The organism is Colwellia sp. BRX8-7 (assembly GCF_014077275.1).
Lineage (GTDB): Bacteria > Pseudomonadota > Gammaproteobacteria > Enterobacterales > Alteromonadaceae > Colwellia_A.
In genome coordinates this window covers 115,344-173,014 of record NZ_JACGVP010000001.1, presented here as the reverse complement: position 1 = coordinate 173,014, position 57,671 = coordinate 115,344, and the positions used below count along the sequence as shown (strand labels likewise).

The 57,671-nt window shown below is 37.7% G+C and carries 51 protein-coding genes and 1 pseudogene (2 of these 52 cut by a window edge); 36 read left to right on the top strand and 16 right to left on the bottom strand.

Features of this window, described 5'->3' with window-relative positions; all coding sequences use genetic code 11:
- The 15 genes from flhA to H4J57_RS00670 form a co-directional block, all read left to right on the top strand.
- Window positions 1-270: the final stretch of a flagellar biosynthesis protein FlhA gene (flhA, locus tag H4J57_RS00740; protein WP_182241672.1), read on the top strand. The gene continues 1,833 nt to the left of window position 1, outside the view; the window shows 270 of its 2,103 coding nt (coding positions 1,834-2,103); the start codon falls outside the window, past its left edge; its stop codon occupies window positions 268-270.
- An 87-nt stretch (window positions 271-357) separates the two neighbouring features.
- On the top strand, window positions 358-1,932 hold the full coding sequence (gene flhF / locus H4J57_RS00735; protein WP_182213600.1) for a flagellar biosynthesis protein FlhF: 1,575 nt from the start codon (window positions 358-360) through the stop codon (window positions 1,930-1,932).
- 113 nt (window positions 1,933-2,045) lie between these two features.
- The gene (locus H4J57_RS00730; protein ID WP_182241671.1) at window positions 2,046-2,888 is read left to right on the top strand and encodes a MinD/ParA family protein; all 843 of its coding nucleotides are present in this window, start codon (window positions 2,046-2,048) and stop codon (window positions 2,886-2,888) included.
- 74 nt (window positions 2,889-2,962) lie between these two features.
- Window positions 2,963-3,682 carry an RNA polymerase sigma factor FliA gene (locus H4J57_RS00725; RefSeq protein WP_070374618.1) on the top strand — a complete coding sequence of 240 codons (720 nt, stop codon included), beginning with the start codon at window positions 2,963-2,965 and terminating at the stop codon, window positions 3,680-3,682.
- A gap of 51 nt (window positions 3,683-3,733) precedes the next feature.
- Complete coding sequence (gene cheY, locus H4J57_RS00720; RefSeq protein WP_182176128.1) at window positions 3,734-4,117, top strand: chemotaxis response regulator CheY; 384 nt, start codon at window positions 3,734-3,736, stop codon at window positions 4,115-4,117.
- Between the two features lie 52 nt (window positions 4,118-4,169).
- Window positions 4,170-4,913, top strand: coding sequence for a protein phosphatase CheZ (locus H4J57_RS00715; protein WP_182241670.1), 744 nt, complete (start codon window positions 4,170-4,172; stop codon window positions 4,911-4,913).
- Between the two features lie 13 nt (window positions 4,914-4,926).
- Entirely contained in the window at window positions 4,927-7,020 is a 2,094-nt protein-coding gene (locus H4J57_RS00710) for a chemotaxis protein CheA (RefSeq protein WP_182241669.1), read from the top strand.
- 66 nt (window positions 7,021-7,086) lie between these two features.
- The gene (locus H4J57_RS00705; RefSeq protein WP_182241668.1) at window positions 7,087-8,259 is read left to right on the top strand and encodes a chemotaxis response regulator protein-glutamate methylesterase; all 1,173 of its coding nucleotides are present in this window, start codon (window positions 7,087-7,089) and stop codon (window positions 8,257-8,259) included.
- On the top strand, window positions 8,252-8,998 hold the full coding sequence (locus H4J57_RS00700) for a flagellar motor protein (RefSeq protein WP_182241667.1): 747 nt from the start codon (window positions 8,252-8,254) through the stop codon (window positions 8,996-8,998). The genes H4J57_RS00705 and H4J57_RS00700 overlap by 8 nt, the downstream gene beginning before the upstream one ends.
- Entirely contained in the window at window positions 8,995-9,972 is a 978-nt protein-coding gene (locus H4J57_RS00695; RefSeq protein ID WP_182241666.1) for a flagellar motor protein MotB, read from the top strand. Before H4J57_RS00700 ends, H4J57_RS00695 begins: the two co-directional genes overlap by 4 nt.
- Before the next feature lie 26 nt (window positions 9,973-9,998).
- The gene (locus H4J57_RS00690) at window positions 9,999-10,772 is read left to right on the top strand and encodes a ParA family protein (protein ID WP_182176122.1); all 774 of its coding nucleotides are present in this window, start codon (window positions 9,999-10,001) and stop codon (window positions 10,770-10,772) included.
- Window positions 10,773-10,779: 7 nt separating this feature from the next.
- A complete protein-coding gene (locus tag H4J57_RS00685) occupies window positions 10,780-11,574 on the top strand; it encodes a chemotaxis protein CheW (RefSeq protein WP_220465897.1) in 795 nt (264 codons plus the stop codon).
- 91 nt (window positions 11,575-11,665) lie between these two features.
- Window positions 11,666-12,157, top strand: coding sequence for a chemotaxis protein CheW (locus tag H4J57_RS00680; RefSeq protein WP_182176121.1), 492 nt, complete (start codon window positions 11,666-11,668; stop codon window positions 12,155-12,157).
- 75 nt (window positions 12,158-12,232) lie between these two features.
- Window positions 12,233-12,703 (top strand): DUF2802 domain-containing protein, encoded by a 471-nt coding sequence (locus tag H4J57_RS00675; RefSeq protein WP_182241665.1) that lies wholly within the window; start codon window positions 12,233-12,235, stop codon window positions 12,701-12,703.
- Between the two features lie 114 nt (window positions 12,704-12,817).
- Window positions 12,818-13,630 carry a VacJ family lipoprotein gene (locus H4J57_RS00670; protein WP_310733689.1) on the top strand — a complete coding sequence of 271 codons (813 nt, stop codon included), beginning with the start codon at window positions 12,818-12,820 and terminating at the stop codon, window positions 13,628-13,630.
- 123 nt (window positions 13,631-13,753) lie between these two features.
- On the opposite strand, the gene H4J57_RS00665 is transcribed toward H4J57_RS00670, so the two are convergent.
- Window positions 13,754-14,059, bottom strand: a complete 306-nt coding sequence (locus H4J57_RS00665; protein ID WP_182213536.1) for a DUF6170 family protein — start codon at window positions 14,057-14,059, stop codon at window positions 13,754-13,756.
- Window positions 14,060-14,186: 127 nt separating this feature from the next.
- On the opposite strand from H4J57_RS00665, the gene ribE reads away from it, so the two are divergent.
- The 7 genes from ribE to H4J57_RS00630 all read left to right on the top strand — a co-directional run bounded on the left by ribE (window position 14,187) and on the right by H4J57_RS00630 (window position 21,920).
- Entirely contained in the window at window positions 14,187-14,651 is a 465-nt protein-coding gene (gene ribE / locus H4J57_RS00660) for a 6,7-dimethyl-8-ribityllumazine synthase (RefSeq protein WP_070374607.1), read from the top strand.
- A gap of 12 nt (window positions 14,652-14,663) precedes the next feature.
- Entirely contained in the window at window positions 14,664-15,080 is a 417-nt protein-coding gene (gene nusB, locus H4J57_RS00655) for a transcription antitermination factor NusB (protein ID WP_070374606.1), read from the top strand.
- A gap of 44 nt (window positions 15,081-15,124) precedes the next feature.
- Window positions 15,125-16,102 (top strand): thiamine-phosphate kinase, encoded by a 978-nt coding sequence (thiL, locus tag H4J57_RS00650; protein WP_182241664.1) that lies wholly within the window; start codon window positions 15,125-15,127, stop codon window positions 16,100-16,102.
- 15 nt (window positions 16,103-16,117) lie between these two features.
- Window positions 16,118-16,585, top strand: coding sequence for a phosphatidylglycerophosphatase A (locus H4J57_RS00645; RefSeq protein ID WP_182213539.1), 468 nt, complete (start codon window positions 16,118-16,120; stop codon window positions 16,583-16,585).
- Between the two features lie 72 nt (window positions 16,586-16,657).
- Window positions 16,658-16,900, top strand: coding sequence for a hypothetical protein (locus H4J57_RS00640; protein ID WP_182241663.1), 243 nt, complete (start codon window positions 16,658-16,660; stop codon window positions 16,898-16,900).
- A 438-nt stretch (window positions 16,901-17,338) separates the two neighbouring features.
- On the top strand, window positions 17,339-18,652 hold the full coding sequence (gene fahA / locus H4J57_RS00635; RefSeq protein ID WP_182221235.1) for a fumarylacetoacetase: 1,314 nt from the start codon (window positions 17,339-17,341) through the stop codon (window positions 18,650-18,652).
- Between the two features lie 673 nt (window positions 18,653-19,325).
- Window positions 19,326-21,920, top strand: coding sequence for a TonB-dependent siderophore receptor (locus H4J57_RS00630; protein WP_182241662.1), 2,595 nt, complete (start codon window positions 19,326-19,328; stop codon window positions 21,918-21,920).
- A gap of 230 nt (window positions 21,921-22,150) precedes the next feature.
- Here the strand turns inward: H4J57_RS00630 and H4J57_RS00625 are convergent, their stop codons facing one another.
- Window positions 22,151-23,431, bottom strand: a complete 1,281-nt coding sequence (locus H4J57_RS00625) for a multifunctional CCA addition/repair protein (protein WP_182241661.1) — start codon at window positions 23,429-23,431, stop codon at window positions 22,151-22,153.
- Between the two features lie 147 nt (window positions 23,432-23,578).
- Here H4J57_RS00625 and H4J57_RS00620 point away from each other — a divergent pair, with 147 nt between their 5' ends.
- On the top strand, window positions 23,579-25,207 hold the full coding sequence (locus H4J57_RS00620; RefSeq protein ID WP_182241660.1) for an AAA family ATPase: 1,629 nt from the start codon (window positions 23,579-23,581) through the stop codon (window positions 25,205-25,207).
- Window positions 25,208-25,257: 50 nt separating this feature from the next.
- Here the strand turns inward: H4J57_RS00620 and H4J57_RS00615 are convergent, their stop codons facing one another.
- The 10 genes from H4J57_RS00615 to H4J57_RS00570 all read right to left on the bottom strand — a co-directional run bounded on the left by H4J57_RS00615 (window position 25,258) and on the right by H4J57_RS00570 (window position 36,377).
- Window positions 25,258-26,490 carry an HD-GYP domain-containing protein gene (locus tag H4J57_RS00615; RefSeq protein ID WP_182241659.1) on the bottom strand — a complete coding sequence of 411 codons (1,233 nt, stop codon included), beginning with the start codon at window positions 26,488-26,490 and terminating at the stop codon, window positions 25,258-25,260.
- Between the two features lie 171 nt (window positions 26,491-26,661).
- Window positions 26,662-27,258, bottom strand: coding sequence for a 3-isopropylmalate dehydratase small subunit (gene leuD / locus H4J57_RS00610; protein ID WP_182241658.1), 597 nt, complete (start codon window positions 27,256-27,258; stop codon window positions 26,662-26,664).
- A 2-nt stretch (window positions 27,259-27,260) separates the two neighbouring features.
- Window positions 27,261-28,694 carry a 3-isopropylmalate dehydratase large subunit gene (gene leuC, locus H4J57_RS00605; RefSeq protein ID WP_070374598.1) on the bottom strand — a complete coding sequence of 478 codons (1,434 nt, stop codon included), beginning with the start codon at window positions 28,692-28,694 and terminating at the stop codon, window positions 27,261-27,263.
- 3 nt (window positions 28,695-28,697) lie between these two features.
- The gene (gene leuB / locus H4J57_RS00600) at window positions 28,698-29,831 is read right to left on the bottom strand and encodes a 3-isopropylmalate dehydrogenase (protein WP_182213551.1); all 1,134 of its coding nucleotides are present in this window, start codon (window positions 29,829-29,831) and stop codon (window positions 28,698-28,700) included.
- Between the two features lie 40 nt (window positions 29,832-29,871).
- Window positions 29,872-31,437 carry a 2-isopropylmalate synthase gene (gene leuA, locus H4J57_RS00595; RefSeq protein ID WP_182241657.1) on the bottom strand — a complete coding sequence of 522 codons (1,566 nt, stop codon included), beginning with the start codon at window positions 31,435-31,437 and terminating at the stop codon, window positions 29,872-29,874.
- 330 nt (window positions 31,438-31,767) lie between these two features.
- Window positions 31,768-32,802 (bottom strand): CDP-glycerol glycerophosphotransferase family protein, encoded by a 1,035-nt coding sequence (locus H4J57_RS00590; protein WP_182241656.1) that lies wholly within the window; start codon window positions 32,800-32,802, stop codon window positions 31,768-31,770.
- Window positions 32,802-33,197: an adenylyltransferase/cytidyltransferase family protein gene (locus H4J57_RS00585; RefSeq protein ID WP_070374594.1), complete on the bottom strand. Its 396-nt coding sequence runs from the start codon at window positions 33,195-33,197 to the stop codon at window positions 32,802-32,804. The genes H4J57_RS00590 and H4J57_RS00585 overlap by 1 nt, the downstream gene beginning before the upstream one ends.
- 2 nt (window positions 33,198-33,199) lie before the next feature.
- Window positions 33,200-34,267, bottom strand: a complete 1,068-nt coding sequence (locus H4J57_RS00580) for a CDP-glycerol glycerophosphotransferase family protein (RefSeq protein ID WP_182241655.1) — start codon at window positions 34,265-34,267, stop codon at window positions 33,200-33,202.
- 3 nt (window positions 34,268-34,270) lie between these two features.
- A complete protein-coding gene (locus H4J57_RS00575) occupies window positions 34,271-35,710 on the bottom strand; it encodes a capsule assembly Wzi family protein (protein WP_182241654.1) in 1,440 nt (479 codons plus the stop codon).
- Window positions 35,711-35,777: 67 nt separating this feature from the next.
- Complete coding sequence (locus tag H4J57_RS00570; RefSeq protein WP_182241653.1) at window positions 35,778-36,377, bottom strand: TIGR04211 family SH3 domain-containing protein; 600 nt, start codon at window positions 36,375-36,377, stop codon at window positions 35,778-35,780.
- A gap of 328 nt (window positions 36,378-36,705) precedes the next feature.
- On the opposite strand from H4J57_RS00570, the gene H4J57_RS00565 reads away from it, so the two are divergent.
- Window positions 36,706-38,202, top strand: a complete 1,497-nt coding sequence (locus H4J57_RS00565) for a CYTH domain-containing protein (RefSeq protein WP_182241652.1) — start codon at window positions 36,706-36,708, stop codon at window positions 38,200-38,202.
- A gap of 68 nt (window positions 38,203-38,270) precedes the next feature.
- On the top strand, window positions 38,271-39,161 hold the full coding sequence (locus H4J57_RS00560) for a L,D-transpeptidase family protein (RefSeq protein WP_182241651.1): 891 nt from the start codon (window positions 38,271-38,273) through the stop codon (window positions 39,159-39,161).
- Window positions 39,162-40,385: 1,224 nt separating this feature from the next.
- On the opposite strand, the gene serA is transcribed toward H4J57_RS00560, so the two are convergent.
- The 4 genes from serA to H4J57_RS00540 form a co-directional block, all read right to left on the bottom strand.
- Window positions 40,386-41,615: a phosphoglycerate dehydrogenase gene (gene serA / locus H4J57_RS00555; protein ID WP_182218522.1), complete on the bottom strand. Its 1,230-nt coding sequence runs from the start codon at window positions 41,613-41,615 to the stop codon at window positions 40,386-40,388.
- A gap of 107 nt (window positions 41,616-41,722) precedes the next feature.
- On the bottom strand, window positions 41,723-42,379 hold the full coding sequence (gene rpiA / locus H4J57_RS00550; protein WP_182221045.1) for a ribose-5-phosphate isomerase RpiA: 657 nt from the start codon (window positions 42,377-42,379) through the stop codon (window positions 41,723-41,725).
- Window positions 42,380-42,430: 51 nt separating this feature from the next.
- Window positions 42,431-43,033 carry a 5-formyltetrahydrofolate cyclo-ligase gene (locus H4J57_RS00545; protein ID WP_182241650.1) on the bottom strand — a complete coding sequence of 201 codons (603 nt, stop codon included), beginning with the start codon at window positions 43,031-43,033 and terminating at the stop codon, window positions 42,431-42,433.
- A gap of 123 nt (window positions 43,034-43,156) precedes the next feature.
- A complete protein-coding gene (locus tag H4J57_RS00540; protein WP_182221043.1) occupies window positions 43,157-44,689 on the bottom strand; it encodes a peptide MFS transporter in 1,533 nt (510 codons plus the stop codon).
- A 435-nt stretch (window positions 44,690-45,124) separates the two neighbouring features.
- Here H4J57_RS00540 and H4J57_RS00535 point away from each other — a divergent pair, with 435 nt between their 5' ends.
- The 11 genes and pseudogenes from H4J57_RS00535 to H4J57_RS00490 form a co-directional block, all read left to right on the top strand.
- Window positions 45,125-47,824, top strand: coding sequence for an SLBB domain-containing protein (locus tag H4J57_RS00535; RefSeq protein ID WP_182241649.1), 2,700 nt, complete (start codon window positions 45,125-45,127; stop codon window positions 47,822-47,824).
- 600 nt (window positions 47,825-48,424) lie between these two features.
- Window positions 48,425-48,718 (top strand): hypothetical protein, encoded by a 294-nt coding sequence (locus H4J57_RS00530; RefSeq protein ID WP_070374583.1) that lies wholly within the window; start codon window positions 48,425-48,427, stop codon window positions 48,716-48,718.
- A 13-nt stretch (window positions 48,719-48,731) separates the two neighbouring features.
- On the top strand, window positions 48,732-49,016 hold the full coding sequence (locus H4J57_RS00525) for a GIY-YIG nuclease family protein (RefSeq protein WP_182241648.1): 285 nt from the start codon (window positions 48,732-48,734) through the stop codon (window positions 49,014-49,016).
- 964 nt (window positions 49,017-49,980) lie between these two features.
- Complete coding sequence (locus H4J57_RS00520; RefSeq protein WP_182241647.1) at window positions 49,981-51,108, top strand: polysaccharide export protein; 1,128 nt, start codon at window positions 49,981-49,983, stop codon at window positions 51,106-51,108.
- Window positions 51,109-51,113: 5 nt separating this feature from the next.
- Complete coding sequence (locus tag H4J57_RS00515) at window positions 51,114-51,557, top strand: low molecular weight protein-tyrosine-phosphatase (protein WP_182241806.1); 444 nt, start codon at window positions 51,114-51,116, stop codon at window positions 51,555-51,557.
- A 70-nt stretch (window positions 51,558-51,627) separates the two neighbouring features.
- Window positions 51,628-53,871: a polysaccharide biosynthesis tyrosine autokinase gene (locus tag H4J57_RS00510; RefSeq protein WP_182241646.1), complete on the top strand. Its 2,244-nt coding sequence runs from the start codon at window positions 51,628-51,630 to the stop codon at window positions 53,869-53,871.
- Between the two features lie 177 nt (window positions 53,872-54,048).
- Window positions 54,049-54,176, top strand: a pseudogene (locus H4J57_RS19885) (ISAs1 family transposase); the annotation flags it as partial.
- 39 nt (window positions 54,177-54,215) lie between these two features.
- The gene (locus H4J57_RS00505) at window positions 54,216-54,491 is read left to right on the top strand and encodes a dTDP-4-dehydrorhamnose 3,5-epimerase family protein (protein ID WP_182241645.1); all 276 of its coding nucleotides are present in this window, start codon (window positions 54,216-54,218) and stop codon (window positions 54,489-54,491) included.
- A complete protein-coding gene (locus H4J57_RS00500) occupies window positions 54,488-55,720 on the top strand; it encodes a flippase (protein WP_182241644.1) in 1,233 nt (410 codons plus the stop codon). The genes H4J57_RS00505 and H4J57_RS00500 overlap by 4 nt, the downstream gene beginning before the upstream one ends.
- Before the next feature lie 26 nt (window positions 55,721-55,746).
- Window positions 55,747-56,841, top strand: coding sequence for an EpsG family protein (locus tag H4J57_RS00495; RefSeq protein WP_182241643.1), 1,095 nt, complete (start codon window positions 55,747-55,749; stop codon window positions 56,839-56,841).
- A 22-nt stretch (window positions 56,842-56,863) separates the two neighbouring features.
- Window positions 56,864-57,671: the 5' portion of a 2OG-Fe(II) oxygenase gene (locus tag H4J57_RS00490; protein ID WP_182241642.1), read on the top strand. 5 nt of this gene lie beyond the right edge of the window; only the first 808 of its 813 coding nucleotides appear in the window; the start codon lies at window positions 56,864-56,866; the stop codon falls past the right edge of the window.

Here is a 57,671-nt window from a genome sequence, read left to right as displayed (position 1 = left end):
GAACAGATGTTGCACCAGTCTATGCAAATGGCTGGCGACGATGGTGCTGGCATTGAACCAGGTTTAGCAGAACGGTTACAGAAATCATTAGCTGATGGTGCTCAACAACAAGAAATGGCGGGTGATACGCCAATATTGTTAACCTCAGGGATTTTAAGAGCGGTACTGGCTAAATTTGTTAAATATACTATTCCAGGCTTGCGGGTGATTTCATACCAAGAAATTCCTGATGATAAGCAGATAAAAATAGTAAGCGCCATAGGTCAATAATTACGATATCAGTAATGAGCAGCAGAAAATATTTGCGGTTAAATGAATAAGTCATTAACAGCGATTGCAGTTGATAAGGGGTTAGTTTTGAAAATTAAACGTTTTGTAGCAAAAGATATGAGAAGTGCGCTGACACAAATCAAAGACGAGCTAGGTGCTGACGCTGTGATTATGTCAAATAAACGCGTACCTGAAGGCGTTGAACTAATGGCTGCGGTTGACAACAACGTAGAAATTAAGGCAGCACAACCCGTAATGCAAAATTCTCCTGAAAACAACTCAACAGCGCAAGCAACAAACAGTTTTGACCGTTCGATTGACAATGATGTGGTCAATATTAGACAAAATAATCCTTTGACCAGTCCTAGTGTTTCGCACAACTCGGCAGCAGAAGATACCCGCTTACCCTCAGACAGTTTAGCGGCTTTATTAAGTCGTCAAGTTCAGCAAGCACCTGCAAATATTGGTCAAGGTATTAATCAAGCTCAGCATGATAAAATCGTCCAGGCAGCCGCTAAGCTAAATAATCCAAATAACTCAGCGCAAGTTTCAACGCCAACACCGTCAAGCAATATTGAGCAGCAATTTAAAAGCTTCACCGACCGTTTAGAGCAAAATAGCCAAGAACAAGGTGATGAACAATCAAGCGACTCATATCAACAGCCGGTGATGAACCAAGCACAGTCTTTAGTAAGCGATGGCTTACCGCCACAAAATGTAAATAACGCCGACTTAGAGAAAATGAAACACGAAATGTCTTCTATTCGTGAATTACTAGAACATCAAATTTCGGGGTTAATGTGGCAGGATATGGCGCAAAAAGATCCCGCTCGTGCGATGTTGGTTAATCGACTAATGTCTTTGGGTATGAGCGAACAAGTTTCAGATCAAATTGCAGGTTATATTCCAGCACAAAAAAATGACCAAGATACTTGGTTATTAGCGAAGAAATTTATCAGCCAACAAATTAATACCACTAATAATGACATTATTCATCGTGGTGGCGTGGTTTCATTAGTGGGACCTACCGGCGTAGGTAAAACAACTACCGTAGCTAAACTCGCGGCGCGGTTTGCTCAGATTCATGGCGCAGACCAAGTGGTGATGATCTCAACAGATAACTACCGTATTGCTGGATTTGAACAATTAGCCACTTACGGCCGAATTATTGGTTGTGATGTAAAGCTTGCTGGTGATGCAAAAACCTTAGATACATTGTTGCAACAGTTCTCCAAAAAGAAACTGATACTTATTGATACTGCAGGTATGGGGCAACGTGATATGCGTTTAGCTAAACACCTAACTACTTTAGTTTCTAATGCAAGGGTCAGAATTCGCAACTATTTAGTGTTAGCTGCTAATACTCAGCAACGAGTTATGCAAGAAAATGTTGATCGCTTTAAAAAAGTACCTTTAGCTGGCTGTATTTATACTAAACTTGATGAAAGCCTTAGCATAGGAGAAATAATTTCCACTTCGATTCAAAACGGTTTAGCGATAGGCTACTTAACGGATGGACAAAGAGTTCCTGAAGATATTAAAGTTGCAAATGCTGAAAAACTCGTTACGCTAGCAGATAAAATGAGCGCGAAAAATCAAATTAATAATCCAATAAATTGGCGAACAGCACCGATGAGTGCTAATACAGCTGTATTTCCATAACTTGTTCTAAATATGTGAATTTTGAAGCTATAAAAATATGCAGATTAAATGATTATAGGGTTATACTAAATTAAATTGATAGCTATTCGTAAGAAAGTAGAGAAATACGATAAATGAATGATCAAGCAAGTGGCTTAAGAAAAATGCAAAATTCAGCACCGGTAAAAGTCATTGCTGTATCTGGAGGTAAAGGCGGAGTAGGTAAAACTAACGTTTCGCTTAATACCGCTATTGCACTTGGACAATTAGGACAACGAGTTTTAGTTTTAGATGCCGATTTAGGCTTGGCTAATGTCGATGTTATGCTAGGTTTGCGGGTAAAACGTAACTTATCACATGTGCTTTCTGGCGAATGTGAATTAGACGATATAATTATTGAAGGTCCCGCTGGTATTAATATCATTCCTGCTACGTCTGGTTCACAATCTATGGTCGATTTAACGCCTGCTGAACATGCGGGTTTAATTCGCGCTTTTAGTGATATGAACACAAAGTTTGATGTACTTATTGTTGACACTGCAGCCGGTATTTCCGACATGGTACTAAGCTTTTGCCGTGCCTCACAAGATGTGATGTTAGTGGTCTGTGATGAACCAACCTCTATTACTGATTGCTACGCCTTAATGAAATTATTAAGTCGAGATCATGGCGTATTTAAATTTAAAGTTGTTGCTAACATGGTGAGAACGCCAAGAGAAGGACAGCAACTCTTTGGTAAGCTTTCTAAAGTTACCGATCGATTTTTAGATGTTGCACTTGAACTAGTAGCAGTCATTCCATTTGACGAAAATATAAGAAATTCCGTTAGAAAACAAAAAGTAATTGTTGAAGCTTATCCACAATCGCCTGCAGCGGTTGCTTTTAAATCTTTAGCAGGTAATTTAATTAAATGGCCGGTGCCTAAACAAGCATCAGGTCATTTAGAGTTTTTTATTGAGCAATTGTTAGAACATTAATAACAATAGTAATCAGGTATGAGTACGTTGTTGAAAGTTCTTTATCTTTCCTATAATTTAGCGAGTGAGCGATAGTGGTAAAACCAAATGCTTACAGTATTCAAACTGATAAATCTGCTATAATTTCGCAGCATACAGTTTTAGTGAAAAGAATCGCTTATCACCTATTAGCAAGGTTGCCTGCGAGCGTACAGGTTGATGACCTTATTCAGTCAGGCATGATAGGCCTGCTTGAAGCGTCTAATAATTTTGATCACGGCAAAGGTGCAAGTTTTGAAACCTTTGCTGGTATCCGTATCCGTGGTGCTATGCTTGATGAAATACGCCGTGGTGACTGGACTCCCCGCTCTGTTCATAAAAATAGCCGCATGGTCAGTGAAGCGATAAAATTGCTTGAAGCAAGTTTAGGTCGTGATGTAACTGATATTGAAGTTGCTGAAAAACTTGATATTTCGTTAAATGACTACCATCATATTCTAAGTGAAGTAAGTACCGGTAAAATAATTGGTATTGAAGACTTAAGTACGGGGGCAGATGCTATATCGAATATGGAAGATGTGAATAATAACGATCCCTATGATAATTTTGAAAAAATAGTTTTTAAAAAATCGTTAACAGCATGCATTTCCACTTTACCCGAACGCGAAGCTCTAGTACTGTCACTATATTACGACGAAGAATTAAATCTTCGAGAAATTGGTCAAGTGCTTGATGTAAGTGAGTCGCGTGTTAGCCAAATTCACAGTCAAGCGATGCATAGGTTAAAAGGACGTATGCAATCTTGGCAAAGTTGAGTAGAATATAAATATAATCACAATTTTAAAATGTTCTCACCGGAGGGTGCCTTGGATAAAAATATGAAAGTTCTTGTTGTTGATGATTTTTCAACAATGAGACGTATCGTCAAAAACTTGTTACGAGATTTAGGTTTCACTAACATTTCAGAAGCAGATGACGGTAGCACTGCTTTACCGATGTTAAAAGAAGGCTCTTTTGACTTTGTTGTAACTGATTGGAATATGCCAGGTATGCAAGGTATTGATTTGCTCAAAGCCATCCGTGCCGATGCTAAGTTATCACATATCCCAGTATTGCTGATTACTGCTGAAGCAAAGAAAGAACAAATCGTGATGGCGGCTCAAGCGGGTGTTAATGGCTATATTGTAAAACCATTTACCGCAGCGACGTTAAACGCCAAGTTAGATAAAATATTTCAACGCTTAGGTTAATTCCTTAATTAGATAGATAATTAATTAATTAATCTAAACGTGAGGTTTTTGCATGAGTGCGAATACAAATGGGCATGTTTCTTTGGAAGAAGCAAAGCTACTGGTCGAATATTTAGAAAGTGGTCAACAAGACAAGGCAGATGAATTAATTGCTGAAATTCAAAATCCAATTAATTCTGAGTTGTTTGCTGAGATAGGCAAGCTGACTCGTCAACTACATGACTCATTAAATAATTTTCAATTAGATTCTAGGTTAAATGATTTAGCGACAGCAGATATCCCCGATGCTCAAGAACGTCTAAACTACGTTATAACGCGAACGGAAGAAGCCGCTAATAAAACCATGGATGCCGTTGAATCTATTTTTCCCGTTGTGGATACGATACAAAAGCAAATAAAGGCTGTTAATCCGTTATGGCAAAAATTAATGCATAACAAATTGGATTTAATCGAATTTAAAAGTTTATGTGTTGATATAGATTTATTATTAAAAACGACAGATAGAGAATCAGTGCGTATGCATGATTTAATGACTGATGTTTTGATGGCACAAGATTTTCAAGATTTAACCGGACAAGTTATTCGTAAAGTTATTGATCTAGTTCGTGAAGTAGAGGATAGCTTGATTGGTATGCTAACCGCTTTTGGTATTACGACAGATAGTAATGCAGAGCGAAGTAAACCTAAAGTAGGTGATAACTTAGTTGAAGGCCCGATCGTTAATACAGCACAACGTGATGATGTTGTCGCTGACCAAGATGATGTTGATGACCTTTTATCAAGTTTAGGATTTTAATAGGAGTTGCTGGATGTCATTTGAGCAAGATGAAGAGATTCTTCAGGATTTTTTAATAGAAGCTGGAGAAATACTTGAAACGCTTTCGGAACAACTCGTAGAACTTGAAAACGACCCCGATAATGCCGAATTATTAAATGCTATTTTTAGAGGTTTTCACACCGTTAAAGGTGGGGCCGGATTTTTAGCATTACATAATTTAGTTGACGTATGTCATGGCGCGGAAAATATTTTCGATCTGTTACGTACCAACCAACGTAGTGTAAGTGCAAGCTTAATGGATGTTATTTTACAAGCGCTTGATGTTGTAAATGAAATGTTTGTACAAGTTCAAAACGGCGAGAAACTTGATAAAGCTGATGCCCAATTACTTGCAGAATTGCATCGTTTAAGCCAACCAGAAGGCAAAGAGCAAGCGCCTGCGCCAGTCGCTGTTGAAGCAGTAGTTACTCATGAAAGCGAAAGTTCTTCTAGCGATGAAATGTCAGAAGATGAATTTGAACGACTTCTCGACGAACTCCATGGTGGTGGCTCAGCTTCTACGCCAGCAACTGCAGCAACAGCAACGTCTTCAGACAGCAATGATATTTCAGATGACGAATTTGAATCCTTACTCGATGAACTTCACGGTCAAGGTGCTTTTTCGCCTGAAGTCGCTGCTAATAATTCAAGTAAACCATCTTCATCGAATAGCAGTTCATCAGATGAAATAAGTGACGATGACTTTGAAGCTTTATTAGACGAATTACATGGTCAAGGTCAAGCGCCGAAATTATCTGTTACTGCAGCACCTAGCGCACCAACACCAGCACCTGTTGCTCAAACATCAGCCGCGAAGCCAGCACCTGTGGCTCCTGCAGCTAAACCTGTCGCTAAAGCGCCAGTGCCAGAAAAAGCACCCGCTAAAGCAATGCAGGGTGAAACGACTGTCAGGGTTGACACTAAACGTCTCGATCAAATTATGAATATGGTTGGTGAGCTTGTCTTAGTGAGAAATCGCTTAACAAGTTTGGGCTTAACCAAAGAGGATGAAGATTTAACGAAAGCTGTTTCTAACCTTGATGCGGTAACAACTGATTTGCAAGGTGCGGTAATGAAAACCCGTATGCAGCCAATCAAGAAAGTCTTTGGACGATTTCCTCGAGTTGTTCGAGATTTAGCACGCAGTTTAGACAAAGAAATTAAATTAGTGCTCAAAGGTGAAGAAACCGATCTGGATAAAAACCTTGTTGAGGCACTTGCTGATCCATTAGTTCATTTAGTGAGAAACTCTGTAGATCACGGTATAGAAATGCCTGATAAGCGCGAAGCATTGGGGAAACCAAGAGAAGGTGTAGTGGTGCTTTCTGCTTCTCAAGAGGGTGACCATATATTATTAACCATCAGAGATGATGGTGCAGGCATGAATGCAGAAAAGCTCAAAGAAATTGCGATTACTCGTGGTGTTCTTGACGCTGACTCTGCTGCTAGAATGACAGATAAAGAAGCCTTTAGTTTAATTTTTGCTCCAGGGTTCTCTACCAAGACTGAGATTTCAGAAGTTTCAGGACGTGGTGTTGGCATGGATGTAGTCAAGACTAAGATTACCCAGTTAAACGGTACGGTAAGTATAGATTCTGAAATGGGCGTAGGTACAATCTTAGAGATTAAAGTACCGTTAACGTTAGCTATTTTACCGACATTAATGGTTATTGTCGGTAAGCAAACATTTGCTTTACCACTTGCTGGTGTTAATGAAATATTTCATCTTGATTTAACCACGACCAACGTTGTTGATGGACAATTAACCATTATTGTTCGTAAAAAGGCGATTCCACTCTTCTACTTAGATAAGTGGTTAGTACGTGATTTTGTTGAGAAGCCAAGAGAAAAAGGTCATGTGGTTATTGTTCAATTGGGCAATCAGCAAATTGGCTTTGTGGTCGACAGTCTAATTGGTCAAGAAGAGGTGGTGATAAAGCCACTCGACCGTCTATTACACGGTACACCAGGTATGGCCGGCGCAACAATTACCAGTGATGGTGGTATAGCGTTAATTATCGATGTGCCTAATATGCTGAAGTTTTACGCAAAAAAATCTGTTGTTAATAAAAAATTACGCTCTTAACGTATAACAAAGCCCTATTAAATTTTATTAGGGCTTTTTCATTCATAATAACAAATGAGATAATAAATGCCCTATAAGGTGTTGGTTGTTGATGACTCGAGTTTCTTTAGACGTCGAGTTACCGATATTTTAAATAAAGATCCGAACCTTACTGTTATTGATGTTGCTGTAAATGGTAAAGATGCTGTTGAAAAGGCTGTGTCATTAAAGCCTGATGTGATCACTATGGATATAGAAATGCCATTACTTAATGGTATTGAAGCGGTGAAACAAATAATGGCAAAAGCGCCAACATCAATATTAATGTTTTCATCGCTCACTCATCAAGGTGCTAATGCGACCCTCGAGGCCTTAGAAGCCGGAGCACTTGATTTTCTCCCGAAAAAATTTAGTGAAATAGCCAAAACAACTGATGATGCAGGTAGTTTGCTGCGTCAACGAGTGGTTCAATTAGCGAAGACTAACGGTTTATTGAAAAGAAAATTGGCAGCAAAAGCTCATGCGTCACGAATTAGCCTATCTTCAACGGCCACTAATCCGGTGAGTAAACCCGTAAATAAATTCGACATTCAATCGAGAACTCCTCTGCGTACAACTAAAACTGAACCGAGTCAAAGCGAAAGTATTCGCAGTCAGGTTGTTAAAAGAAGCTCAGGTAAAAGTTACCAACTACTCGCTATAGGTACATCAACGGGGGGACCAATTGCCTTACAAAAAATATTAACGCAATTGCCACAAAATTTTCCATTACCCATTATTTTAATACAGCATATGCCCGCTGCTTTTACTTTTGCTTTTGCCAATCGTTTAAATACCTTGTGCAATATTAACGTAAAGGAAGCAGCAGATGGGGATATTTTAAAACCTGGTTGTGCTTACCTAGCGCCTGGTGGCAGGCAAATGATTATTGACGGTACGCCAAAATTAGCCAAATTAAAAATTATAGAAGATAAGTCTGAAAAGATTGCTTTTAAACCAAGTGTTGATGTGAGTTTTGGCTCAGCAGCTAAGGTGTTTGGTGGCTCAGTATTGGGTGTTGTATTGACCGGTATGGGCTCTGATGGTCGAGAAGGTGCTCGCATGTTAAAAGGTAAAGGGGCGACAATATGGGCACAAGACGAAGCTTCTTGTGTGGTTTATGGTATGCCGCAAGCCGTTACTGTCGCAGGTATTTCTGTTTTATCTTTAGCATTAGAAGATATCAGCCAAAGTATTATCAAGGAAGTGGACCATGGATAAGTTAACCATTGCCGGGCTTTTTGTCGCAATTACGGCCATATATTTAGGTTTTATTCTCGATGGAGGCTCCCTCGCTGCGTTATTCGAGTTACCTGCCTTTATCATTGTCTTTGGCGGTACTTTAGGGGCTGTAATGTTACAGTCATCTTCAGCGCAATTTTTTCATGCGTTGTCTTTATTAAAGTGGATATTTTATCCCCCCAAGTATGATATTGACCAAGGTATTGATTCGATAGTTTATTGGTCTGAAAAAGCACGAGAATCTGGATATTTATCACTGGAAAATATTGCCGAAGAAGAACAAGATTTTTATACCAATAAAGCGCTTAACTTATTAGTTGATGGTATAGAAGTAGACAACTTGCGTATCTCATTAGAATTAGATTTAGATCTTTACCGCGAGCATAATTTACGCTCTGCTCATGTTTTTGAGTCTATGGGCGGTTATAGTCCTACCATAGGTATTTTAGGCGCGGTACTTGGCCTCATTCATGCGATGAGTAACCTTACCGATCCCACTTTACTTGGACAAGGTATTGCAACGGCTTTTATTGCGACTATTTACGGCGTTGGTTTTGCCAATTTAATTTATCTGCCCGTTGCTAATAAAATAAAGGCTATTATTCACCAGCAAACCATGTACCGAGAAATGATTGCTGAAGGCCTTATTTCTATTGCATTAGCAGAAAATCCACATGCCATTGAAAATAAGTTGTCGGCCTTTCGGTTAGAGCAATGAACCACTTAAGGAAACGTCGACATTCAGTCGAAAATGATAATGTCGACAGATGGTTAGTTTCATACGCCGATTATATGACCTTGCTCTTTGCGTTATTTGTTGTTTTATATGCAATGGCAATGGTTGATGAAGAGCCCTATCAAACCGCGACAGAATCGATAGGTAAAGTTTTTCAAGCCAATAATAAACTACCTAAAAATCGGGGGCATGGTGACGATATCCTCGATGTTAACAGCTCAAAAACTAATAAGCGCTTGTATGGTAATGGCATTTTAGATGTCGCTGGCCCTGAACTTTTTGACGGAGAGAAAACACTTTCTAATGTTTCTGACAGTCAGGTAGGCACAAATCTAACGTCACTAGAAAAAGAATTACATACCGCCTTGTATGAATTAATCGAATCAGGTTATGCGCAACTGCAGATTGATGGCGATTGGTTAGAAATAGAATTAAACAGTGGTATGCTTTTCCCCAGCGGCTCATCATCAGCAACCAACAATGCAACAACAATACTTGCGGTTATTTATGATGTAATTGGTTCATCCAGCAATTTTATTCGCATAAGAGGCTATACTGATAACCAACCGATTAATACTGAGATATTTTCTTCAAATTGGGAATTATCAGTTTTTAGAGCAACGGCTATTTTACGAGTGCTTGAAGACTTATCCCTTGATCCTGCTCGTATGGCTATTGAGGGGTATGGGCAATATTATCCACGAGAAGACAATAAAACAGCACAAGGCCGCGCGCAAAACCGTCGTGTTGTTATCGCTATATCAAAATATGGTTTAGAAAAGTCAAATTTACTTGCGACCCCTACCATCAGCATTAAAGACGTCGAAGCCATAAAGCAGATAGATAATGGTGATGATGAGGATAATGAAATACGTATCATAAGACTTGATAATGGTGGCATTAGAATTACAACACGAGAAGATGATAACCCCTCTTCTGAGCAGAACAATAATTAGCACAACGAAATAAGTAGGTTAGCAACTTGGTAGTATGGACAGTAGCAAATCAAAAAGGTGGCGTTGGTAAAACCACAACAACAATCTCCTTAGGTGGCTTATTAGCTGAGCAGGGCTATAAAGTGTTGTTGGTAGATACTGATCCCCATGCTTCTTTGAGTTATTATTTTGGTATCGAATCTGAAGATCTTGAGTTAAGTGTTTACGATTTATTTGTTCAAGTTTCAACGAAAGAACAAATAATGCAAAGTTTATGTCCAACGAAATACGACAATATAGATATACTCCCGGCAACGATGGGCTTAGCTACTTTAGACCGTTCACTCGGTAATAAAGGTGGTATGGGCTTAGTGTTGAAAAAAGCGATGATAAAAATAGCCGATGAATATGATTATGTCTTAATTGATTGTCCACCGATTTTAGGTGTGCTTATGGTGAATGCTTTGGCGGCATCGCAACGTATTATTGTGCCAGTGCAGACTGAGTTCTTAGCCTTGAAAGGCTTAGACCGCATGATGAAAACAATGGATATTATGCAAGTTGAGCAAGATAAGCCGTTTAAATATACCATAGTGCCGACTATGTTTGATAAACGTACTAAAGCATCATTACTGACCTATAGAAAGTTACAAGAGCTATACGATGATAGTGTTTGGGCCGGTGTTATACCGGTAGATACTAATTTTAGAAATGCCAGTTATGCAATGCAGGTACCTTCAGATTACGCACCGTTAACACGTGGTGTTAGTGCATATAAAAAACTACTAAGCAGTTTATTAGAACTGCAAAAATTAGGTTAATTGTCCAATGGCAAAGTCACTCGCTGCAAGTAAGAAACTAATGCAGAATTATTTATCAGAATTGTTGACTGAAGATCAGCAAGAATCTGACCTGCCAATTATTTCTGTAAAAGCAAAATATCAGCAACCGTTAGAAAAACTTTTGCAAAAAGTTGATATTACTGAACGTATTGCCGACCCAATAGATGAACCTGTTTATACTGTAAAAAGCTCAGTAAAAAATGAACGACCTAAAATAGTTGAAGAAAAAGTTCAGGACAAAGTCGAAGAAAAAACACAATTGACTCTTGATGAACCGCTTAAGACAAGAAAAAGTGATCAGCCGTTAATTGTTCATCAGAGTAAAAATTATCGAAAGGGTAGTTTTCAAGCGATGTTCTTTAATGTTGCTGGTTTAACGATTGCAGTGCCGTTGATTGAATTGGGGGGCATACATAACGAAGACAAAACAACGAGTCTAATGGGTAAGCCTAAATGGTTTACCGGTGTTATGTTACATCGAGATGAAAAAATTAACGTAGTGAATACTGCTTTATGGGTAATGCCAGAAAAATGTGACGAAGCATTAATAAATTCGCTAAACTATCAATATATTGTCATGCTAGGTAATAGTCATTGGGGATTATCGGCGGAAACCTTAGTCGATACAGTGACGTTAGAGCAAGAAGATGTAAAATGGTTAGACCTACCGAACAAACGACCTTGGTTAGCCGGTTTAGTCAAAGAACGTATGTGTGCACTGCTTGATGTCGAGTCTTTGATCAAGTTACTTGACGCAGGTGCAAATATTAACCAAGATTAATGGCTAGATCTCCAGATAGTATTATACTATATACACTAGAAGAATAATCAAACAGATTGATTTTCAATAAGATATTTAAGAGGCAGGCTGTATGGCTGATGATAGACGTAATGCAAAGGAAAACGTAGACAACGATGAAGTGTTGCAATGGGTAACCTTTAAACTTGATAGTGAAACCTACGGTATTAATGTAATGCAAGTGCAAGAAGTCTTGCGCTATAGTGAAATTGCACCGGTGCCAGGTGCACCTACATATGTATTAGGTATCATTAATCTGCGAGGGAACGTTGTTACTGTCATTGATACAAGACAACGCTTTGGGCTTAAACCTGCGGATATTTCTGATAATACACGTATTGTTATCATTGAAGCCGAAAAACAAGTTATTGGTATCTTGGTAGATAGTGTCGCTGAAGTCGTTTACTTAAAAAATTCTGAGATAGATGATGCTCCGAATGTTGGTAATGACGATAGTGCACGATTCATTCAAGGTGTTTCAAACAGAGAAGGTGAGTTATTGATTTTAGTCGACCTAAATCAGTTACTTTCTGACGACGAATGGGATGAACTTAAACAGTTCTAGGCTGTTTACTGAGTCTCTTTAAATAAAGCCTGGCTTATCAGGCTTTATCTAGTTGTAATGGTTTAAGAAGCGTTTATGTTTATTATCTCGCCACTTTTGATTTTAGTTAGCAGTTTTGTGCTTTTTATAGTGCTAATTGGTTATATTTATCGCCAAAAAAATTATTTTCATCGAACTAATAAAGTGCTGAAAACACAACTTGAAACGCAAGAGTTGTTTATAAATGAACTACAGTCGACGCAAAATAGCGTAAATAAACAATTGCTTGAGTTTAATAATAAGCTTGAAAGTCTGCAGTTAGAAAACGAGCAAGTCAGTAAACAACTTGAACATCGTATTAAAATACTGCAACAAGAGAGTGGGCTACAAAAGCAATTAATAGATCAATTTCAAAATCAGCAACCGCAAGATAAACTCTATTCACGTGCTTTTAAACTCGTTGAGTTAGGCGCAGAGATCGATGAGGTCGTTCGAGAATGTGACATCCCACTTGCTGAAGCTGAGATGTTAATATCTGTCCACAGAAATAAAACATCGCCTTCTTAAAACCAATCATTTTATGGTTTTTCCGCAGATAAATAGTTAAAGCTTTTATGTTGCATTGCATTTTTGCGTGGTAAACTGCGTCATTATTTTTTTACTCAATATCAAGGACGCTAAGTGAAAGTAGCCGCTATATTTTCTTATTTGTTCAATAATCCAACAAAAAAAATTGTTGTCATTCTACTGGCATTAGTTATTTCTGCCTGTTCATCAACACCTGCTGAAAATAGTGCTAGTGTTTCAGATCCTAAAGATCCATTAGAATCAATTAACCGACCGTTTTGGACTTTTACCTGGGATTATGCAGACAAATATGTGCTTAAACCGACAGCCCAAGCGTATGTTGAATATATGCCAACAGACTTTAGGTCCGGGATACATAATGTTGCCTTAAACCTAAACGAGCCATCAACGGTTATAAATAACCTGCTGCAAGGAAAGTTTAGTGAAGCGGGTAAAAGTACGGGGCGTTTTATCCTTAACTCTACTATCGGCATATTTGGATTTTTTGACCCAGCAAGTGACTTCGAATGGATCCGAGCACAAGAAGAGTTTGGTGAAGTCTTAGGCTCATATGGTGTTGGAGATGGACCTTATCTAGTTATACCGGCTCTTGGGCCAAGCTCAGTTCGTGAAGAAGTGGGTGACTATGTTGATAAATACTACTGGCCATTAGCTATTATTGATTTTTGGCCTAACTTACTTCGCCAAGCCGTACTCGGGCTTGAACAACGAGCTGCGCTTGTTGATCAAGAGCAAATTATTAATGAATCTATTGATTCGTACGAATTTGTTAAAAATGCTTACTTTCAAAATATGGAATTTAAAGTTTATGATGGTAACCCGCCCATCGTGATTGATGAAGAAAGTGAAGACGAAATTAATGCCTTTTTAGAAGAACTCGATAACATGGCAGACGTTGATCAATAAACTTGCTTTGCAGAGTGAAGCTTAGAATACTTCAAGTTTCACTCATTTTATAAAAATAATAATTAAAAATAAAGGCAGTGGGGTTAATGTAAACCGCGGTTTTTTTGATGTGATAATTAAAGATTAAGCTAATTTATTATACTGTTTGATCGCAACACTGAGATATTTACGGGTAAAAATTAACGATACTGGCCGAAGTAAAATAAAATACACGGCTAGAAAACTAAACAAAGATACCACAAAGAGCAGCCCATCTAATTGTGCCATAAATATAAAAGGTGGCACCAACATGATTAACTTCAAAATATTTAATACGAACTTCTCTGGTGCGGTCAATTTAGCGGCAGCGAGTGTTAAAATCTGCTGTCTTTGTCCAAGCGTATAGCTTTCGAGTTCGGGAAGTTTATTTGTGGAAAATATAAAAGCCATAGGTATCGTATTTTTAGTGAGTAATAGCAGTATTCTACAGTATTTTTACACTTAATTAAGCAAACAAGTACCGAATTGTCTCTGGGTTTGGTAGAATTGCGGCAAATTTTTTGTGAGTGAAATATAAATGAATATCATTGAAGCTAATTTTGACGCAGCAGGTAAAAAGTTTGCCATCGTTGTTTCACGTTTTAACAGTTTTGTAGTTGAAAATTTATTAGAAGGTGCAGTTGATGCACTTAAACGCCATGGCAATGTTGCAGATAACGACATTACTATTGTTCGTGTTCCTGGCGCATATGAATTACCCCTTGCCGCTAAGCGTATCGCAAGTAAAGGCGAGTTCGATGGCATTATAGCTATTGGCGCCGTTATTCGTGGCGGAACTCCACATTTTGATTTTGTTGCGGGCGAATGTAATAAAGGCTTAGCGCAAGTTTCAATGGAATACACTATTCCTGTTGCTTTTGGTGTCATTACAACCGATACCGTTGAGCAAGCAATAGATCGTGCCGGACTTAAAGCAGGTAATAAAGGCGCAGAAGCGGCTTTAAGTGCTTTAGAAATGGTTAATGTTTTAGATAAAATATAAGCGGGAATTTTTGTGAAACCAACTCCTAGAAGGAAAGCTCGTGAGTTAGCTGTTCAAGCTATTTACTCATGGCAGCTTAGCCAAAACTCAGTAACTGATATCGAAGTTAACTTTTTAACTGATAACAGTGCGCGCCGTTTTGATATTCCATATTTTCAACAATTACTCCACGGTGTAACCAAATCAGTTGGTTCTATCGATGAAGCTATTTCTCCGCATGTTGACCGTCCTTTAAACGACGTTGACCCAGTAGAAAAAGCTATTTTACGTGTAGCCATTTATGAATTGAAAGATTGTAAAGATGTGCCATACCGAGTTGTTATTAATGAAGCTATCGAATTAGCAAAATCTTTTGCTGCTGACGATAGTCATAAATTTGTTAATGGTGTGCTTGATAAAGCCGTTAAACTGATTCGTCCAGAAGAATAATTTGCGTTCATTTTCTCAAAGCAAAGCAAAGGATTGGTTGTTGTATGAAAGAATTTGAAGTCATTCGACGTTATTTTACTGAACAGGTAGTGAAGCGCAAAGACGTTTATTTAGGTATTGGTGACGATTGTGCACTGGTTACTCCGGGTGAACGCCAACACATTGCAGTAACGACAGATACCTTAGTGGCAGGTGTTCATTTTCCTTTAAATACATCGCCACGTGCTATTGGTCATAAATCGATAGCGGTTAATTTGTCTGATCTTGCCGCTATGGGTGCAGAGCCTAGTTGGGTTTCTTTAGCACTCACGCTTCCTGAGATTGATGAAAATTGGATCAATGAATTTTGCCTTGGTGTTTTTGACCTTTGTGAATTTTATAATGTCCAGCTTATTGGTGGTGATACGACGCAAGGACCATTGAGTATAACCATTACAGCGCAAGGACAAATTCCTTTTGGACAACATATTTCCCGTTCAGGTGCTAAAGCCGGAGAATGGTTATATGTTACCGGTGAGATAGGTGCAGCGAACCTCGCTTTACAACATATCCAAGGTAAAGTGAAAGTAGCAGCTAAATATCAGCAAGAAATACAAAAACGCTTAGACTTTCCTAAAGCAAGGGTTTTGGCTGGACAAGCTTTACGTAAATATGCGACTTCAGCGATAGATTTATCTGATGGTTTAGTCGCAGACCTAGCTCATATCTGTAATGCTTCGGGTGTTGGTGCTAATATTGTTCTTGATGCTTTACCGCTTTCTGCCGCATTAAGTGATACTGTTGGTATAGACGCAGCGTACGATATAGCTTTAGAAGGTGGCGATGATTACGAGCTATTATTTAGTGTTACTGAAGATAACCGCGTAGGCATGGAAACAGCCTTAGCTAACTCAGGCAATAAGATTACCTGTATTGGCCAATTGAATGGTTCAGGAAAAATTACCACGACATTAAATAAAAAAGCAGTAAATATTAAGGTTCAGAGCTATCAACATTTCTCTGATACTCCTTCTACTAAATAATGTAAGTTAAATGTAATGAGTAAATCTACCGAGAACTTTCGTATAACTAACCCCATCCATTTTCTTGCTTTAGGGTTTGGTAGTGGTTTATTACCTAAAGCACCAGGTACTTATGGCACGCTTGCGGCCATTCCTTTGTACCTGCTGTTAGCGCCTACTTCAGTCAGTACTTATTTAGCTATTGTTATTATCATGAGCATTGCCGGTATCTATATTTGTGGAAAAGCCGCAGAAGATGCAGGTGTACCTGATCATGGTGCAATTGTCTGGGATGAAATTGTTGGTTTTTTAATTACTATGTTTCTTGTTCCTTTGACATGGCAAAGTATTGTTGTTGGTTTTATCTTATTTAGAATTTTTGATATTTTTAAACCTTGGCCTATTTCCTATGTAGATAAAAATTTACATGGCGGTCTAGGTATTATGGTTGACGATATTCTTGCGGGCTTAGCAGCACTGGCTTGCATGCACCTGATCTTTTAATCCATAACACAGAACGTCGAGTTTTAGTGTCTGTTCACTTCTTTTTAAAACCTTGATTAAATGACGGGTTACTTGAACCATATTTTAATCAATGGAAAACCCCATGATATAGATTATTATGAAGGGCGTTTTGGTATCGAAGATACTCACCAAGCTATTACTGAAGCAAATAGGTTAGGCATTCAACCGTTTTGTATTACCATTGACCAAGAAGCGAAGAGTATTTACCTTATTTATTTGGTCGTGATGGCTTCACCGTTATTTTACGACCAGCACAATTACCGATACGTTTGCCGCAACTTTAACATCAATTAACGAGTCATTAATTATGTCTGCGAAACAGTTACCTTGTCTTTATTGCCAAACAAAAAATTAGATTAATAGGGAAGATTGTCAAAATTGTGAAATGCCGTTAGCAAAAGATCATCCTGACGGTGAAAATGCGCGGCAACGATTCTTTGTTAAAGCCTTCTGGGGTATTGTTATATCTTGTATCGTGATGATGATTTACTTACCGAGATATCTTTTTTAATCAGATTATGGGCTGTAAACTCTTTAGTGCAACTATTTGTTGACAGCTTAACCCTCAGAAAAATAACTCAATGCTATCATTAATACCAATTATTGTTCTCGCTGGTATAATGCCGCTATCTTATATCGTTATCTTCTATACTTACTTGTATTTTAAAACGTATTTTGACGTTTTATCAAAGTAAGCCATAAATTTCAGGAGTTCTTCAAGCAATGTCTACTATGAATTTATTAAACGAAACCCACAATTCAGCCCGAGTTAGTTGGCTTGTCACTGCGAATAAAGCAGATACCGACTTTCCTATTCAGAACTTACCTTTTGCGGTTTTTAAACGTGCAAATAGCGAAGAAGCATTCCGTGGTGGTGTAGCAATTGGTGATCAAGTTATTGACTTAGCTGCCTTGGCTAACGCAAATGTTTTTGACGGTCTAGCCCAAGCAGGCGTAAAAGCCTGTAATGCACCACAGTTAAATGATTATATGGCAATGGGCAAAGCGACATGGAGCGCTTTACGTTTAGCACTCTCTGATGCTTTGAAAGAAGGCTCAGCTTTACAAGATAAAGTGGCCGCTTGTTTAATTGCTCAAGCTGACGTTGAATATGCACTACCTTGTAATATTGGTGATTACACTGATTTTTATACCTCAATTCACCATGCTACGTCAGTGGGTTTGAAGTTCCGTCCAGACAACCCATTATTACCTAACTATAAATGGGTACCTATTGGTTACCACGGTCGTTCATCTTCTATTGATGTTTCTGGTCGAGATTTTAAGCGTCCTTCTGGACAAACTAAAGCGCCGACAGCAACTGAACCATCATTTGGCCCTTGTAAGCGTCTCGATTATGAATTAGAAGTAGGCATATTCATTGGTAAAGGTAATGACTTAGGCGATGCTATCTCTATCGATAACGCCGAAGATCATGTCTTTGGTTTATGTTTATTCAACGATTGGTCTGCGCGTGATATTCAAGGTTGGGAATACCAACCCTTAGGGCCATTTTTATCGAAGAACTTTGCGTCAACAGTCTCACCTTGGATTGTGACGACAGAAGCATTAGCACCTTATCGCTCGGCTTGGACACGTGTTGAGACAGATCCTCAACCAATGCCATACCTAGAGTCAGAAAATAATCGTGCGATCGGTTCATTTGATATCCAGCTACAAGCCTTGCTTGAAACCCAAAATATGCGTGAAAAAAGTGAAGAAGCGGTTGAAATGTCACAATCTAACTTTAAAGATTCATACTGGACAGTGGCACAAATGGTCGCTCATCATACCGTTAATGGTTGTAACCTTCGCGCGGGTGATATGTTTGGCAGTGGCACGCAATCTGGACCTAAGCCTGAAGAAGCCGGTTCAATGTTAGAGCTTTCAAATGCGGGTGCCGATCCTATTACTTTACCTAATGGTGAAAAACGTACTTTCTTAGAAGATGGTGACAACGTCATAATGAAAGGTTGGTGTCAAAAAGAAGGTGCGGTACGCATTGGTTTTGGTGCCGTATCAGCGACAATTTTACCAGCGAGTTAACGGCTAAATTAGCTAATTGCTCATTGAGTTAATCGCAAAGCGTTGGTTGTTTATAATCAGCGCTTTTTTTATCACTAAATTTCCATAGAAATAATCTATTTTATTCCCCACTACTTCTCATTAAATTCTGTTTTGATCTAGATTATCTTTTTTAGAAATCGGTCCTGCGAATACAAAATTATTCAATAAGTGTGCATAAATAAGCGACGAAATGCTAAAAAAGGACGATGAATTACTTTGTATATTGTATGCACTGTGAAGTTAGTGTTAATTTTTAGTGCTTTGACTGTGACTTCACTAAATAGTGCAATATTTTTATAATTTATTTTTATGTCAATTTGGAATAAGAAAATTCTTTTAGGTCTATTTGGATCTATTTGATTACGAAAATATTCGGATATTAATTACTGGTTAATAAGTCCACAGTCACTAGCCTGTATAGTCCTTATAGAGAAAACCTCTTTATCAATAACTAGACTTCTTTTCGTAATTAAACGTTATTTAATGAAGAACATCTATTTTCGCGCTATTTTCAATTAATTTCGCCCTTGTAAACACTTTTAGGCTGTTTTATAAAGTACCTGCAAGTCTAGGTAGTTTCACCTATTGACTACCTAGTCTAAAAAAACATAAAAATATAAAAATATAAACATAAATCTATGAAGGAAGTAACATGTCTACTCAATTATTTCGTACAGCAACGTTAACGTTAGCGGTAAGTATTGCACTAGGTACTGCCCCAGCATATGCAGAAGAAAACAGCTCAAAAGTAAAAGTAAAAGATGTAGAAAGAATAGCGGTTGTTGGCTCACGTTCAGCGCCTCGTTCTGTTGCTGACTCTCCTGTTCCAATTGATATTATTGGTGGTGAAGATTTAGAGAAAATGGGTTCAAGTGACATGCTTGATCAACTTGTCGGCAGTGTTCCTTCATTTAACGTACACGCTAACCCAATTAGTGATGCGGCGACATTAGTTCGTCCGGTAAACTTACGTGGTTTGTCTTCAGATAGCACATTGGTGTTATTAAATGGTAAACGTCGTCATCGCGCTTCAGTTATTGCATTCCAAGGTGGCGGCATTAACGATGGTGCACAAGGTCCAGATATTTCTGTTATTCCAAGCATAGCGTTAAAGCAAGTTGAAGTACTACGTGACGGTGCAGCAGCACAATACGGTTCAGATGCAATCGCTGGTGTAATGAACTTTGTCTTAAAAGATGCTGCAGAAGGCGGTAGTTTCTCTGTTAAGCACGGTGAATATTACGAAGGCGATGGCGCTACAACAACCTATGCAGGTAACGTTGGTATGCCATTAACTAAAGATGGTTTCGTTAACTTAAGTTTTCAATATAAAAATGCTGATGCGACAAGCCGCAGTGTTCAAGTAGCCAATGCTGCGACCATTGCAGCGGCAGGTAACTCATTCATCGCTGAAGAAGCTCAAGTTTGGGGTTCTCCAGAAGTTAATGATGACACCACACTTTTTGGTAATATTGGCCTTGATTTAGGCAATGATAAAAAATTCTACATGTTCGGTAACTATTCAGAACGTGATGTAAAAGGTGGCTTCTACTGGAGAAATCCACATAACCGTTCAAGCATTTATTCAAATGATGGTGGTGACACACTACTTGTTGGCGATTTAGATGGCGTAGATAGCGGTATTACTTGTCCTACCATAGCTATTGGCGCTAATGTTTTAGACCAAGCTGATTATCAGTCTATTGCCGACAATAGTACGGCTTTAGGTAAAAACTGTTTTGCGGTTAACGAAACATACCCAGGCGGCTATACGCCAAACTTTGGTGGTAATGTAGTCGATACATCATTAACTATGGGTGTTGAAGGTGAAATTAACGGCGGAATGCTAGACGAAGTTTTCTTTGATATCAGTGGTTCTGTTGGTCGTAATAAATCAAGCTTTAGTATTGTAAATACCATTAACTCTTCAATGGGTCCTGAATCTCCACGTGATTTTGATTTAGGTGATTACACACAATTAGAAAAAACGTTTAACTTAGATTTATCTAAGGGCGTTGAAGTTGGTCTAGATTCACCAATGAATGTTGCGGGTGGTTTAGAATGGCGCGAAGAGACATTTGAAATTGGCGCGGGTGATCAATACTCATTCCTTGCTGGTCCATTAATCGACCAAGGGTTTAACTTAGGCTCACACGGTTTTCCTGGTTTTCAACCATCACAAGCTGGTGTATTCTCTAGACGCAGTGTTGCTGCATACGTAGATGTTGAAGCATACATTACTGACGACCTTTTACTTGGCGCAGCTTTACGTTATGAAGACTTCTCATCATTTGGTGATACGTTAAATTATAAATTAACGGCTCAATATTCTATTAATGATGAGTTATCAATACGTGGTTCTGTAAGTACTGGTTTTAGAGCTCCTACCGTTGGTCAAGCTAATGTAAGTAACGTTTCTACCGCATTAGAAGATGGTGAATTAACCGATTCAGCGTTATTACCACCAACAAGTGAATTTTCAAAATTATTTGGTGGTAAAGAATTAGAGCCAGAGCAGTCAAGCAGCTATGCATTTGGTGCTGTTTATCAAAATGGAGATTTTTTCTTTACGGCTGATTACTATCATATTGAAGTTGATGACCGTATTACACAATCTGACCGTACAAAATTAGAAGAAGCTGACTATGCTAAATTAGAAGCATTAAATGTAGCTAACCCTCGTTCAGTAGGTACAGTAAGTTTCTTTGCTAACGATTTTGATACCACAACACAAGGTGTTGATATTGTTGCAAACTACGGTATGCAGTTGTTTGAAGGTGATACTAAACTTAGCTTAGCTTACAACTGGAATGAAACCGATGTTACGGGTAGTTCTGATATTACAGGTGCTTTTAAAGTTAAACGCTTAGAAGAAGGTTTACCGAAGCATAGAGGTTCATTCACTGTTTCTCAAAGCTGGGACAATATCAGTATGTACGTTCGTGGTAACTACTTCGGTGAATACCATGCGGTACACGTAGATTATGACCTAGCCGCTCAAGATGCTGATGCAGCAATTACTTTTGATGCTGAAGTGAGTTACTTTATTAATGACTCATTTACAATAGCAGCTGGTGCACAGAACATCTTTGATCAACAAGCTGAAGAGTTAGAGTTTGAAGAAGCTTCACGTAATCATCCTGATGGCTTCACACCTAATAACCAATGGGGCGGTAAGTACTACGAAACATCTCCATTTGGCTTTAACGGTGGCTTCTACTACGTAAAAGCAACTTATAGCTTTTAATTGAGTTGTAAATAGCGATTAGAACACTAATCGTCTTACTTAAAAAAGTCAGCTAATTTAGCTGACTTTTTTATATAAAAATATTGAGGAGTTGAATGGGTTAGTTAACTCTATCGAGCATAATAACTTGGTCAAGAATAATAACCTGCTCACAGTGAAGCTAAATTAGCGTGCGGGCTGGGTAGATTTACTTGGTACTTGAATGTTGTTTTTGATTTTTCAGCCAAAGGTTAAAGATTGTTAGCTTGTACATGACCTACTTTAAAGCTCTGAACAAGTTCAATGCGTTTTTTATTTATGGCTTCTTTAATATCTGCACCTTGTATTCCTTGTTCGATAAACTCTTTAGCGGTTACCGTTAAGGCCGCTTCAAAAGCACTACGTAAGTAATCTACTTGCGGATAGGGTTTGTTCTCATTGTACAAACGACCGCGAAAATCAGCCGTACAGGCAGTCAAGAAATCAGTAAACTCTTCAGGCTTGCGCCATACATCTAAACTATTAAACAACTTAACTAGCGTGTTGGCTTTTAATTCAAATGCTTTATGGCAATGTAAATGAAATTCACAGACTTTACGCGCTAAAATTTTGTGATCTTTAGGCACTTTTAATTGCTCACATATTTTGTCAACTAATGCTAAACCTGAGTTTTCATGACCCCGGTGGCTGGGCCAATTTTCTTCTAAGGTCAAAGACTTACCCAAGTCATGACAAAGTGCCGCGAACCGTACAGATGTTTTAGGGGAAAGCTTAACCGCTTGTTGCAGTACCATCATAGTATGAATACCCGAGCAAATTTCTGGGTGCCATTTTTCTGGATTAGGGATCCCCCATAGCGAATTAAGTTCAGGCCATATTTTCGCTAATGCACCACATTCACGTAACACTTGAAAAAACACTTCGGGATTATTTTCAGTCAAACTGCGCTGCATTTCTTGCCAAATACGTTCACCTGAAAGTGTCGCTAATTCTCCGCTTTCACTGATTTTAGTCATCAAGTCTACTGTTTCGACAGCAATGGTAAAACCATAATCATGATAACGGGCAGTAAATCGAGCTACCCGTAAAACACGAAGCGGGTCTTCAACAAAAGCTAATGAAACATGTCGCAGTATGCGGTTTTTTAAATCAACTTGGCCATTATAAGGGTCAATAATAGTGGTGCTATCAACGCTATCGTTAAAGGGCATCGCCATTGCATTAATAGTGAGATCGCGGCGAAGTAGATCTTCTTCAAGGGTAACCGCGCTACTCGCATCGCAAACAAAACCGGTATAGCCCTGGCCTTGCTTACGTTCAGTTCTTGCTAAGGCATACTCTTCTTTAGTCTTGGGATGCAGAAATACCGGAAAGTCTTTACCGACTTGCGTAAAGCCTAATGTCAGCATCTGTTCAATCGTTGCGCCTACAACAACATAATCATGATCATAGACCTTGTGTCCTAAAAGTTTGTCGCGAACGGCACCGCCGACTAAATAGCGGTTAAGTACTGAAAGGTCATTGTTGATCATTATTACTCTTTATTTATTAAAGCTGACATATTTTCAGAAAGCTTAGCATATTTATCTAAATTATTTACCAGCTAGTTTTGACTTATGATGGACTACAGGTTAGTTTCTATGACAGTTTATTGACTTTAAAAATTACTTAAATCTATTATGTATAAAGGTTATTTTGGTTTAAAAGAAAGCCCTTTTTCAATCGCACCTAATCCTCGCTTTTTATTTATGAGTGAACGCCATAAAGAGGCCTTGGCTCATTTAAGTTATGGCTTGGGTGAAACAGGAGGCTTTGCACTGTTAACGGGTGAAGTTGGCACCGGAAAAACCACGATCAGTCGGCGCTTAATGGAGCAGTTACCCGAAAATACGCAAGCGGCTTTTATTCTTAATCCAACATTATCAAGCCAAGAGCTACTGGCTACTATTTGTGACGAGCTAAAGATTCGTTACCGAAAGACGGGGGCAACGTTAAAAACACTCACCGATAAAATATATGAAAAACTCAATAAAAATCACCAAGCTAACCTTAATACGTTATTAATCATTGATGAGGCGCAGCATTTAGCGCCAGAAGTTTTAGAGCAGTTACGTTTATTAACAAACTTAGAAACAGATACTAAAAAATTACTACAGGTCATTTTAATTGGTCAGCCTGAATTAAAACAATTGTTGCAACGTCGAGACTTGCGACAATTGGCACAACGCATTACTGCTCGCTATCATTTGCTACCGTTAACTAAGGGGGAAGTAGGGCATTATATCCAACACCGCTTGTCAGTAGCACAATGTGAACGTATGTTATTTGAGCGTGCCGCAGTGGCGGAAATTCATCGCATTTCACAAGGTATACCGCGGATAATTAATTTGTTATGTGAGCGTTCACTGACCAACGCCTATTGCAGTAATAATGCTTTGGTGACTAAAAAAATTGTTTTATTATCTGCACAAGAAGCATTAGGCGATGAATACCAAGCGACCTATTGGTGGCAACACAAAGCGGTTAAGGCGCTAGCCGCATGCACAATGTTAGCGGTTATTGTCGGTAGCTCATATTTCCTAGGTCAATTCTTTGGTGATGATATTAACGAAACATCGGCGCTGAATATTACTGAGGCTGCGGTTAACAATCTTATGAGTGACACTAGCTCTACAGCGCTTATTGTTGCTGCTAATGAAAGTTTAGCGACTAACAATAAAAAAACACCGGATGAAAATTTAGTTGCAGTAACAACAGACAATGCTTCTAAAGTGTTTGAAATAGAAAGCGATGGTGACAAAAAACGTGCTGTTGAGCAGCGTATCGTAACAGCCGATAACACCGCAAACGTGCTTATGCCGGACAAGAACTCTTCAGAGAAACTATCTACATTAGCAGACAGTAAATTAGCTGAAGATAAAGCGACAAGCGAAGTTAAAGAAAAGCTTTCTGTGAAGGCGGTTGACGGTGTTTCTGATGATTTGCTGGCGCTTTTTCAAAGCGCAATAGATGATACCGAGCAAGACCCTCAATTCAAAAATAGCGCAAACCAAGCTGTCGAACCTGAGGTTAATGCACCGACATTATCAGATATGCCTGCTTGGGTGCAAAGTGAGTTACCTTCATTAAATTTTCAACAACATATTTATACCAGTGAAGGTGAAAGTTGGGTAAAAGTTAATGGCAGAGATCGCTATGAAGGCGACACTATTTCTGAGGAATTAGTGTTAAATCATATTTATGGTCAGAAAGTTATTTTAACGTTTAAAGGCCAGCAGTTTAGTTTGCCGGCGCTTTCTTCTTGGTAATATCATCGTTTTAAGTGGTCTGACTAATGTTTATCTGCAAGCGCTAAACGTTAGTCGATAAAGGCGGTTTTGAAAAAACCTAATAAGTTAAGGTTAAATTCTTCAGGTCGAATACAGCAGTCAATTTGATCTTTGTATTTTGATTCACTCAAGTTAACTTCTTTAATCGGTATCGCTTGATTGAGGCGTATATTATAAAAAACGCGTACGTACGGGTGTAAGGGTTTTTGTTTATTTAAGCGGCTAATTAGCCCTAATTTACCACTGTTAAGTTTGACTAAGGTACCGACGGGATAAACGCCCATACACTGAATGAAGCTTTCAACTAATTCTTCGTCATAACATTCGGGGGATCCTGCAATAAGTTTCTTAAAAGCATTAATAGGGTGAACACTCTTTCTATATGGGCGATCGCAGGTCATTGCGTCGTAGCTGTCGATGATAGCAAGCATCTTGCCATATTTTGATATGTCATCTCGCTTAAGGTTATTAGGATAACCCGAACCATCTAAACGTTCATGATGCTCTTGTATCATAGTCATCGCGACATGAGAAATGCTAGGACTGTCCTCTAATATCTTTAAGCCAAGCGCAACGTGACTGCGAATAATACTTTGCTCTTTAGCGGTTAACGTACCTTGTTTATTTAAAATATCGCTAGGTAATAATACTTTACCAATATCATGCAAAAAGGCACCCAGCGCTATTTCTTGGATCAAACGTTTGTCAAAGCCTAAATATTTAGCAAAAACAGCCATCAAAATTGAAACATTGAGTGAGTGTTCAATAAGATAAGAGTCTTTAGTTTGAAAACGGGACATGCAGGTTAGGGCATCTTGATTTCGAAAAATAGAGTCAACCATAGCGTTAGCTGATTCTTCAACTTCGGCAATATTAATCGATTTTTTTTGTCTAATTTGTGAAAGGATTTTTTCTTGCAGTAATTTTGCGTTTTTATACAAGTCGCTGGCTTTTTTCATTTCGCTGTCAAATGATATAGCTAACTTTTCCAGCGAATTATTTTTTAGTTCAATAAGTTGCCTGGTTTTAATGTCAGCAAAAACCTTTTCAACATTAACGGTTTGCTTCTCTTTATCAGGCACAATAACGAGCTGAACAATATCAGCGTTACGTAATTGAGTAATACTTTCAAGACACGAAATATAACCTTCAGATTTGATCGAAAGATGATTGTTATCGGAAAATGATTTTACATACATGCCAGGTTTGAGCTGATCGATAGAAATAATTTCGGTGATTTCGCTCGTTGTTATTTTGGACATATTGTTAGGCGGCTAGTTACAAAGCTATAATTGATAATAGCTTATTACTAAACAATACTTTAGATTAATTTTAGTCATTAGTGCAATTGATGGGTGAAAGGGTGAAAAATAAAGCTTCATCTACAATTTATCGGTAAAGAGCAGATGAGGCTTTAGGACGTTATACTTAACTTATTGCCAGCTTGGCATTTTTTCTTCAAAAGCTTTTATCGTGTCTAGCTTGTTTAATGTCCAGCCAACACTGTCTATGCCTTGTTCTAAACAATATTGATGAAACTTATCTAAACTAAAGGTGAAACTTAATTCGCCACAAGTGATTGTGTTATTGATTAAGTCGACGGTTAACTCGAGGTTTTCTTGGCTGCTCATTTTAAATAACGTGTCAATTTCTTCATCACTAAGTTTTATTGGCAGTAAACCAATATTAATACAGTTACCATAAAAGATATCGGCAAAACTTGGTGAAATTATAGCTTTGAAACCGTATTCCTCTAATGCCCATGGTGCATGTTCTCGACTTGAACCACAGCCAAAATTTTCACGGGTTAGTAGAATGCTTGCACCTTGGTACTGAGGTTTATTCAAAATGAATTCAGGGTTGTTTACTTTCCCTGATACGTCTAAATAGCGCCAGTCATGAAATAAATGCTGTCCAAAGCCTACTCGCTCTGTTTTTTGTAAAAACTGTTTTGGGATTATCTGATCGGTATCTACGTTTGCTGCATCTAAAGGAACAACTAACCCCGTATGTGTTGTAAATTTTTCCATGATTATATTCCTTGTGAATTCAAGTCAACAAAATGACCGGTAATTGCAGAAGCAGCAGCTAGCTCTGGGCTCACTAAGTGCGTTCGGCTGCCACGGCCTTGTCGGCCTTCAAAGTTACGATTACTGGTTGAAGCACAACGGTCACCTTCTGTTAGCACATCATCGTTCATGCCTAAACACATTGAACAACCAGGTAAACGCCATTCAAAGCCGGCATTACTAAATATTTTGTCTAAACCTTCAGCTTCTGCCTGCGCTTTTACGCGATATGAACCGGGAACAACGATGGCATCAACATTTGCTGATACTGATTTTCCCTGTGCTTGATAGCTTGCAACAACACCTGCGGCCGCGCGTAAATCTTCGATACGTGAATTTGTACATGAACCAATAAAGACTTTGTTAATAGTAATATCTGTAATTTTTGTACCCGCCGTTAAGCCCATGTAGGTTAATGCGGCGGCACAAGAATCTTTTTCTACTTGCTCGGTAAAGTCATCCGGCGATGGCACTACGCTATCGACTGAAGTAACCTGTCCTGGTGTGGTTCCCCAGGTGATTTGCGCTTTAATCTCTTCGGCTTTAAGGGTTAATATCGTGTCAAACTCAGCGCCTTCATCAGTTTTGAAGGTTTTCCAATCATTTAACGCTTCAAGCCATACGTCGCCCTTTGGCGCATATTCTTTACCTATTAGATAATCGAAGGTGGTTTTATCAGGAGCGATTAAGCCCGCTTTCGCGCCAAATTCAATGCTCATGTTACAAACGGTCATGCGCTCTTCCATGCTCAGTGCTTCGATAGCACTACCGCAATATTCAACGACATAACCGGTCGCACCCGCACTACCTGTTTTGCCAATAATCGCTAAAATAATATCTTTTGCGCTAATTCCAGCGCCTACTTGACCATTAACTTCAATTTTCATGGTTTTTGCTTTTGTTTGGCGTAAGGTTTGCGTGGCAAAAACGTGTTCAACTTCTGAAGTACCAATTCCAAAGGCTAATGCGCCAAATGCGCCATGGGTTGCTGTATGAGAGTCACCACAGACAATTGTTGTACCCGGTAATGTTAAGCCAAGTTCTGGCCCAATAACATGAACAATACCTTGATTTTTATGACCCATACCAAATAGTTCAATACCAAACTCTTTACAGTTTTTTTCTAATGTTCTTAATTGATTGGCTGCGCCTTCACCCGCAGCATCAATTTCTATTGAACGGGTTGAAATGTTGTGATCCATCGTGGCAATCGTACGCTCAGGATGACGAACAGGGCGGTTATGAAACTTTAAGTTAGCAAACGCTTGTGGTGAGGTAACTTCGTGGATCAAATGACGGTCAACATAAAGCAAAGGTGTTTCACCCGCTTTTTCTTCAACAACATGCTGTTGCCATAATTTTTCATATAAGGTGGTAGCAGAATTTTTAGGACTCATCGGTTATGCCTCTGTTATTTTTTGATTAGCACTATTTTGTGCACTACTATGTTGCGCAATAATCTGTTGGCAAATATAATCACCCACTTCAGTGGTGTTTTTAGCCTGGTGTCTTTGATTTGCCGGTAGTAAATCAGCGGTTAGCACGCCATTGTCTAATGCGCTTGCTACGGCATCTTCAATCGCTTGTGCCGCTGCACTTTCATTTAAGCTGTAACGTAGCATTAATGCTGCTGATAAAATTTGCGCGATAGGGTTAGCGATACCTTTTCCGGCAATGTCAGGCGCACTGCCACCGGCAGGTTCATACATACCAAAACCTTCGCTATTTAAACTTGCAGAAGGTAATAACCCCATAGAGCCGGTTATCATTGCGCAGATATCGGAAAGAATATCGCCAAATAAATTAGGGCATAACAAAACGTCAAATTGGTTGGGATCGCGAACAAGTTGCATGGCGGCGTTATCTACATATAAATGCTCTAAGGCGACATCAGGGTATTCACTCGCAACTTCTTCAACCACTTGGCGCCATAATTGACTGGTCGCTAAAACATTGGCCTTATCAACAGACGTTACCTTATTGTTACGTTTTTGCGCCGCTTGAAAGGCCAAGTGAGCAATACGTTTAACTTCTCGACGAGAATAAAACATCGAGTCAAAGCCAGTTTCTTCTTCACCTTCACCGCGACGTCCTTTTGGCTCACCAAAGTAGATATCGCCGGTTAACTCGCGAATAACCAGTACGTCGAAGCCTTGCTGTGAAATATCACTGCGCAATGTCGATAATGATGATAAAGCCGGTTGTAAGGTCGCTGGGCGCATATTACAAAATAAATCAAAACGGCTACGCAAGCCCAATAATGCACAACGTTCAGGTTGCTGTGTAGGAGGTAAGTTAGCCCATTTTGGACCGCCAACCGAGCCAAATAAAATAGCATCGGCTTGTTCACAACCTTTCATGGTCTCATCGGGAAGGGCGTGACCGTGGCTATCAATAGCAGCACCGCCTATAGCGTAATCTTGTGTCGATATTTTTATATCAAATATTGTTGCGATGGTACTTAATACTTTTTTAGCTTCAACCATTACTTCTGGTCCGATGCCATCACCGGCTAATATTGCTATGTTCGACATGTCTTTTATACCTTTAGTCAATCTTATATGTTTGAATTTATTATAATGAAGCTTGAACGTCGTTTTTTAGTTCGCTTTTTAATTCATTAATGGTGATGGCGCGATGAATACTATTCAGTGCGTGTATCAAGGCTTTTGCTGAAGCGTCGATAACATCGGTCGCTAAGCCGTAGCCATGAAATTTTCTGTCTTGCCAGGTAACCACTAAATCAGCTTTACCTAAACCGTCTTCACCTTCACCTTTATTTGATATTTTGTAATCAGCGACCTCAAAGTCAATATCAACCGCTTTTTTAATCGCTCTATATAATGAGTCAACCGGGCCATTACCCGTTTCAGAAACAATATGGCTCTCTTTACCGGCTAATAATTTAATACTTGACGTGGAAAACTCTCCGCCGCCACACTGCACATTTAATGTTTCTAGATGATAAAATTCTTGCTCTTCACCTTGTTGTTGAATATTAAAGTGCAACGCTTCTAAATCATCATCAAAGACTTGACCTTTTTTATCAGCTAGCGCCAAAAAGTCACTGTATAACTCTTCTAAGTCAAACTCAGTTTCGGTATAACCTAAACTTGCCATGCGGTGCTTAATAACGTGTCGACCACTGCGAGAGGTTAAGTTTAATTTTGTTTTACTGATACCGACACTTTCTGGGGTCATAATTTCATAAGTATTACTGGCTTTTAACATGCCATCTTGGTGTATACCTGACGAATGACTAAAAGCGTTACCGCCAACAATCGCTTTGTTTAATTGCACGGGCATATTACATAATTGGCTGACTAACTTTGAAGTGCGGGCAATTTCTTGATGATTAATATTGGTGTGTACATTTAAGAAGTCATGCCGGGTTTTCATGATCATCGCGACTTCTTCTAATGAACAATTACCAGCGCGCTCACCAATACCATTAATGGTACATTCAATTTGTCTAGCGCCTGCCTGTACTGCAGTCATTGAGTTGGCAACGGCTAAACCTAAATCGTTATGGCAATGCACCGAAATTACTGCTTGATCAATATTAGGCACACGATTAAATAATTGGGTAATAATGCCGCCAAATTCATTGGGTAGGGTATAGCCAACCGTATCAGGAATATTAATGGTGGTGGCACCGGCTTTTATGGCGTTTTCAACCATGCGACATAAATTGTCGATAGGGGTACGGCCAGCATCTTCACAAGAAAACTCGACATCATCAGTAAATTTTCGGGCAAATTTAATTGCATGGATTGCCATTGCTTCAACATCGGCAAAATCTTTCTTCAATTTTTGTTGAACATGAACATCTGACGTTGAAATAAACGTATGAATACGGAATTGGTCAGCGACTTTTAACGCATCGGCACAGGCTTGAATATCGCCTTCAACAGCTCGAGCTAAAGCACAAACTCGGGAGTTTTTAATGGTGCGGGCAATTTGTTGCACTGACTTAAAATCGCCTGGCGAAGAAACAGGGAAGCCAACCTCCATTACATCTACCCCTAAGCGTTCAATGGCTAGCGCAATTTGTAACTTTTCATGCACTGAAAGGCTTGCATTTAGTGCCTGCTCTCCGTCACGTAAGGTGGTGTCGAAAATAATTACCTTGCTGTCCATGTTTATTCCTTAATATTTATTGTGCTTAGGGTATTGGCTACTTACATAAAATACGGGTATAAAAAAACCCGCGGTAATATGCGCGGGTTTTAATGTTTATCTTTAATTTACAACAATAAAAAACCTATCCGCGCATTGATAATGTGAGGAGGAGGTTAATGCGAATAATGTTTTTTATGGTAATTGTTGTTGTCATTAAAGTCGTCTTATTAAGTTAGTTTAGCTCGCTAGAGCAAACAGTCATCTATTAATAGCGTATTTACTCAAATAATGTCAATTAATTATTAATATTTAAAAAGTATAATGGTGGCGCTAATGAATATAAGGCGTTTAAAACTTCCAATAATTAAGAATTTTGCGTTGCTTTAAGTTTCTGATGATATTGCGCGGTAGTGTTTTTATTGCCTGTTTGCCATTGAGTCTAATATTTTCTACAGCCTCTAATATCCGAAATGACGACTTACCATCACTATAAGGATGTAACTCCTGGGCATAACGATTTATCGCCAATATAAGTGTTTCTGAAGGCGATAATGCGACAGTTAATGCTTGGGGTAATTCTTTGGCATCGGTAATGTTAATTAAGTAATCACCCGGTTGGCTATTATTGAACGCGATAACCGGCTTACCCAGTAAAGCAAACTCACCAATAACCGATGAAGTATCCGACACCATAATATCAGCAGACTGCAATAAGCTATTTATATTTGACGATGTTATTATTTTTAGGTTTTGTGAAGAGAGTTGAGCATAAAGATCTAACCACTTTGTATCCATTTTTGGGTGGAACTTAATCAGCCAATTATATTTTTTATCATGCACTAAAGCGGCAATTTCTTCATATAAAAAAGGTGCGCAAGTCAACGCGGGTGAAAAAGTGGGCGCAAAGAGGATTGTTGGCAACTTATTACTAAAATATTGCTCTTTGGGGGTATTAAACAAATTATCTAATTTTGGCCAGCCTGTTTCTTTAACGTCGAAAAATTTATGCTGGTTAGCTAATTCATTAAAGCGATTGGTGGTCGCTGCCCCATGAGTACAATAGAGATCAAAGCAGTCTCTAATAACAAAGTGACCTTTTTTCTTCCACTCTAAACCATGGAAAACTTGTACTTTAATACCGGGAATAAATCGTGGGATGATATTACCCGGCACAAAGCTAGCGACAGGGTTAAAACTAATCACATCAGCAACACTGCTAAGCACCACTTCATCGGCAGCAAAATTACTCAGATTAACATCACTACCAGCAACAAACCACGCAACTTGGCTGCCTTGGCTTAGTATTTCTCGCTGTAAAGGTCGCAAAATTTCAAAAGAATAATTTTGTGAGATATAGAAAAGGTATTTTTGATTATTGTTCATTAACTGCGCTTAGTTTTAACTATTTCGATAATTTCTGTAGTAGAAACTGAAGGTGTCCTTGGTAAATATATCACCTGACAAAGGTCTTTTAAATGATCAAATTTACCTTGCCAGTCATCACCCATAATTAATATATCGGCATTGTAGTATTTAATATATTCAGCTTTTAGCTCTAAAGATTCTTCAAGAAAAACTTCATCGACGCATCTTAAAGACCGGATAATATGCTTTCTATCTTCATCACAATATATAGGTGCTCGACCTTTTTTTGAAATATTTAATTCATCCGATGAAACACCAACAATTAAATGAGAGCCATGAAGACGAGCACGCTCTAAAATATTGACATGGCCAACATGAAAAACATCAAATGTACCAAAAGTAATTACGCGCATAGTTAAATCTCTGAGGTTATAAAATTCGCAATTCGTTCACTGCATTTACCATCAACCGTTCCCGTAAGCAGCTCCGTCGTGGCTATGCGGTCAGCTTCCTTTAAATCGGGATGCATAAGTTGATTGCTGATTTCATGAATTAATTGTTTTATGTTTGTTGTTTGACAGGCCACTTTGGCAAAATATTTTAAATCATCATCTAATCGATTGTTTAAACGCCATTTAAAAATCCCACGATAAGACCAACGGACCTTATAAAAGTCACACCAGATAGCGGGTTTATTTAGTGCAGTAAACTCAAAGAGTGTTGATGATGCATCACTGAATAACAAGTCGGCAACGCCCATAAAAGGAATAATAGATGTTTCTTCAATGGAAGAAACATAGACATTATTATAAGTTTCCCAGTGTTTAAATAGTGCTTGATGCTTTTTATATTTGTTTTTTATCAGCGAAAAAAAGTGAGGTTTCAAAATTAAATTATACTGGCCTACCAAAGAGGGGAAATCATCAGGTAAGCACTCTATACTGCTGGGATAGAAAGTGGGAGCATAAAGAATCGTTTTCTTTTTAGGGTCTAATCCTAAGTCAGATAAGTTGATGCAATCTGAAGTTTTCTTAATAATAGGGTCCAATTTAGCATACCCCGTATCAACAAATACTTTATTGGGAAATAGGTTCTGTAAACGCTTTAATCTATGCTGACCTTCGACAAAACGGTAAGTTATATCTGATTTAGATACATCGTAATAGCATGATTTAGGACCAATACCATGTTGCATCAGTGCTGTTTTTGTAAAAGCGTTAATTTTTTTTAAGCCATTGAAGGCATTTCCAAAAATAATCCAATGAGGCTTTTTTTGCAGATAAAGTTCTCTCGCCTCATCAGAATCTTCAACAAGGGTATAACTTAGTTTTTCTTGTTCAACACTCTTTATTAATACAGTCTGTAGTTCTTTTTGATTGTATAAAAGAAAATGACAATTTACGCCATTTTTTTCAAGTGCATTTTTTACCGGCAAATACTGAGGTAAATAATAAAGATGTTGAATATCAAAAAAAACATTCATAAATTACCAGTTATAACCCAAAGTCGCACGGTAGAAAGACTCTCCATAAATATCACTACCAGCTGTTAACGAATAATTAATAAATCCATTTTTATATACTTGTTTTAAACTTAATTCTATCTCTTGGGCTCTAGAGTACTTATCTTGCGTCAAAGAATCTATAGCGGCGGTTCGAAATAGTGTTTGTAAATGATACTCGGGTGAAAAATCCCAGTTTAGTCGAATTAACGAAGCATTTCCCGCTGATTCATCTCTCAGCTCTTTGGTATTACCCCACCAATGACCCATTACAACTTTATCATTTCGGTAACCTTCACCGTATATATTGTGAATATACCATGCCTTGTGAAATTTAGAGTGCTCAGCATACAATGAAAAGTCCTTGTTAATATATGGAAAGAATAACCCGTAGGTTTGACTAATGTTACCTAACTCAGTGTTCTTGTGTTCTTTGGTGTCCTCTCCTGCATATTCCATATAAAAGGTAAAAGGGAAACCCTGGTAAGACAAATCAAATTTATTGGTTAACGAAGCAATTTGATTACCCACTTCTTCATCGGAATTTGCACAACCTGTTAAACCTGAGCTACAGTTATCTGAGTTAACGGGGTCAATAATCGCATTCCAAATATCACTTAGGCCTGTGCTTCTTTCGCCACCACCAAATTGAAAGGCTCTATTAGCACCTATCGTCCACCAGCTAAAGGGTTGAAAACTCATATGCATAGTCATTAATAATGGCTTTCCTGATGATGTAGAACCCTTATACTTTATACCCGCCATTTCCTCTAACTGTCCTAATGAAAATTCGTATTTAACATGCCAAGAGGTGATAGGTTTTACATTACTCATGGTAATAGAAAAGGTTGGGGCAGCGTTAGTAGACAGTAATGATGCACTTTCTTGTGAGGGAGATAGCCAATGTTCGCGGTAGCCAATATCAAATTGAGCATATTCATAACCCAATGAAAAGTAGCTGTTATGGGGAATAATATTCTTACCATCGACGATGGTCCCCCCTAAATTTGCGATGGCATATTGATTGAACTGATAAAATCCAGCGGCACTTGCTTGGGCCGTGCTGTCCATGGCAACTCCACGATTATTAGCTATGGTGAAGTTTTTATTGTTAGATGTTGAAAGCGTAGTTGATAAATGAGTGATCGCACTCTGCTTTTTATAACGCTTTATATAAGCAGAAATTCTATAAAAAAGCTCAGGATGAGAACCTTTAATTTTGTTTAGATAATCAACAACCGTGACAATATGGTAGGGTTTACTCAAGATTGGCATTCGAGAAATTGTCGCTAGACGTGCGATTTCAAGTTCAATAAGAGCATCAGTTTTTAACGGTAAGTAAGGGCTAACACCATCGGCATTAGCCTGTTTTATATAAAATATTATAAATAAAGTGATAAAAAATAAGTATTTAGTTTTGTGCACAAAAAAAGCCATCATATAATCTAAAAATCGCGGTGATTATACGCGAGTTTTTCTAACATAATAGGGGTTACTTCCAATTATCCATTGAGCCTTTGCGGCGAGAAGTTAATCTTGGCAGAATCAAACCTAAAAGTAAGCCAATAACTAACACTATAGCGCCATTATAAAACCATTCTTTTTTGATATTGGTATCTTGGTCTTTTAACTTGGCTCGTATCGTTATCAGCGTTTTATTAAGCTGGCTTATTTCATTGTTAAGTTGGGCTTTTTCACTGCTAAGGTTTTGAATAGTATTTCTACTTTGGGAAAGTTCCTCTGACATACTGTCAGTATTGCTGCTGGTATTGGCTAATTTTTCATTAAGCTCGGCAATAACAAAACGTAAGCCGGGTTTTAATGATAGATACTTACTTTCAACCCAGACGTTTCTATTTTTATCATCAATGATTTCAGTGTAATCATTTTCACTTTTACCGGTTACTTTCACTTCAGTGCCTGAGTTTATACTTCCTAGAATTCGATAATTATTACCCGCTCCTGAATGCATATAAATAAATAAATCGTCTGAAATATAGCCAGAAGGAAGGTTGGTTGGGCTGTCTTCTGCAAAAAGAGGGGAAGATGAACTGAGAACTAAACCAACCAATAAAGCTTTTATTATTTTCATGAAACTACCATTAACCTTTATAAAATTATGCATAGCAAAATACTAGGGGTTTGGCGGATTGATAGCAAGTTAAGTTTACGAACATTAAGGTTTTATTGATAAAATAAATAAGTGTTCTCAATATTTTGTAAACAAGATATTACATAGCTAATTCATTATGATAGTTTTTACTAAAAGTTTGTTAGGGCATCAGCAGTAAGTTAAATTTTTTGTATATCGCTATATTATATAAAAGAAACTTATGGGAATTGGCATTGGCTATTTGTTTTCATATGTCGCTGTTGTAAACTTACTGTGTTGACATAATAAAACAAATTATTGGAAGAATATGGTTACCGAAATTGAGCTTAAGTATTTTGTTACAAGTGATAATACTCAAGAAAAAATCACCCAGTTATTCACCACAAAACAGCTGTCATTTAGCTGTGTAACAAAGCAATTATCGAACTGCTATTACGATACAACTAATTTAGATTTTCGCCATCATGATATGGGGCTAAGAATTAGAGGTTGTGACGGAAAGTTAGAGCAAACCATAAAAACAGCAGGGGTGGTAATTGGGGGCTTACATCAGCGACCAGAGTATAACGTTAATATTGTTAATAACTTCCCTGAACTTTCCTTGTTCCCAAATGAAATTTGGCAGTCAACTCAAAAGGTAGAGCAGTTACAAGAATCGTTAATCCCCCTTTTTTCAACGGACTTTACCCGTATTATTTGGTTAGTTACTTTATCGTCGGGTACCGTAGTAGAAGTTGCCTTCGATCAAGGTGATATTAGTAGTGATGGTCGCAGTGTTAAAATTTGTGAACTCGAACTAGAACTTGTCAGTGGCATAACCTCAGATTTACTGTTGCTTGCCAAGCTATTATTTTCTGTACTGCTTGTTAGGCCAAGTAGCCAAAGTAAAGCGGCTCGTGGCTATGGTTTATGGAAAAACATCCCCGTTAATTATAAAAAAAATATTACAGATATTCTTCCCATTGACCGTAGTCACTCTATTTCTAATGCCTTTTCTACCGGTATCAATTATTGCCTAGTTAACCTACATGATCATATTGAATACTATATAACGTCGCCAAGCTTAGTCGAGCTAGAAAAAATAACAGAAACTTTATCGTTAATTCGCCACGGGTTTTGGCTATTTGCAGATTATCTGCCCGAAGAAGCCGTAAAAATTCGTGATGAACTAAGCTATTTTGTGCACTTACTCTCGTGGGTTGATAATGCCGTTAACCTACAAGAGCTTACTAATAAAACGGGTAATTATAGACGCAAGTTAAATTACAGCGAACAATTGGTAGAACAACTAAGAATGGAGAAACGTCGTCTCCCCACTAGCGAAAATGTCATCGAATTATTGCATGGCCAGCGTTTTAATACCCTGCAGGCTCATTTATTGGAAATGCTATTAACTGAAGATACACAGTTTAGTGACTCTTTATTACCTTTTGCGCAGCAAAGTTTAACGAAAAGTATGGCGGTGTTATTTGCTGATAGCACACCAGCGCAGTCGCTGAGTAGTGAGCAATACTTATCACAAGCAAAACTGTTAAACCGAAGTTTACTGACAGGAACTTGGTTTGGTTTATTGTTTGATGAAGAAGAACGTAAACACTATCGAGCACCTTGGTTGGACATTCAGCAAGGGATCAGTGAATTACAAACATTATGGATTATTCACCAGCAACTACAAACGTTAGATGAAAAACCTAAAAAACTCGTTTTGTGGCAAGGAAGCAAAGTTGAAGGGTTACTTATTGCGTTAGACAGCTCCAGAAATATGGCGTTATTAACAAAGCCGTACTGGTTAGATGAGTCATAGCTGTTTATCGGTTCGAATAGAGAAAGGTTTTAGATAATGTTGAAGATAATTAGTAGGGTCATAAATTAATGAAGTGGGTTGTTAAATTAAGTTTATTGTTAAGTAGTTTTATTACCTGTGTAAGTTTGGCGAGTGTTTATAATCTCCCAGCCGCCAATTCAAGGTTAGTGGGCGAGGATATTATCCATAAAGCAGTAAAAGGCGATTACTTTCAAGCTTTAGCTGAAAATTATAATGTAGGTTTTTTTGCCTTACTTGCCGCTAACCCCGGTGTTGATCCTTTTTTATTGGCTCTTGATGATAATATTGTTATTCCTAAACAGATGCTTCTACCCTTCGGTAAGCGTGAAGGTATTGTCATTAATCTCGCTGAGTTACGCTTGTACTACTACCCGAAAGGAGAGAAATTAGTTTACGTTTTCCCTGTGGGTATTGGTAGAGAAGGACTAGAAACACCACATTTAACCAGTACTATTGGCGACAAACGTAAAAACCCGAGTTGGCGTCCAACAGCAGAGATGCGCGCACGTTATTTTGCCGAACATGGCAAAGAGATGGTCAGAGAAGTACCCGCAGGACCCAATAATCCCTTTGGTAAATATGCATTACGTATTGGCACAAGTGAGTACCTACTTCATGGCTCCAATAAGCGCTTTGGTATCGGTATGCGAGCAAGCTCTGGCTGTATTCGTATGTACGATGATGACATAGAATGGTTATATAATAACATTCCCGTAGGCACACCTATTCGCATATTCGAACAGCCCATTAAAATGTCTTATGAACAGGAAGGCAAAAAGATAGAAGTACATCGCCCGTTGACACCTGATGATGGCGCCGAAGTTGAATTAGCGATGACAAAAGCAGTAAAACATTTTATCGGTAATGATGTTCAAATGTTAAAGAAAGTGAGTTCACTACTAGCTAATCCAGAAGGTGTAGTCGTATCATTAAATTGAGCTAAAGGGATATTGTAAATTAGCATGAAATAGAACTCCGTTAGGATGAACTCAAATTTCGTTAGGGTGAATTCAAGCTCCGTTAGGATGAACTCAAACTTCGTTAGGATGAATTCAAGCTCCGTCAGAATGAACCCAAACTTCGTCAGAATGAAGCCAAACGCCGTCATCCTGAACTTGTTTCAGGATCTGTACCTAACAACTAGAAGCCCAGATACTGAAATGAATTCAGCATGACGGGAATGGAAGCTGAAATAAATTCAGCATCAACGCAACACCCATCAGCATGAACGCAAACTCCATCAGGATGAACTCAAACTCCATCAGGATGAACTCAAACTCCATCAGAATGAACCCAATCGCCGTCATCCTGAACTTGTTTCAGGATCTCATCCTTAACAACCCAAAGCCCAGATACTGAAATAAATTCAGCATGACGGGAATGGATAATGAAACAAGTTCAGTGTGAACCCAAACTCCATCAGCATGAACCCAACTGCCGTCATCCTGAACTTGTTTCAGGATCTCGTCCTTAACAACCCAAAGCCCAGATACTGAAATAAATTCAGCATGACGGGAATGGATACTGAAATAAATTCAGCTTCAACGCAACACCCATCAGCATGAACTCAAACTCCATCAGAATGAACCCAATCGCCGTCATCCTGGACTTGTTTCAGAATCTCGTCCTTAACAACCCAAAGCCCAGATACTTAAATAAATTCAGCATGACGGGAATGGAAGCTGAAATAAATTCAGCATGACGATAGTGGATACTGAAACAAGTTTAGTGTGAACCCAACCCCCCATCAGTATGAACTCAAACTCCATCAGAATGAACCCAAACTCCGTCATCCTGAACTCGTTTCAGGATCTCGTCCTTAACAACTCAAAGCCCTGATACTGAAATAAATTCAGCATGACGAGACCAGATACTGAAATAAATTCAGCATGACGATAGTGGATACTGAAATAAATTCAGCATGACGGGAGTGGATACTGAAATAAATTCAGCATGACGGGAATGGATACTGAAACAAGTTCAGCATGACGGGAATGGATACTGAAATAAATTCAGTATGACTACAAGTTCGTTCATTTCAGTATTATCGGGGCTGTATTCGGTTTTGTTACACGGTCAAATGATGGATCGTTAATGTGGCAATAAAAAAACGAGACTTATTAAGTCTCGTTTTTTATTGTTTACGCTAAATACTCAGAAAACTAATGAAGAATACGTGCGCGTATTGTGCCGTCAATTTGTTTTAATTCGCGTAATGCTAATACACTATCTTGTGCTTCAATATCAATAACTACATAACCAATTTGATCGTCTGTTTGTAAGTATTGTGCGGCAATATTAATATTGTGCTTAGCAAATGCTTGGTTAATTTGAGTTAACACGCCTGGTTGATTGCGGTGTATATGTAATAAGCGGCTTGTTCCCGTATGACCAGGCAAAGAAACTTCAGGGAAGTTTACAGCCGAAAGTGTTGAGCCGTTGTCAGAGTATTTTGCCATTTTGCTGGCAACTTCTAAGCCTATATTCGACTGGGCTTCTTTCGTACTACCACCAATATGTGGTGTCAAAATAACGTTGTCGAATGCGCGTAATGGTGAAATAAACTCTTCATCATTACCTTTAGGTTCAACAGGGAAAACATCGATTGCTGCGCCAGCGACTTTTTTACTTTTAAGCGCTTCAGCTAATGCGTCAATATCAACGACAGTACCACGAGAAGCATTGATAAAAATAACACCGTCTTTCATGAGTGCAAATTCTTTTGCTGCCATCATGTTTTGCGTTTGAACCGTTTCAGGTACGTGTAAGCTAACTACATCAGCTTCTTTTAATAAAACTTTTAAACTTGATGCTTGGCTCGCATTACCTAAAGGAAGTTTGGTTTCGATATCATAAAAGCGTACTCGCATACCTAAGGTTTCAGCTAAAATGCCTAATTGCATGCCAATATGGCCGTAACCAATAATACCTAAGGTTTTGCCACGAGCTTCTACCGAGCCAGCCGCAGATTTATTCCATTCACCGCGATGAGCTTTTGCGCTTTTTTCAGGAATACCACGTAATAATAATAAGGTTTCACCTAATACTAGTTCGGCAACCGATCGTGTATTTGAAAACGGGGCATTAAAGACTGGAATGCCACGTTTTTGTGCCGCTTTAATTTCAACTTGGTTAGTACCTATACAGAAACAACCAATAGCCGCGAGTTTTTTTGCATGGCTTAGTACATGGTCAGTTAACTGAGTACGAGAACGAATACCAATAAAGTGAACATTAGCAATTTTTTTGATCAAATCTTCTTCAGCAAGCGATGTACTAATACATTCAATATTGCTGTAGCCTTTCATTTTTAACTCTTCAACAGCGCTCGGGTGGACACCTTCAAGTAATAAAATCTTAATTTTTTCTTTTGCTAATGAATTATTGCTCATTTTCTAATATCTCATGTAGGACTATAGTGGTCATTGCCTTAACCAAATATAAAGTGTTTAGATGGCTAGATTTCTAAACTAGCATATAGTGTATAAACTCTAAAGATTTATTTTATGAGTTTTGCGCCATCTTGAGTGCCTAAAATTAAAACATCAGCGCCACGTAGTGCAAATAAACCATTAGTAACAACACCTACAATGGCATTAATATCGCTTTCAAGTTTTTTAGGATCAAGTATCTCTAAGTTATGCACATCAAGAATTACACAACCGTTATCAGTAATTACGCCCTGACGATAAACCGGGTCACCACCTAACTTAACAAGTTCGCGCGCTACATAGCTTCGTGCCATAGGAATAACTTCTACCGGTAAAGGAAATTTTCCTAGCATTTTTACTTGTTTACTTTCATCGGCAATACAGACAAATGTTTTTGCTACGGCCGCGACAATTTTCTCTCGGGTTAGTGCAGCACCACCACCTTTTATCATCGACAGATATTCAGTAATTTCATCGGCGCCATCAACATAAACATCAACGCTACCGACATTATTCAATTCAAACACTTCGATACCATGGGCTTTCAATCTTTGAGTCGACGCTTCAGAGCTAGAAACTGCACCTTCAATGTCGTCTTTGATTGTTGCTAGGGCGTCAATAAAGTGATTAACAGTAGACCCGGTGCCTACGCCAACAATGGTATCGTTTTTAATAAATTCGAGTGCTTTAAGGGCTGCTGCCTTCTTCATTTCATCTTGTGTCATGTGAATCCTAATTAGCGAGGGGAAATTAGGTAGAAGTATATCAGCAGATGATTAAATATCGAAGTTATAGCTGGTGGTTGGAGTGATAATTTTAGGCAGGGGAATATCCCAACTTTCAAAAGGAATCGTGTTAACTTTTTGGCAATCGTGAGCTAAGCCAATTGGTAAGGGTTTAGCTTGTTTGTTTTGTTGATATTGAGCATGCCAAGCCGAAAGTGTTCGGTCATAAAAGCCACCACCCATGCCTAAGCGATTACCATATCGGTCAAAGGCGACTAAGGGAGTAAAAATAATATCAAGCCCAGCGACCGTTATTATATCTTGCACGTTAAGCTTAGGCTCTAAAATACCATATTTGTTTTTGACGAGAATAGACGTCTCAGCATATTTTAAAAATAGTAAATTATTCTTACTAAAAGGATGTATTACCGGTAAATATACGGTGATGTTATTTTGCCAGCACCAATCAATAAAAGGCTGAGTATTTAACTCGCCATCATTAGCTAAATAAATCGCAATGTGTTTAACGCCTTTGACTACTTGTTCTTTAATGAGTCTTTTAGATAATAAAAGTGATTGTTCTGCTTGCTGGTCAGCGCTTAATAAACTGCGTTGATAGCGAATTTCTTGGCGAAGCACATCTCTTGTTTTCATGATATTTAATCCCCTATAAAATAAGCCTAACGACAACAAGTAAGTTACAGTAAAAATTAGCTATAAAAAAGCCAACAATAAATGTTGGCTTTCAAAATCACTTTAACGATGACGGGCAGTTAACTAAGCGTTAGTCGTTGCCGTTGAACCATTTGCGTTAGTCGTAGATGCTTCTGAATCATCAGGCAAATTTTCCCAAAATCTAGATTTGAAACCAATCAACAAAATGATTAAACCAATACCAATGCTAAATAAGCTAATTTGAATATAAAGCGAAGGTATTTGCGCGACGTTATTTGGATCGTAATTACCGGCTAATAAACCAGAAATTATATTACCTATTGAATAAGTTAATACAAATACGCCCATCATTTGTCCTGCAAAGCGTTTAGGTGATAATTTACTTACCGCACTAAGTGCTACAGGGCTTAAACAAAGCTCACCAACTGTATGTAGGAAGTAAGTTGCTACTAACCAGTAAGGGGCAACTTTCATTCCTGAAGCAGCGTATTGTGCAGCAAAAAACATCACGATAAAACCACTCGCCATGATGATTAGTCCAACAGCACACTTTATGCCATAAGAAGGACTTACCAGTCTTTTACCTAAGTTAATCCATAAAGCAGCAAAAAAGGGTGATAGTAAAACGATAAAAAAGGAATTTGCAGATTGGAACCAACCGGTAGGTATTTCAAATGATCCAATGACGCGGTCAGTATAATCGCGCGCGAATAAATTCATCGACGAACCCGCTTGCTCAAAGCCCGACCAAAAACAAGCTGATGCAATACAAATAAGTAATAATGCCCAGAGTTTTTTCTTTTCATTTTGCGTTAGGTTACTACCAAAATATATTACCGCATAATAAATAACGAAAATTGCAGAGAATGCTACGGCAACGTATTGAGCGACAGTTACAGGAACAATAGTAATAATGCCTTGAAAAGTAGCATAGGTAACAAACGCAATAACCGCTAAAACAATACCAATAATTGTCCAGCTGGTTTTTTGTGCTTTCTCTGACATAGGATATACTGGCTTTTCTCCAATACCTTGAAGCTTAGGGGTAGTCAATTTGTATTGAATTAAACCTAATGCCATACCAATAGCTGCGGCGCCAAACGCCCAATGCCAACCAACATTTTCCATTAAGTAGCCACAAACTGCATAGCCAATAACTGAACCTAAATTGATGCCCATATAATAAATGGCATAACCACTATCACGGCGAACATCTTCATCTGAGTATAATTGACCCACCATAGCGCCAATATTTGGTTTTAATAAACCCGTACCTAAAATGACGACGATTAAACCAATAAAAAAGGTGGTGTCATTCGGAATAGCTAAGATGATATGGCCAATCATAATAATGATTGCGCCGTACCAAACTGCTTTTTGACCACCAATTAATCGGTCAGCTATCCAACCGCCAGGTAAGCCCATAAAATAAACACTACCAGTATATAAACCATATATAGCAGCTGCAGAAGCGACGGTTAAACTTAAGCCTCCTTCTTGTAAAGTAGCGGTCATAAATAATACAAGTAGCATACGCATACCGTAATAACTCATGCGCTCCCACATTTCTGTAACAAACAGCGTTTGTAACCCTGCCGGATGGCCAAAAAAAGAACCTGAATCAGGTTTGCTCATAAAAAATTCCTCTAAGATAAGTGTAAATTACAGTTAAATATTATTATTTTAATTCGCTAAAAACATTTTAAAATATTGAAATAAGTTCTTTGCGCTGTAATTATTGTCAAATTTATTTGCGAAAGTCAGCGTGTGTTATACCTGTGCTTGTCATGAAAGGCAATAGTTTGGCACCGAGATTTGATTAAGCAGATGTAATGTTTTAGTTACTTTTGATACTTTTAGAAAGAAAAATAATAAACAGACTCCCCAAAATTAATTATGTGACGTTATAAAAGGTAAGCAAGTTACTTTATTCAATAGCTTGTTACTGATAAACTCCAAACGTTAATTTTAGAACTTATTTAGTCGATATATTTGGCCATTATTAATTTTATGGTTTATGAGTATTTAGCTAATGTTATACCTCGCATTTATAGGAAATTTATTGCCCCAATGATGAACATTACTCGCTATCTTATAGCAACCTTTTTACTTTTTGCGCTTTCTTTAAATTTACATGCCCAGCAAGTGTCTGCTCAGCAAATTGAACAATTTAAAAAGTTACCTAAATCTCAACAACAAGCATTAGCCAAAAGTATGGGCTTAGATTTAAATGCTATTGAGGCTCAGTTATCAGGAAGTAATACACAAAACTCGGCTATTAATACACAGGTAATGCCACGCGATATAAATAGCCTCAATAATGACAACCTTAAAGCCAAAGATGCCGAAGAAACAGAGAAAGCTGAAGCGATTTTTAAGACCTTGCCACGGTTTGGTTTAGATGTATTTGCAAATTCACCAACAACATTTTCTCCGGTTATGGATATTGCCATTCCAGAAGGGTATATCTTAGGTACAGGAGACTCAGTTTCAATACAGGTTTTTGGTAAAGAAAATCGTGAAATGCAATTAACGGTGACACGTGAAGGTGAGTTGGTTTTTCCTAATCTGGGCCCCATTAGTGTTGCAGGATTAACATTTTCAGAATTAAAGACTTTTGTTGTTAATAAAATTCAACAAAAAATTATTGGTGTTAATGTGGTGGTCAGCTTAGCCGAATTACGTTCTATGCGTATATTTGTTTTAGGTGAAGCTTATAAACCCGGCCCCTATACGTTAAGTTCATTATCTTCAGTTACCCATGCCATTTTTGCTGCTGGTGGCGTCAGTGATATTGGCTCATTAAGAAATATTCAAGTAAAACGTTCAGGGAACCTAATTCAACAAGTCGATTTATATGACTTATTAATTGAAGGTGATTCATCAAGTGATATTTTGTTGCAATCAGGCGATGTCGTTTTTATTCCCCCTCAAGGCAAGTCTGTGTCAATTGCCGGAGAAGTAAGACGTCCTGCTATTTATGAATTGAGCCAATCAGACGACTTTTCTAATGTCATTAAAATGGCTGGCGGACTTTTACCCGCGGCTTACCCAAAATCTACCATCGTAGAGCGTTATAACAAAAGCGATTTACGCAGTATCCTAAATATTGATTTATCTGATAAAGCCCAAAAAGCTGAAAAAGTTCAAGCGGGCGATTTTATTAGAGTGTTAAAAAGCTCAGACTTATATGTTGATTCAATTACTTTAATAGGCGCCGTAGCGCGTCCAGGTAAATACCAGTTGCAACAAAATATGTTGTTATCCGATGTTATTACCAATGCTGACGCTCACCTATTACCTTACGCCGATTTAAATTACGGCATTGTCGTTAGAGAAATTGATAGTGCCCGTAATATTGAAATATTACAGTTTAATTTAGCTAATGTTTTTGCTGATAAAAATTCTAAGAGCAATATTCAACTCAGCAGTAATGATAAAATTATCATCTTTTCTAAAGCCTTTAAGTTTTCTGAAGAGCAATTCTTATTAGACGAGCTCGCCTACACTCAAGAAGAGTTATTAGCGAAAGAAAGAAATTTAGCGATTGAAACGAGTAAGAAGAAAGAGTTTTGGGAAACCCATGAGCAAAATGATGTTATGGCTGAGACCAAAGATGAAAAGATTTATACTTCTATCAATAATATTAACAGTGGTGCAGAGCATGAAAACGTAACAATTCGTGAAATGGCATTGTTTTCTCGCCAACGTTTACTGGTGCCTATTGTTAATAAGCTTCGATACCAAGCGGGAGCCGGTGAAGCGGTAAAGTTAATTGAAATTGATGGTGAAGTTAAATTTCCAGGGGTATATCCATTAGGGAAAGGGGCTCGGGTAATCGATTTAATTTTAGCTGCAGGTGGCGTTAAAGAGTCAGCTTATTTATCAAGAGCTGAGTTAACACGTAATGAAATGAGTGGAATTAACTCTGTAAAAATCTCTAAAAATATTCATTTAGTGAATGCCCTCAATAATATTAATGAAGACAATATTCTGCTAAAAAGTAAAGATCGCCTTAACATTCACCGTATCCCTTCATGGAGTGAAAACCATGTTATAGAGTTGCGCGGCGAAGTCCTTTTTCCGGGTAAATATACAGTCCGTCGTGGAGACAGCTTATCAAGTATTATTCTTAAAGCTGGAGGATTAACAGATTTTGCAGATCCCAATGGCTCTGTTTTTTCAAGAACAAAGTTAAAACAACTTGAAAGACAAAACTTAATGAAAGTAAGTGCCGACTTACGTATTGAAATGGCAACTAAGTCTTTATCAAGTAACAGCGGGGTAACTTCATATAGTGAAATTCAATCGTTATTAGCAGACCTATCTAAGGTAGAACCGCTAGGGCGTTTAGTCATTAATTTACCGCAAGTTATAGCCAAAAATGATTATGATATTGCGATAGAGGGTGGCGATGTACTTTACATCCCAACTCAGAATCGTTCAATTAATGTCATGGGACAAGTGCAAGTGAATAGCTCACACATGTTTGATTCATCAAGCAGTGTCGAAGATTATATAACGCAAAGCGGCGGCTTAAAAAAACGTGCCGATGATGAGAGAATTTATATTATTTCGTCAAACGGTAGTATCCAAATGTTTGAAGAAAGCAATTGGTTTAGCGGCGGTGCTGACTCAGCTTTAAAACCGGGTGATTCAATTGTTGTACCACTTGATTCAGAGTACATGAACAACTTAACCTTGTGGACAACAGCGACAACAATTATGTATAACACAGCGGTTGCCATAGCGGCAATTAGTGGACTTTAATACTTGTTTTATAAAAACTAAAAATAGATAATTTTTTAACAAAACAAATAAGTAAAGTCCGATCTTTATCGGACTTTACATTGTTGAATAAAACCCAAACATAAACCAGCTCAGCCAATAAGAACAACCCACCATCATAGTAGCACTGTAAACCGTAATCCTAATTGCGTAACCGTTATCCAAACACAACCACGGTAAGCCAGACACAACCACGTTCAGCCAGACACCACCACCGTCATCCTTATTGTGTAACCCGTCATCCTAAACACAAACCGTCATCCTGAACTCGTTTCAGGATCTGTACTTAGAACCAAACCCCAGATACTGAAATGAATTCAGCATGACGAAAAAAGAGTAAAGCGAGCAAGGTTCTCTTAAACAACCACCTTTACTCTCAACAACCACAGTAACCCTTAACAATCACCACCATCCTAAACACAAACCCGTCATCCTGAACTCGTTTCAGGATCTGTACTTAGAACGCAAAAAACAAAAATACCAAAACAGTATTTTAATTTCATATGAGAAACCTGACAAAACAATAAAGCTCAACTACAATATCAACAACATGTAAAAATAATGTTAACAAAAGGAGTTGGTATGAATACATTAGTTTATATTTATATATTACAGTCGGTGGATGGTAGCTACCACACTGGCTGCTGTGATGAACTTGGCATTGTGTTAGCGAAATACGATAAATATAACCAACTTCTTTTAGGTACTGAAATAACGCCCCCAGTCAAACTTGTCCACCAGCAGAAATTTAAAACTGAACAAGAAGCAAGATTGATAGAAAATGAAATTAGAAGGTGGTCTAAAAAACAAAAACAATTTCTTATCAACAATGATTGGCCTGAAATATCTAAATTAGCGAAAAAATTTATTTACTAACAGGATTGTCAATATGAAACAGCCTCATATTTATATAATGACAAATATAAAAAACACGACACTATACATAGGTGTAACAAGTCAGTTAGTTCAAAGGGTCTATCAACATAAATCTAAACTGACATTAGGCTTCACCAATAAATATAACCTGAATAAATTAGTATATTTTGAGTCATTTGAAACTATGTACGATGCGATAACAAGAGAAAAGCAACTTAAAAACTGGCGAAGGGCCTGGAAGAAAAATTTAATAGAACAAATAAACCCTAATTGGCTAGATCTGAGCAAAGATTTCTAAGCTACACCACCACTGTCATCTAGACCAAGCCACCGTCAACCAGACACCACCACTGTAGGCCAGCCACCAATACCGTCATCCAGACCCCACCACCGTCATCCTGAATTCGTTTCAGGATCTGCACTTACTCAACCAACCCCAGATACTGAAATGAATTCAGCATGACGACAGAAGGGCAACGTAACTCTACGTATGAAGCCCGTCAACCAGACACAATCACCGTCACCAGACACAACCACTATAAGCCAGCCACCAATACCGTCATCCTGAACTCGTTTCAGGATCTGCACTTACTCAACCAACCCCAGATACTGAAATGAATTCAGCATGATTCCAAAAGGGCAACGTAACTCTACGTATGAAGCCCGTCAATCAGACCCAGCCACCTTCAACCAGACCCAGCCACCTTCAACCAGACCCAGCGACCGTCAACCAGACTCAAACACCATCAGCCAGACCCCACCACCGTCATCCTGAACTCGTTTCAGGATCTGCACTTACTCAACCAACCCCAGATACTGAAATGAATTCAGCATGACGCCAGAAGGGCAATACACCTAAACGAGATACTGAAATAAACTCAACATAACGCCATCAACATGACGACAAACAGCAACGTGCCCAAACCAGAAATTGACATAAATCCAGCACCACAAGGAAACAACTCAGTTACTCCCATACTTTCCTTTTTTCTGACTAGACAATAGTTAATAACTTGCGTATTATTCTGCGCAATACAGCTTTAACTATCTAGGCCTTATACGTTCATATATTGAAATGTATATATCGTTTAGATGAAAGCATGCAATTATATTTGTCTGCTGACTATTCCGGCATTAAGATGGCCATAATAATAAAGCGAAAACTGTACGCATTGTTAAGATGTTTTTACAATAAACATCAAAAAATTTCAAAACAACACGGCAGTTGACTCACTTAGCGAAGGATTGAATAAACTTACACGATGTTAAAATACTCTAAAAAACTAGTTGTCTCATTGTCATTATTGATGCTGAGTAGTTGTAGTATGATCCCTGGCAGTCATATGGAAGGGGTTGATGTTGAACCTGAAACTTCTACGCTAGCGCAAGACTTATCGAATGTTAGTATTTCGGTGATCGATTCAGCGCTTATCTCTGAATTAAAAGACAACCAACAAGCCTTCACTAAAGCCAAAAAATACAATCCAATGTCAATCGAAGGTTATGATTATGTGCTTGGTATTGGTGATGTGTTATCTATTGGCGTCTGGGACCATCCCGAACTTACTATTCCAGCAGCTGTTCAAAGAACTGCTGCATTCGACGGTTTTAGAATTCAAGCTGATGGTACAATTACCTACGCTTATGCCGCGAATGTACCTGCTGCCGGTAAAACCATTAGACAATTACACGCGATATTAGTAGAAAAACTAAGCCGAGTTATTGAAAAGCCACAACTAGATATAAAAGTAGTCGGTTTTAATAGCCAAAGAGCTTATGTTACCGGCGAAGTAAACAAGCCAGGCGTATACCCAGTTACCGAAATTCCACTGACGTTAATCGACGCAATAAACCAAGCTGGCGGTTTAAGTGAAAGAGCCGATTGGCGCACAGTCACTTTTACACGAAACAATCAAACCGAAATCATTAAGCTAGATGACTTTTATACCAAAGGTGATATCAGTCAAAACCGTTTACTAAAACACGGTGATATCCTTCATGTAAATCGTACAGACAATCAAAAAGTATTTGTTCTTGGTGATGTAAACAAAGCCGGTAGCATTGAAATTAATCGTTATGGCTTAAGCCTTGCTGAAGCGTTAAGTGACGTAGGCGGTTTAAACGAGCAAACAGCCAATGCTAATGGTGTTTTTGTTTTACGCAAACGCCCAGACAACCAAGAAGGCATCATTGCTGATGTTTATCAATTACATGCACAAAATGTAATTGCACTGGTATTAGCCGATCAATTTAAATTACAGCCTCGCGATATCGTTTACGTTACCACAGCACCTATTGCGCGTTGGAATCGTTTAATCAGCCAACTTGTACCCACTATTGCTGCACTTGAAAATATATCAACGATTAAAAATCAAGGTACTATTTTCTAATGGCGATGTTTAATAATATTTTAGTTGTGTGTGCCGGTAATATTTGTCGAAGCCCTACGGGTGAATACTTACTTAAAGATAAGCTAAAAGACAAAGGCGATAGCCAAATAAAAGTTTCTTCAGCAGGACTAACCGCATTAGTGGGTAATAGCGCAGAAGCAACGGCAACGAGTATTGCATTGAGTAATAATATAGATATGAGCCCACACCAAGGCAGACAACTCAACTCAACATTAATTACAGAAAATGATTTGATTTTAGTGATGGAAGAACGTCACTTAACCGATTTGTTAGGTAAATATCCACAGGCCAGAGGAAAAACCTTCTTGTTAGGTAAATGGATCGATGATACCGAGATTCCAGATCCTTATCGCCAAAGTCATGAAGCGTTTGAGCATGTTTATCAATTGGTTGATAAAGCCTGTTCTGCTTGGACCAAATACCTTTAAACTAGCGTTTTAATTTACCCTTAAACAAAAAGTTTAAATTCAGAATTATTTATTAAAAAGTACACTTTATATGTCAATTAATGAAAATATAGCTCAGTCTACAGTCAAAAATCAGCAAAGTAATAATGCACAAGCGAACGAAATTGACTTAATGTCACTCTTTGGCGCGTTAGTCGATCGTAAGTTTTTTATCTGTATTATTACGGCTATATTTATGCTGGTAGGTGTTGCTGTCGCCATATTTTTAACGCCTATCTATCAAGCAACGGCAATGATTCAAGTAGAAGAAAGTGGTGCTTCAGTACCTGGGTTAGATGACATGGCCGGCATGTTTGAAAGTAGCTCTAAATCAATAACTGAAATTGAATTGTTAAAATCGCGCTCTGTTATCGGCGAAGCGGTTGATGCGTTGAAACTAGATATTGTTGCCAAGCCAAAATTATTCCCAATAATTGGTGGTCGTAGTTTTAGAAAATTCAACCCGACAAAAACAGGCGATGTGGCACCAGCCAGTTTTGGTGCAGTTAGTTATGCTTGGGGTGGTGAAAAAATTGATGTATTCCGCTTTGATGTACCTAAGTACGCTATTAATCTTGAGTATATAGTGCTAGCTGGCGAAAATAATACGTATAAACTTTTATCAGAAAACGAAGAAGTTATTTTACAAGGTAAAGTAGGCGAAGAACTCACTAATGGCATTTTTAGTATTACCCTTAAAGCGTTAACGGCAAGAGCAGGTACTGAATTTACTGTTATCCGCAAAGATCGTTTAAATACCATTGTTGATTTACAGGCAGCCATTGGTGCCAGCGAAAAAGGTAAAGACTCAGGTATTGTTAATTTAAGCTTACAGCATGAAACACCTGCTTACGCTGAAAATGTATTAAACAAAGCAGCTGAAATATATGTACGTAGAAATGTTGATAGAAATTCAGCAGAAGCTAAAAAATCACTCGACTTTTTAGAAGTACAATTACCTGAAATTAAAAAGCAATTAGAAGTGTCGGAAGCCTTATTTAACGATTATCAAATAAACCAAAAATCAGTCAATATTACCCTCGAAACTCAAGGGGTATTAGAGCAAATAGTTGAGTTAGATACTAAGTTACAAGAACTTGACCTTAATCGTCTTGCTATGTCTCGAAAGTTCAAACGTACCCATCCTAACTACCAAGGTATTGTTGAACAAATTGATGCCGTACAAAAACAACGTGATGGCTTAGCACAAAAAATATCTAACTTACCTGAAATGCAACAAAAGCTCTTAGGCTTAACCCGTGATGTTGAAGTAGGTAACGAAATCTACATGATGCTGCTAGGTAAAGTACAAGAATTAGATATTGTACGTGCCGGTACGGTAGGTAATGTGCGTATAATTGATGTAGCTGAAGTTAATACTACCAAGCCAGTAAAACCTAAAAAAGCATTAATTGTGGTTATGGCTACTTTACTAGGTGGTATGTTAGCGATAGCGATAGTACTTATACAAAAAGCCATTCATAAAGGGGTTGAAGACCCAAGTGAAATAGAAGCGATTGGCATGCCAGTATATGCCAGTGTGCCTTTTTCAGCCTATCAAGATAAATTGTCAGATTTAATTAGTGGTAAGAAACGAAAAAAGCAGGCAGGAAAAAAGGTATTAGCCGTAGATAACCCAGCAGATTTATCTATAGAGGCGTTGCGTAGCCTGCGTACCAGTCTGCACTTTGCCATGATGGAAGCTAAGAATAATGTTATTGCTATCTCTGGACCTTCTCCAGGTGTCGGTAAATCTTTCATATCAACAAACTTAGGGGTAGTGCTCGCGCAGAGTGGCCAAAAAGTGTTGTTGATAGATGCCGATATGCGTAAGGGCTATATCCATAAGCATTTTGGCTTTGCATGGAAAAACGGTTTGTCTGAATATTTATCAGGCCAAAAAACGTTAGAGCAGGTTACTAAATCGACTGATGTAGCAGGTTTTGACATTATTACACGTGGTCAAGTACCACCTAACCCGTCTGAGCTATTAATGCATGCCAATTTTAGTAAATTAATCGCAGAGATAAAAACTAAGTACGACATTATCATTATTGATACTCCCCCTATTTTAGCGGTCACGGATCCAGCCATTGTTGGCGGCCATGCGGGAAGCATGCTACTTGTTACGCGCTTTGGTCAAAATGGTATTAAAGAAATAGACTACGCTCGCCAACGTTTTGAACAAAACGGTATCGATGTGAAAGGTGTGGTATTTAATGGCGTTCTTAAAAAGGCTAGTAACGCCTACGGCTATTACGGATACGCTAACTACGAATATAAATCTGATAAATAATCCGTAGGCGGAAATTTATCTGCACAGTTTCTAATAAATAAAACTAGAGATAAATGCATACCATAAAATATCCGGCATTAATATACGGACCCTTTGGCAGGGAAAGATCATGAAGCAGTCTTATTTAATAGTTTCTCAAATAAATTTATAATGTGAAATTAATTCTGATTTCAACATAAAAAATTTTCCAAAATAAGACATGTCGCGTTAAATTTGCTGAATAAAGATCAAACGTTTAAAACAGGGATCAAAAGAAAGCAAAATGAGCAGGAAGAAGTGAAAGCTATTTATCAGCTGTTTCGTAATCTTCCCATGTAAATCACCTCACTTAAATTTGAAATAACATGAAAACTATCGATAGAAAAATCCTCGATGTGAAAATAATAGAGCCTGACTTATTTGGTGATGAACGTAGTTTTTATTTCACGAGTGAGAATGCTGGTTTTTTGTATAAATGCACCAATTGTTACGACCCAAATTCAGAAATTTGGATTAAGTGGGATGACAAGAAGATGGATATAAATTGGTCTGTTGATATAGGACCAGAATCATTTTTATCAGTTAAAGATTCATGTGCATTATCATGGAGTGAACCTAAAACCCAAGTTCTCAATTTATGACTCTAATAAAAAACAGTCTGTGGAATATGTTGCCTGTAATCATTCCCGCAGCTATAGCTTTACCATCTTTAGGTTTTTTGTCGAGAGGACTTGGACTTGAGTTGTTTGGTGTGTATACATTAATATTTGCATTACTTGGTTACTCTGGTGTATTTGATTTTGGAATGTCTAGAGCTGTAACTAGAGCGATTGCAATAAAGAGGGACGATATTCAAGAAGTTGTTACTATATTATCAACATCAAGCATAATAGTGCTGGTATTATCGATTATTCCCTCATCTCTTTTATTTTTCTTTACTGATAATGTAGTTGCTTTTTTTAATATTTCTAAAAGTTATGTAGATGAAGTAAATTATTCACTTAAACTACTTACATTTATTATTCCCATTTATATAGCAAATATTGTACTACTGTCATATTTTGAAGGACAGGAAAGGTTTAAAGAATTTAACTTAATTAGACTGACAGGAAATAGTTTGGTTTCTATTTTACCTGTAATATTTCTCTTTGTAGGTGAAAGTTTTTTTTCTGCCTTTTTAGGACTTCTGGTCGGAAGAATTATTTCGTTTATAATTGTATTATTGTATATATACATAGAAGTTAATAAAAATTACTATTATGTTTATGATTCTAGAATAGCAAGTGAGTTAATAAAGTTTGGTGGCTGGATTAGTATTAGTAACTTGATTATTCCGATTATGGTATATTTTGATAGGTTCATCTTAGCTAGCATGTCAGGTGCGGGGGTAGTTGCTTTATATTCTTCTCCATCTGAACTAGTTAGCAAAATGTTAGCTATACCAGGAGCTGTTTCGAGAGCTCTATTTCCTTCTTCCTCTTATGAAATGAGCATAAATAAAAACACACAAGCATTTATGTTAACTTTCATCTTGTCTGTATTGATGGCCTTACCTGTTATGCTTTTCTCTGAATGGTTGCTTACTGTTTGGCTGGGGAGTGAATTTTCAAAGGCGTCTATAGTTTTAAAAATATTGTGCATTGGCTTTATATTTAGTTCAATGTCACAAATCCCATACTGCTTGTTACAAGCAAAAGGGTTATCCAAGGTGACAACTATTGCACAATTATGTCAACTGTTCCCTTATCTCATATTACTTTATGTCTTGATAAGTAAGTATGCTTTTGTGGGGGCTGCTGTAGCGTGGTCAGTCAGAATGTTTGCTGATTTCATTATTTTTATATACTTAAGAAATAAACTAGTCAAGTAAATATAGTTGGAAGGAAAGAGTTTGGCATGATTTACATATCTTTAATTATTTTGATGTACGGCGCAATGCTACTATCAGTACTTGATGTTCGAGGAAAAAGTTATTTATCTCAATCAATTGTTGTATTTTTAAGTTTATTACTGTTGATTATTTTTTCTGGCTCTTATATCAATGATGATTATGAAAATTACTATAATTTATATAAACAATTAATGTCAACGGGAGAAGGTTATTTAACGAGTCAAATAGGATTTGTAACACTCATTAACGTCGGGGTTTTTTTTAATTTAGAATACAATCAAATATTGTTTATACTATTTATCATCGCTTTTCTTCTTATCAGTTCAACAATATATAAATATACAACTAATTTATGTTTTGTTATTCCATTATATATAATATATCCATTTTTTCTAGATGTGGTACAAGTTAAGCATTTTTTAGCTATGGCATTAGTAGTATTTTCAACACGCTATATCTCACAAGGTAAGTTTGATAATTCGTTGTTAAAATACGCTTTAGTTGTTTCGATTGCTTCATCTATACATTACGTAGCCCTAATTTTTTTACCCTTGGGATATTTGATTTCTAAGAATATTAAGCAAATGTTTTTTTATGTACTGTTGTTCTCATTTTTCTTAATAGTTGCGATTAATTCATCATTTGTAGAATATATAGCATCTTCTCTTTTTTCAGAATTAAGAGTTAAGAGTTATTTTGATAATCGAGTTAATAATGGATATTTTTTCCTGATATCTTATCAATGTCTAATTTTAATTTTTGTATATTGGATTAGGGAGAACCTGAATAGAATGGGTAAAGGCAGCCACTTTGTTGAAATGATGTTAATTATCCATATATATCTAATTATATTATATCCAATGTATATGATTAATGGGAATTTTGAAAGAGTATTTAGAATTACTTGTATCCTTAATTATGCATTTTTGGCGGTTTATATCAAAGAGTTAAGACCTTTAAATAGGTTTTGGGTGATTATAATGTTCAGCATATATATTTTAATAAACTCATACTTACAGATCATTAAAGATAGAGATAGGATAATTTACCCTATTATGGATAATAATTTGTTTTTTGAGTTACTAAGTAATATTTACTAATACTATACGATTGGAGTTTTTAATGAAATTAAGTGATTATATAAATGAAAAGTGGTTGCAACCAACTGCTTTGTCTGAGGCTTATGCTTTAGGGGATCCATTCCCACATATTGTAATGGATGACTTTTTTAAAAAGGAAATACTAGATGAAGTTTTGATGGAATTTCCAGATTTGGAAAGTCTTGAAAGCGCATTTCATTACTCCAGTCAAGAATCTTCAAAATTTGCTAGTATAGGATCTGGAGTGCTTTCACGATCCGCTTTTAATTTAATTTCATTTTTAAATTCCGACGTTTATTTGTCATATTTGAAATCACTGGCTTCTATAAGTGAACAGTTAATCGGTGACCCTTATTTAGAGGGGGGTGGGTATCATGAAATAAAAAATGGTGGTTATCTAAAAGTCCATACAGATTTTAATAAACATCCAAATTTCAATTTAGAAAGGCGGCTGAATGTATTAATTTACTTAAATAAAGATTGGGAATCTACTTGGGGCGGAAAACTAGGGTTATATAAAAAAGATAATTTGAAAAAGCCAATTAAATCGGTAACGCCTAACTTCAACAAAGTTGTAGTTTTTTCTACAAATAATCAAACGTTCCATGGCCATCCAGAACCACTAACTTTATCTGAAGGTATTTCAAGGAAATCAATAGCTTTATACTATTATTCTGATAGCGTAATATCTTCAGATATACCTATAGTAAATAATGGGACAGATTTCAGAACTGATACTGGTGGAAAGTTTTTAACACAAAGGTTATCAGGAGGGCTAAGTTTAATTACACCTCCAATTATAATAAAGCTGTTGAAGTCGTTTATTAAAA

Excerpts from the sequence above, each read along its gene's own strand:
- H4J57_RS00730 (WP_182241671.1), top strand. The coding sequence starts at position 2,046 with ATGAATGATCAAGCAAGTGGCTTAAGAAAAATGCAAAATTCAGCACCG.
- H4J57_RS00715 (WP_182241670.1), top strand. The coding sequence starts at position 4,170 with ATGAGTGCGAATACAAATGGGCATGTTTCTTTGGAAGAAGCAAAGCTA.
- H4J57_RS00710 (WP_182241669.1), top strand. The coding sequence starts at position 4,927 with ATGTCATTTGAGCAAGATGAAGAGATTCTTCAGGATTTTTTAATAGAA.
- H4J57_RS00705 (WP_182241668.1), top strand. The coding sequence starts at position 7,087 with ATGCCCTATAAGGTGTTGGTTGTTGATGACTCGAGTTTCTTTAGACGT.
- H4J57_RS00700 (WP_182241667.1), top strand. The coding sequence starts at position 8,252 with ATGGATAAGTTAACCATTGCCGGGCTTTTTGTCGCAATTACGGCCATA.
- H4J57_RS00695 (WP_182241666.1), top strand. The coding sequence starts at position 8,995 with ATGAACCACTTAAGGAAACGTCGACATTCAGTCGAAAATGATAATGTC.
- H4J57_RS00685 (WP_220465897.1), top strand. The coding sequence starts at position 10,780 with ATGGCAAAGTCACTCGCTGCAAGTAAGAAACTAATGCAGAATTATTTA.
- H4J57_RS00680 (WP_182176121.1), top strand. The coding sequence starts at position 11,666 with ATGGCTGATGATAGACGTAATGCAAAGGAAAACGTAGACAACGATGAA.
- H4J57_RS00675 (WP_182241665.1), top strand. The coding sequence starts at position 12,233 with ATGTTTATTATCTCGCCACTTTTGATTTTAGTTAGCAGTTTTGTGCTT.
- H4J57_RS00665 (WP_182213536.1), bottom strand. The coding sequence starts at position 14,059 with ATGGCTTTTATATTTTCCACAAATAAACTTCCCGAACTCGAAAGCTAT.
- ribE (WP_070374607.1), top strand. The coding sequence starts at position 14,187 with ATGAATATCATTGAAGCTAATTTTGACGCAGCAGGTAAAAAGTTTGCC.
- thiL (WP_182241664.1), top strand. The coding sequence starts at position 15,125 with ATGAAAGAATTTGAAGTCATTCGACGTTATTTTACTGAACAGGTAGTG.
- H4J57_RS00645 (WP_182213539.1), top strand. The coding sequence starts at position 16,118 with ATGAGTAAATCTACCGAGAACTTTCGTATAACTAACCCCATCCATTTT.
- fahA (WP_182221235.1), top strand. The coding sequence starts at position 17,339 with ATGAATTTATTAAACGAAACCCACAATTCAGCCCGAGTTAGTTGGCTT.
- H4J57_RS00630 (WP_182241662.1), top strand. The coding sequence starts at position 19,326 with ATGTCTACTCAATTATTTCGTACAGCAACGTTAACGTTAGCGGTAAGT.
- H4J57_RS00625 (WP_182241661.1), bottom strand. The coding sequence starts at position 23,431 with ATGATCAACAATGACCTTTCAGTACTTAACCGCTATTTAGTCGGCGGT.
- H4J57_RS00620 (WP_182241660.1), top strand. The coding sequence starts at position 23,579 with ATGTATAAAGGTTATTTTGGTTTAAAAGAAAGCCCTTTTTCAATCGCA.
- H4J57_RS00615 (WP_182241659.1), bottom strand. The coding sequence starts at position 26,490 with ATGTCCAAAATAACAACGAGCGAAATCACCGAAATTATTTCTATCGAT.
- leuD (WP_182241658.1), bottom strand. The coding sequence starts at position 27,258 with ATGGAAAAATTTACAACACATACGGGGTTAGTTGTTCCTTTAGATGCA.
- leuC (WP_070374598.1), bottom strand. The coding sequence starts at position 28,694 with ATGAGTCCTAAAAATTCTGCTACCACCTTATATGAAAAATTATGGCAA.
- leuB (WP_182213551.1), bottom strand. The coding sequence starts at position 29,831 with ATGTCGAACATAGCAATATTAGCCGGTGATGGCATCGGACCAGAAGTA.
- leuA (WP_182241657.1), bottom strand. The coding sequence starts at position 31,437 with ATGGACAGCAAGGTAATTATTTTCGACACCACCTTACGTGACGGAGAG.
- H4J57_RS00590 (WP_182241656.1), bottom strand. The coding sequence starts at position 32,802 with ATGAACAATAATCAAAAATACCTTTTCTATATCTCACAAAATTATTCT.
- H4J57_RS00585 (WP_070374594.1), bottom strand. The coding sequence starts at position 33,197 with ATGCGCGTAATTACTTTTGGTACATTTGATGTTTTTCATGTTGGCCAT.
- H4J57_RS00580 (WP_182241655.1), bottom strand. The coding sequence starts at position 34,267 with ATGAATGTTTTTTTTGATATTCAACATCTTTATTATTTACCTCAGTAT.
- H4J57_RS00570 (WP_182241653.1), bottom strand. The coding sequence starts at position 36,377 with ATGAAAATAATAAAAGCTTTATTGGTTGGTTTAGTTCTCAGTTCATCT.
- H4J57_RS00565 (WP_182241652.1), top strand. The coding sequence starts at position 36,706 with ATGGTTACCGAAATTGAGCTTAAGTATTTTGTTACAAGTGATAATACT.
- H4J57_RS00560 (WP_182241651.1), top strand. The coding sequence starts at position 38,271 with ATGAAGTGGGTTGTTAAATTAAGTTTATTGTTAAGTAGTTTTATTACC.
- serA (WP_182218522.1), bottom strand. The coding sequence starts at position 41,615 with ATGAGCAATAATTCATTAGCAAAAGAAAAAATTAAGATTTTATTACTT.
- rpiA (WP_182221045.1), bottom strand. The coding sequence starts at position 42,379 with ATGACACAAGATGAAATGAAGAAGGCAGCAGCCCTTAAAGCACTCGAA.
- H4J57_RS00545 (WP_182241650.1), bottom strand. The coding sequence starts at position 43,033 with ATGAAAACAAGAGATGTGCTTCGCCAAGAAATTCGCTATCAACGCAGT.
- H4J57_RS00540 (WP_182221043.1), bottom strand. The coding sequence starts at position 44,689 with ATGAGCAAACCTGATTCAGGTTCTTTTTTTGGCCATCCGGCAGGGTTA.
- H4J57_RS00535 (WP_182241649.1), top strand. The coding sequence starts at position 45,125 with ATGATGAACATTACTCGCTATCTTATAGCAACCTTTTTACTTTTTGCG.
- H4J57_RS00530 (WP_070374583.1), top strand. The coding sequence starts at position 48,425 with ATGAATACATTAGTTTATATTTATATATTACAGTCGGTGGATGGTAGC.
- H4J57_RS00525 (WP_182241648.1), top strand. The coding sequence starts at position 48,732 with ATGAAACAGCCTCATATTTATATAATGACAAATATAAAAAACACGACA.
- H4J57_RS00520 (WP_182241647.1), top strand. The coding sequence starts at position 49,981 with ATGTTAAAATACTCTAAAAAACTAGTTGTCTCATTGTCATTATTGATG.
- H4J57_RS00515 (WP_182241806.1), top strand. The coding sequence starts at position 51,114 with ATGTTTAATAATATTTTAGTTGTGTGTGCCGGTAATATTTGTCGAAGC.
- H4J57_RS00510 (WP_182241646.1), top strand. The coding sequence starts at position 51,628 with ATGTCAATTAATGAAAATATAGCTCAGTCTACAGTCAAAAATCAGCAA.
- H4J57_RS00505 (WP_182241645.1), top strand. The coding sequence starts at position 54,216 with ATGAAAACTATCGATAGAAAAATCCTCGATGTGAAAATAATAGAGCCT.
- H4J57_RS00500 (WP_182241644.1), top strand. The coding sequence starts at position 54,488 with ATGACTCTAATAAAAAACAGTCTGTGGAATATGTTGCCTGTAATCATT.
- H4J57_RS00495 (WP_182241643.1), top strand. The coding sequence starts at position 55,747 with ATGATTTACATATCTTTAATTATTTTGATGTACGGCGCAATGCTACTA.